This is a genomic window from Mycobacterium sp. ZZG, assembly GCF_054786995.1.
This window is the reverse complement of the sequence record NZ_JBTBFV010000015.1, coordinates 55637-101066: the sequence shown is the minus strand read 5'-3', so window position 1 is coordinate 101066 and position 45430 is coordinate 55637. Positions and strand designations below refer to the sequence as shown.

The window sequence follows — 45430 nt, the reverse complement described above, 5'->3', positions numbered from 1 at the left end:
CTGCGGGTTGTTGGACCAGATCTGGCGCCAGATCTGCTTGGGGAACGCGGTGAACGCGAGTAGGTCTGGCCGGGCTGCCTCCAAGTGATCAGCGACCTTGGGCAGTTTGTCGGCGAGCGCGTCGATGATCCGGTCGTATTGTGCAGCAACGGATTCCGCGTCGGGTTGGTCGAACACCGAATGCAATAGGGTGCGTACCCAGGGCCAGGACGCCTTCGGGGTGACGCTCATCAGGTTGGTCGTGTAGTGCGTTCTGCAGCGCTGCCACGTCGCGCCGGGCAGGGTGGCGCCGATCGCGGCCACCAGGCCGGCGTGGGCGTCACTGGTGACCAGTTTGACCCCAGACAGTCCGCGGGCGGTCAGCGACCGCCAGAACGTCAACCAGCCGGCCCCGTCCTCGGCGGTCGTGACGTCGATACCGAGGATCTCGCGGTAGCCCTCCTTGTTGACCCCGACCGCGATCAGGGCGTGCACGTTGACCACCCGGCCCTGCTCGCGGACCTTGAGGACCAGGGCGTCGGCGGCCACGAACGTGTACGGCCCGGCATCCAGGGGGCGGGTGCGGAACGCTTCCACGGCGGTGTCGAGTTCCTTGGCCATCACCGACACCTGCGACTTCGACAACGACGTGATGCCGAGAGTTTCGACGAGCTTGTCCATCCGCCGCGTCGAAACCCCGAGCAGGTAGCAGGTCGCGACCACCGTCGTCAGAGCCCGCTCCGCGCGTTTGCGGCGTTCCAGCAGCCAGTCCGGGAAGTACGAGCCCTGCCGCAGCTTCGGGATTGCGAGATTCAATGTTCCCGCGCGGGTGTCGAACTGGCGGTGCCGGTAGCCGTTGCGGGAGTTGGTGCGCTCGGTGCTGCGCTCGCCGTAGCCGGCGCCGCACAGGGCGTCGGCCTCAGCACCCATCAGGGTGTGGATGAACGTGGCCAGCAGCTCGCGCAACACGTCGGGATGGGCGGTGGTGAGTCGTTCGGCAAGCACCGCGGGCAGGTCGATATTGTGGGCAGTGGTCATCGCGTTGATTCCTTTGCTCGAGTGACTTTGGTCGGTCTCTCGAAGAATCACGCGATGACCCTCAATCAGTCGGCTACGACACGCCGGTACCGCTGATCAGGTCCGACTCGTACACCACTCTGCTGGACGCAACCCACCGCTGCATACGCTCTAGCCCGCCGAGCGTGGGCCCTATGCACGGAGACTGCCGGATATCTGCGCATAGGCCCCACGTTCGATCAGTTTGGCGCGAACGCGTTCGACGATGACCTCGGGCCGGCGCAGCATGTCACTACTGACCCGTATCAGGGCCCATCCCGCAGCCTCCAGCAGTGCGAGTCTCTCGATATCCCAGGACCTCTGGCTGCGGTCGTTCCAGTGCTGGACACCGTCGTACTCGACGGCGACCTTCCACTCACGCCATCCCATGTCAACACGAATACGCAAGTCTTTGAACACGATCTGGGTCTTCGGGCGAGGCAGTCCACCGCGCACCAGGACAAGCCGCACCCTGGATTCCTGCGGCGATTCCGCACCGCCGTCGACGAGGTCCAGCAGCCGGGGTATCCCCGCGACACCGCGGGCACCCGGGTGCGCCGCAGCGACGGCTGCGATCTCAGCCGCAGAGACGCGTGTCGCGTTCATCAGCGCGTCGATGACCGGTATCGCCTGATCGGGTGGGCGGGTACGGCCGATATCGAAGGCGGTGCGTGCGGGTGTCGTCGCGTCGACGCCGGCGACGAGGCATGTCTCTTCAGCCGCCAAATGCCATGAGTGCGCGACAATGCCTGCGGCTGAGTGCCGGTCGGGGCGAACGATCTCTGCGGGTGCGGTCGCATCGATCCACTTGGTCCCGAAGACAGCGGCAGCCGACATCCCGCCGAGAACGGCGCCCGTCGCCAACCACGCGCCTTCCGCTTTGATCCGGGCTGTGACTTCGACGTCCTTGGGAAGGTAGACATCACGGAAGATCGCGCGGTAATGGCGAGCCAGGCCACGGCGGGTGAGGCGGCCATTGCGCACAGCGGCACTGCCCAGAAAAGGTTCCACACCCCCGACCGTCGCCACGAGTGCCGACGAAAGTGGGCCTCCTGCACGCTTTTCGATGCAATCCTGTGCATAGGACCCACACTGGGGATGACGAAAGGCCCGGCCCCGCGAACGGGACCGGGCCTCTTCGTACAGGGACTTAGAAGTCCATACCGCCCATGCCACCGGTCGGGTCGCCGGCAGGTGCGGACGCCTTCTCCGGCTTGTCGGCGACGACGGCCTCGGTGGTGAGGAACAGCGCCGCGATGGACGCCGCGTTCTGCAGCGCCGAGCGGGTGACCTTCACCGGGTCGGCAACGCCGGCCTTGAGGAGGTCCTCGTACTCACCGGTCGCGGCGTTCAGGCCGTGACCCGCGGGCAGGTTCGACACCTTCTCGGCGACGACACCGGGCTCCAGACCACCGTTGAAGGCGATCTGCTTGAGCGGAGCCGACAGCGCGACACGCACGATGTTGGCACCGGTGGCCTCGTCACCCTTGAGGCCGAGGTCGTCCAGCGTAGGCGCCGACTGCAGCAGGGCCACGCCGCCACCGGCGACGATGCCCTCCTCGACGGCTGCCTTCGCGTTGCGGACGGCGTCCTCGATGCGGTGCTTGCGCTCCTTGAGCTCCACCTCGGTGGCAGCGCCGGCCTTGATCACCGCAACACCGCCGGCCAGCTTGGCCAGGCGCTCCTGCAGCTTCTCGCGGTCGTAGTCGGAGTCGCTGTTCTCGATCTCGGCACGGATCTGGGCCACCCGGCCGGCGATGGCCTCGGGGTCACCGGCGCCCTCGACGATGGTGGTCTCGTCCTTGGTCACGACGACCTTGCGGGCCCTGCCCAGCAGCGAGACGTCGGCGGTCTCGAGGGACAGGCCGACCTCTTCGCTGATGACCTGGCCACCGGTGAGGATAGCCATGTCCTGCAGCATTGCCTTGCGACGGTCACCGAAGCCCGGGGCCTTGACGGCGACGGACTTGAAGGTGCCGCGGATCTTGTTGACCACCAGGGTCGACAGGGCTTCGCCCTCGACGTCCTCGGCGATGATCAGCAGCGGCTTGCCGGACTGGATGATCTTCTCCAGCAGCGGGAGCAGATCCTTGACGGTCGACACCTTGGAGGCGACCAGCAGGATGTAGGGATCCTCCAGGACGGCTTCCTGGCGCTCGGCGTCGGTCACGAAGTAACCCGAGATGTAGCCCTTGTCGAAGCGCATGCCCTCGGTGAGCTCGAGCTGCAGGCCGAAGGTGTTGCTCTCCTCGACGGTGATGACACCCTCGTTGCCGACCTTGTCCATGGCCTCGGCGATGAGCTCGCCGATCTGGGTGTCGCCCGCGGAGATCGCGGCGGTGGCGGCGATCTGCTCTTTGGTCTCGACCTCCTTGGCCGACTTCAGCAGCGTCTGGGTGACGGCCTCCACGGCCTTCTCGATGCCACGCTTGAGGCCGAGCGGGTTGGCGCCGGCGGCCACGTTGCGCAGGCCCTCACGGACCAGTGCCTGGGCGAGCACGGTGGCGGTGGTGGTGCCGTCACCCGCGACGTCGTCGGTCTTCTTGGCGACTTCCTTGACCAGCTCAGCGCCGATCTTCTCGTACGGGTCCTCGAGCTCGATCTCCTTGGCGATGGACACACCATCGTTGGTGATCGTCGGGGCGCCCCACTTCTTCTCCAGGACGACGTTGCGGCCCTTGGGGCCGAGCGTCACCTTTACCGCGTCGGCGAGGCTGTTCAGACCCCGCTCGAGGCCGCGACGGGCCTCTTCGTCATACGCAATTGTCTTGGCCATTGCGAAGTGTTTCCTCCGGATTGGGGATGCACGTCTTGTCGGTCGGAATCGATGCCCGCGACGGACGGCTGGGGCTGTGCTCGCAGATGCGGCCCCGACCTCACCGGTCCGACCTAGCACTCACCGGTCGCGAGTGCCAATTGCATTCTTAGCACTCGACCTGGGTGAGTGCAAGGTTCAGTCGGCTCCCGCCGGGGCCCGCAAGCCGTCTTCGACCACCCGCGCCACCCTGCCTGCGACATCGTCGCTGTAGAGCTGCGGCACTTTGCACACCACCAGCAGGGCCTTGATCTCGGCGACCCCCACGTCGGCCCGAACCGTACCCGCCCGCTGCGCGGCACCCAACAGGTCGCCGAGCAAGCCGAGGAACGCCTCCTCGGCCCCCGGCGCCACGGTCTCCAGATCGACGCCGTAGCCGACGAGCGCGTCGACCAGACCGTGGTCGGTGGCCCCGGTGCGAATCATCTCGCGCAGAAACGCGAACAGGGCTTCACCGTCGCCGACGGTGGCAAGCAGGTCGCGCGCTCGCGCCTCGATCCGGTGCAGCCGGTCCTCGGCCACCGCAACGAACAGCGCCTCCTTCGTCGGGAAATGCCGATACACCGTGCCGGCACCCACCCCGGCCCGGCGCGCGATCTCGTCGATCGGGACGGCCAGCCCCTCCGCGGCGAAGGTGTCGTAGGCGACCTCGAGGACCCGGGCGCGATTGCGCGCGGCATCGGCCCGTAACGGGCGCATCGAGGTCACCGCGATTTCCCTTCAGGCGAACACGAAACGGGGCGTGCGTTCCGTATAGTCGGAGCAACCGGAGCGATTGCCCCGTTTACCGAGTGTATCGAGCCCCAGGAGAAAGACATGACCGATTGGACCGCCGCCGACATCCCCGACCAGACCGGCCGCACCGCCGTCATCACCGGCGCGAACACCGGCCTGGGCTTCGAGACCGCCAAAGCGTTGGCCGCCCGCGGCGCCCACGTGGTGCTCGCGGTGCGCGACACCGAGAAGGGCCGGCAGGCAGCGTCCCGCATGGACGGTGACGTCGAGGTCCAGGAGCTCGATCTGACGTCGCTTGCCTCCATCGGCGCTGCCGCGGAAGCCCTGAAGAACCGCTACCAGCGCATCGACCTGCTGATCAACAACGCCGGGGTGATGACCACCCCGAAGGGCACCACCGCCGACGGCTTCGAGCTGCAGTTCGGCACCAACCACCTCGGGCACTTCGCGCTGACCGGCCTGCTGCTGGAGAAGTTGCTCGATGTCCCGGGCGCACGCATCGTGACCGTCAGCAGCAACGGCCACAAGATGGGCGGCGCCATCCACTGGGACGACCTGCAGTGGGAGCGCAGCTACAACCGGATGGGTGCCTACACCCAGTCCAAGCTGGCCAACCTGCTGTTCACGTACGAACTGCAGCGCAGACTCGCCCCGCGTGGCAAGACGATCGCGGTCGCCGCGCACCCCGGGACGTCAACCACGGAGCTGGCGCGCAACCTTCCCAGGCCGGTCGAACGCGCCTTCCTTGCCGCCGCCCCCGTCCTGTTCGCCCAGACCGCCGACCGGGGCGCGCTGCCGACGCTGCGCGCCGCGACCGATCCGGGCGTGCTGGGCGGGCAGTACTACGGACCGGACGGCATCGGCCAGCAACGGGGCAACCCCGTCGTGGTCGCCTCCAGCGAGCAGTCCTACGACATGGCGTTGCAGCAGCGGCTGTGGGCGGTCTCCGAGGAATTGACCAAGGTGGTGTTCCCGGTCGGCTGAGGCGGCAAGCTCACACCGTGTCCCTGGCCGTGGGCGCCTTCGGACACGCCGCGCCAGGACACGCCGCAGAAATGCGGTGGCGGAACCGCCTGCCCTAGACTGCATTCCGGTTTCGCCGTTAGAGACGGCACATTCGTCGGGAGGAGTCGTGGGTGCGGGCTGATCCAGCACCCACGGCTGGCGGCGCCGCCGCGCCCAGCACCCAGGCGTTGCGCGGCTGGCAGCGACGGGCCCTGGTCAAATACCTGACGGCCAAACCGCGCGATTTCCTCGCCGTCGCGACCCCCGGCGCCGGCAAGACCACCTTTGCGCTGCGCATCGTCGCCGAGCTGCTGGCCGAGGGCACGGTCGAGGCCGTCACAATCGTGGTGCCCACAGAGCACCTCAAGATCCAGTGGGCACAGGCCGCCGCCCGGCACGGCATCGCGCTGGACCCGAAGTTCTCCAACTCGAACTCACAGACGTCCTCGGAGTATCACGGCGTCGTCGTCACCTACGCCCAGGTGGCCAGCCACCCGACCCGGCACCGGGTGCGCACCGAGAACCGCAGGACGCTCGTGGTCTTCGACGAGATCCACCACGGTGGTGACGCGAAGAGCTGGGGCGACGCGATCCGGGAGGCGTTCGACGACGCGACGCGCCGGCTCGCGCTGACCGGCACCCCGTTCCGCAGCGACGACAGCGCGATCCCGTTCGTCACCTACGAAGAGGACGCCGCCGGGTTCAGGACTTCGGTGGCCGACCACACCTACGGCTACAGCGACGCACTGGCCGACGGGGTGGTGCGGCCGGTGATGTTCATGGCCTACTCCGGCGAAGCCCGCTGGCGTGACAGCGCCGGCGAAGAACATGCGGCGCGCCTCGGTGAACCGCTGACGGCGGAGCAGACCGCGCGCGCCTGGAAGTCGGCTCTGGATCCGAAGGGCGAATGGATGCCCGCAGTGATCGCGGCCGCCGACAAGCGGCTGCAGGGCAAGCGTCAGCACGTGCCCGACGCCGGCGGCATGATCATCGCCACCGACCAAACGGCGGCCCGCGCATACGCCGACCTGCTCACCACGATCACCGGCGAAGTGCCGACCGTGGTGCTCTCCGACGACAAGGGCGCCTCAGACCGCATCTCGGAGTTCTCCGCGGGCACGTCGCGCTGGCTGGTCGCGGTGCGCATGGTGTCCGAGGGTGTCGACGTGCCTCGGCTGTCGGTCGGGGTGTACGCCACGAGCGCGTCGACGCCGCTGTTCTTCGCGCAGGCCATCGGACGGTTCGTGCGCTCCCGCCGGCCCGGCGAGACCGCCAGCATCTTCCTGCCGTCGGTGCCGAACCTGCTGCTGCTGGCCAGTGAGATGGAGGCGCAGCGCAACCACGTGCTGGGCAAGCCGCACCGCGAGACGCTGGAGGATCCGCTCGACGCCGAGTTGCGCGAGCAGAAGCGCGACGAGCCCGGCGAGGAAGAGAACAAGATCGAGTACCTCGGCGCCGACGCCGAACTCGACCAGGTGATCTTCGACGGGTCGTCGTTCGGCACGGCGACCCCGGCCGGCAGCGACGAGGAGGCCGACTACCTCGGCATCCCCGGCCTGCTCGACGCCGAGTCGATGCGGGATCTGTTGCGGCGCAGGCAGGAAGAACAGCTCACCAAACGCACCGAAGCCGGGGTGCCCGCCCCGAGGACCACACACGGCCAGCTGCGCGAGCTGCGCACCGAGCTCAACACGCTGGTGTCGCTGGCTCATCACCGCACCGGCCGCCCGCATGGCTGGATCCACAACGAGCTGCGACGCCGCTGCGGCGGCCCGCCGGTGGCGGCCGCCACCCGCGAGCAACTGCAAGAGCGGATCGCCGCGGTCCGCGTGCTGCAACGCGAATTGACCGCATAGCGCGCCTTCAACGCGACAGGCGCGAACCGCACTCTCCAGATCAGCCAACGGCCAGCTTGGCGAGGTTGGCCAGCGAGGTGTGCAGATGCTCGACGGGGAACGGCGGGAACTCGATGTGCTCGCGGAGGCCGGCGTCTACCGCCGACCAGTCGTAGGTCAGCGTGACCCTGGTCTGCCGCGGGCCGGCGGGCTCCAGGTCGTAGTTCCAGGTCCATCCGCCGTACTCGACGACCCCGTCCTCGCCGGCCTGTCCCGGCTCCCAGCCGATCGCTCGGTCGGGTTCGAAGGACAGCACCTTGTTGGCCATCTCGTAGTGGCCGTCGGGATGGTTCGGGTGATACATCGCCATCCGGAACATCTGTCCAGACCTGGTGATCACTTCGCCATCGAGGGACTCGCGTACCCAGCCGGTACCGTCGATCGCGGCGTGATTGGCGGGGTCGGCCAGCACCGCGAATACGGCGGAGGCAGGGGCATCGACGATCGTGTCAGTAATCAGTGTCTCGGTCATGCGGGTTAGACCGCCGCCGAGGGCAGGACTCATCGCAGCAGCGCGATGACCTCCGCGATGTCAGGCAGCGCCGACTCTCTCCCCGGTAGTTCGTCGAACACCGTCCAGTAGCCGATCCCGAACTCGCGCTGCCGCTGCACGAGTTGCTCGGCCATCTGCTCGTGAGTCCCGAGCAGCAGGAACGGCGAGTCCAGCAAGGTGTCCGGGTCGGTGTCCAACGTCTCCGCGAGCTCGGCGGCGGCGCGGCGCCGGTCGGTGGTGACGACCACCGCCTGGATCAGCGCGTTGAGTTCGATGTGTGCAAAACGCTGCCCCGCCGCATCCCGCACGACGGAGATCCGGTTGGCCAGGCCTGCACCGTCGAAGTGGCTGAGCCGCACTCTGGTGGCGTCCCGGTTGTGCGAGATTCCGGCGAACCCGACGATGTCGGCGACCCCCGACCGGCCAACCGCAGCACCCGGGTTCCGTTGCCGCCGACCAAGATCGGCACCGGCCGGGACGGCACGGCGACGATCTCCCCCGCCGCCGCGTGCACGTGGTAATGGTCGCCGTCGAAGTCGACGGCCTCCCCGGCGAGCAGCCCCTTGATGACGGCCACCGATTCGGCGAGCCGCGACACCCGGACGGCGCCGCCGTCGAAACGCAGTCCCGCCGCGTCGTATTCGGACTTCATGTGCCCGGCGCCGATACCGAGTTCGAACCGGCCGCCGGAGACGATCGCGACACCCGCACTCTCCCGCGCGGTCTCGACCGGATGGCGGAAGTCGTTGTTGAGCACCAGGGTTCCGACCCGCAGCCGGGACGTCACCGCCGCGGCGGCTGCCGCACCGCTGAACGGCGACACCGTCGGCGCCAGATGATCGGCGAAGGTCAGCACGTCTATTCCGGTTGCCTCGACCCGCTGGGCGAACTCCCGGGCGCAGACACCGTCGCGGGGCAGCGCGGTGGTCAGTCCGAACCGCATCTACAGCCCCAGCAACGCGGGCAGATCCGCCACCGAATCGATGACGTGGTTTGGCTGCATGGCGAATTCGTCTGCCGCCCAACGGTCCAGGGTGTCCTGGCGGAACTTACCGGTGCGCACCAGCACCCCCGTCATACCGACCACCTGACCGGCCAGCACGTCGTTGTTGAGGTCGTCGCCGACCATGTACATCTCCTCGGGGTCCACGCCCAGCCTGGCCGCCGCGGACAGGAAGCCCTCCGGCGCCGGTTTGCCGACGGCAGTCGCCTTGCGGCCCGAGGTCTCTTCCATCCCGATCAGGTACATGCCGGTGTCGACGCGCAGACCGTCGGTGGTGGTCCACGCGGTGCTGCGGTGCATCGCCACCACGGGCACGCCCTGGGCCATCCAGTCGTAGACCCAGGACAGCGTCAGGTGGCTGTATTCGGGGCCGGCACCGCCGAGCAGCACGACGTCCGGCGCCTCCGGGGCCCGGGGACCGGTGAACTCCGACGAGTAGACGATGTCGATGCCCGGCATGTCCTCGGCGATCTGGCCGCTGTTGACCAGAAAGCAGCGGGCGTCCGGATAGCGGTCCCGAACGTAGTCGGCGGTGAGCACCGCGGCCGTGATCACCTCGTCGGAGCGCACCGCCATCCCTGCCTCGGTCAGCAGATCGGCGATCTGCGCCCGCGTCCTGGTGGTGGTGTTCGTCAGATACGCGCACGCGATCTGGTTGTCCGCCAAGGTGCGCAGCGTCTCCGCGGCGCCCGGGATCGGCTTCCACGACGTGACCAGCACGCCGTCGATGTCGAAGAGAACCCCGCCGATCGCCATGTTGCGACAGTAAACCGCCGACGGGCGCACGCAACCTGAGACCCGGCTACCCGCGCGCCCACGACGTCGTACCGACCCACGGCGACGTCATCGCGGCGATGGACCAGGCGAGCTCGGCTGGGACGTCGACGACCTCGTAGCGCTTCACGCCCGCCGCGGTCGCGGCGATCAGGGTCGCCACCCCCGCCCTGCGCTGCAGCAGCGACTGCCGCACCGTCCATCCCACGATGCCGGCTGCGGCCACGCAGTCGCGGCGCCGCGCCAGACTGCCCGCCCTGGCCACCAGCCACCCGCCGCCGGCCCGGTGGCCCAGCGCCCGCGCCCGGTCGTGGGCCAGGCCGGCAGCGATCACCGCGAGCAGCACGGGCAGCGCCCAGGCCCACAGCGCGACATCGCCCGCCACCGCCGCCACGGCCAGCGCCAACGCGACGCCGGCGGGCACAGCCATGGCCCGGGTCCAGCGCCGCCGGGTCGCCGCCGGACCATGTGTGCGCAGCGGTCCTGTCACCGCGCCGGGATCGTCGATCAGGTCCATCAGCACCGCTTCGGCGGTGCCGCGCGGGCACGGCGGAAGCAGCTGCGAGGCCTCCCCGGCGCCGGCAACCCCGGTCATCACCGCATCCAGGCGCGCGCCGCCGAACAGGCGCACCAGCAGCGGTTCTCGCAGGGTGCCGCCCCGCAGCCGGCGCATGTCGAAGGTGTGCTCGCGCAGCCGCACCAGACCGTGCGACAGGTGCAGCACCTCGGCGTCGCGCCGCAGAATCAGATTGCCGTACCTGAGCAGCGACTGCGTCACCGACAGCGCCACCGACGCGAACACCACACCCAGGACGACCGCGACCACCGCGCCGATCACGCCGAGGCGCTGCGCCACCCGTTCACCTTCCGCGACCAGTGCCGAATCGCGCACCGCCGCAAGTACTCCCGGCTGCGAGATCACTCCGAGTGCGGCGATGATCATCACCAGGCCGGCCGAGGTCAGCGGGCTGTACCGCAACCAGGACGGCTGCCACCGCGCCAGCAGCCGGGTCGGTTCGGCGCGCCCGGGTGGCTCCAGCGACTCCGCGAGCAGGGTCGCGCGCAGCCTGGCCACCTCGGAGGTCGGCACCGCGTCAAGCTCGAAATCGTTGTCCCCCTTGGCTTCCTGCCCGGTACTGACCCGAAGCACGGTCAGCCCCAACAGCCGGTGCAGCAGCCGGGCGTCGGTGGACACCGACCGGATCCGGTTGCGGGGCACCGACAGCACGTTCCGCTGCAGCACCCCGGTGCGCAGTTGCACATCCTCGGCACCGATCCGGTACATCGTGGTGAACCAGCGGGCCAGGCCGTAGGCCACCACCATCCCGACCCCGGCCACCGCCCACAGCGGGTTCCCCGTCGCCGAGCCCAGCACCAGCGACCCGATCAGCACCGGGATCTGACGGGCCACCTCGTGCACCGGATGCACGAGCAGCATGCGAGGGCTCAGCCGGGACCACGCGGTACCTGCATCGCTGTTGGCGTCCGGGGTGCTCACGTGGCGTCCTCGGCACCCAGGGCGGCGATGTCGGTCAGCCGGGCCACCACCTGATCGGCGACCTCGGCGTCCAGCGCGACGATGCGCACCGCTCCGGCCGACGACGCCGTCGTCACCGTCACGTTGGACAAACCGAACAGCCGGTCCAGCGGGCCGCGGTAGGTGTCCACGGTCTGTACCCGGGAGATCGGTGCGATGCGGCGCTCTTGCACCAGCCACCCCGACCGGGTGTAGACCGCGGTGGAGTCGAGATCCCAGCGGTGCACCCGGTACCGCCACAACGGCGCGACCGCCACCGACACCGTGGCGCCCAGCACGGTGCCGATCGCCAGCAGCACGTGCAGCCACGGCAACCGACCGTCGACGGCGAACCACACCGCCTGCGCGATCGCCGCCATCGTCCACGGGACGGCTGCCCCGATGGCCCAGACAAGCGGCGCTTTCCGGCTCGGCGGATGCGCCGGTTCGACCAGGTGCACGGCTCCGAGACTAGTTGCGCGCCCAGACCGTAAGTTAACCCCATGACTTCCAAATGGACCGCCGCCGATGTGCCCGACCAGTCCGGCCGGGTCGCCGTCGTCACCGGCGCCAACACCGGTATCGGTTACGAGACAGCCGCGGTGCTGGCGGGCAGGGGCGCGCGTGTCGTCATCGCGGTGCGCAACCTGGACAAGGGCCGCAAGGCCGCCGACGACATCGCACGACGGCATCCCGGAGCCGACGTCACGCTCCAGGAACTCGACCTGTCGTCGCTGGCCAGCGTCCGCGAAGCCGCCGACGCGCTGCGGCTGGCATTCCCCCGCATCGACCTGCTGATCAACAACGCCGGGGTGATGTACCCGCCCAAGCAGGTCACCGCCGACGGGTTCGAGCTGCAGTTCGGCACCAACCACCTCGGGCACTTCGCGCTCACCGGGCTGTTGCTGGACACGCTGCTGGACGTGCCGGGCTCCCGGGTGGTGACCGTGGCCTCCATCGCCCACAACATCCGGGCCGGCATCCGCTTCGACGACCTGCAGTGGGAGCACGGCTACAACAGGGTCGCGGCGTACGGCCAGTCGAAGCTGGCCAACCTGATGTTCAGCTACGAGCTGGCGCGTCGCCTGGCCGCCAAGGGCGCCCCGACGATTGCGGTCGCCGCGCACCCGGGAATCTCGAACACCGAGCTCATGCGCCACATCCCCGGCTCGGGCCTCCCCGGGTTCTCGAAGCTGGCCGGGCTGGTCACCAACAGCCCCGCCGTCGGAGCTCTGGCGACGCTGCGCGCGGCGACCGATCCGGGCGCGCGCGGGGGCCAGTACTACGGGCCGTCCGGCATCCGGGAACTGGTCGGCCACCCGGTGCTGGTGTCGTCGAACGCGATATCCCGCGACGAGGACGTGCAACGGCGGCTGTGGACGGTGTCCGAGGAACTGACCGGTGTGAGGTACGACCTCTGATGCGGTCGGTCGACGAACACCGGCGCGTGGTCGCGTCGCTGGTCACGGCGCGGCCTTCGGTGACGGTCCCGGTCGCCGACGCGCTGGGACTGGCGCTCGCCGACGACGTGGTGGCCCCGCTGTCACTGCCGGGCTTCGACAACTCCGCGATGGACGGGTACGCGGTGTTCTCCGAGGACATCGCGAGCGCCACCGAGGCCGCGCCGGTGCGGCTTCCGGTGGCCGAGGACATCCCCGCGGGCCGCACCGACGTCCCCACCCTGCGGCCCGGCACCGCGCACCGCATCATGACCGGCGCGCCGCTGCCCGCCGGGGCGACGGCCGTCATCCCCGTGGAAGCCACCGACGGCGCGACCGACACCGTGACGATCCGCGCCGCCACCCGGCCCGGGCAGCACATCCGACGTGCCGGTGAGGACGTCACCGCGGGCACCACGGTGCTGCGGGCCGGCCAGGTGGTCACCCCGGCCGCGCTGGGCCTGGCGGCCGCTCTCGGTATCGGCGAGCTGACGGTGATCCCGCGCCAGCGCGTGCTCGTGGTGTCCACCGGCACCGAGCTGGTCGCCGCAGGCCGGCCGCTGCAGCCCGGGCAGATCTACGAGTCCAACGGGGTGATGCTGGCCGCCGCCGTCCGGGAAGCCGGGGGCGAGGTCATCGCCTGCCCGATGACCGGCGACGACGTCGACGCGTTCCGTGACGTGCTGCGCCGCCATGCGGGCGAGGCTGATCTGATCGTCACCACCGGCGGTGTCAGCGCCGGCGCCTACGAGGTGGTCAAGGACGCGCTGACCGAGGGCGGCGTCGAGTTCACCAAGGTCGCCATGCAGCCGGGTATGCCGCAGGGCGCCGGCCGGCTCGACGGCCCGGCGCCCGGCGTCCCGATCGTCACGCTGCCGGGTAACCCGGTCAGCGCGCTGGTGTCCTTCGAGGTGTTCGTGCGCCCGGCGGTACGCGCCGCGATGGGCCTGCCCGACACCGAGCGGCCGCGCCGCACCGCGATGCTGACCGAGGACCTCGTCTCACCGCGCGGTAAACGGCAGTTCCGGCGCGGCGTATTCGACCCGGTCAGCGACACCGTCACCAGTTACGGCCCCCCGGCGTCGCATCATCTGCGCTGGCTGGCCTCGGCGAACTGCCTGCTCGAACTCGACGAGGACACCGCCGAGGTGGCGGCCGGGTCCCGCGTACAGGTCTGGGACCTGCGATAGCGGCGGGGGACCCTGCGACAGCGCCGGGGGACCGTAGAATCGCGGCCACGATGGCCAGACGCCCAGACCTCAAGACAGGACCAGCGCGCCTGGCGGCCCTGGTTCGCACCTCCGTTCCCCCGATGCACCCCGCGGGTGTGCCGTTCGTCGGCGCCAGCCTCGCGGTCGCTCTGGCCGGCGGCAAGAGCCGATGGCTGCGCCGCGCCGGGCTCGCCTCGGCCGTGGCCAACGCGGCGTTCTTCCGCCACCCGCCGCGGACCCCACCGACCCGTCCCGGGGTGGTCGTCGCCCCGGCCGATGGGCTCATCTGCCTGATCGAGGAGGCCGTGCCGCCCGCTGAACTGGGGCTGCCCGCAACGCCTCTTCCGAGGATCAGCATCTTCCTCTCGGTGCTCGACGCGCACGTCCAGCGTGCCCCGCTGGGCGGCGAGGTCGTCACCGTCACGCACCGCCCCGGGTTGTTTGGCTCCGCCGACCTGGCCGCGGCCAGCGAGGACAACGAACGCAACAGCGTGGTGATCCGCAGCCCGGACGGCGACGAGGTGATCGCCGTGCAGATCGCGGGACTGATCGCGCGCCGGATCGTGTGCGATGTCAAACCCGGTGACAAGGTCGGGCTCGGCGACACCTACGGCCTGATCCGCTTCGGTTCGCGGTTGGACACCTACCTGCCGGCCGGCTCGAAGATCCTGGTCAGCGTCGGGCAGCGGACCTTGGCCGGCGAGACCGTCCTGGCCGAGCTGCCCCGATGAGGCCGCGCGTCAAGAAGTCCGTCGTCAGCGTGCGGATTCTGCCGAGCGCGATGACGGTCGCCGCGATCTGCCTCGGGCTCAGCGCGGTGAAGTTCGCCCTCGACGACCGGCCCACCGAGGCGATGGCCTTCCTCGCGATCGCGGCGATCCTCGATGCGCTCGACGGTCGCACCGCGCGCGCCCTGAACGCGACCTCGCGCATGGGCGAGGAGATCGACTCGCTCGCCGATGCGGTGAACTTCGGTGTGGCACCGGCGTTCATCGTGTACGCCACCCTGCTGTCGACGTCGCGAATCGGCTGGATCGTGGTGCTGCTGTACGCGGTGTGCATCGTGCTGCGGCTGGCCCGGTTCAACGCGATGCTCGACGTCGACCAGCCCGCCTACGAGAAGAAGTACTTCGTCGGGATGCCCGCTCCGGCCGGTGCGATCGGGGCGATCGGTCCGCTGGCGGCCAAGATGCAGTTCGGTGACGGTTGGTGGACCTCCGAACCGGCGGTCGTCATCTGGATGATCGGAATCTCGCTGCTGGTGGTCAGCACCGTGCCGATGCGCAAAATCCACACGTTCTCGGTGCCGCCCAACATGGTGGCGCCGCTGCTGGCGCTGCTGGCCATCGGGGTGGCCGCCTCGATCCTGTACGGCTACCTCGTGCTGCTGGTGATCATCGCGGTCTACTTCCTGCACATCCCGTTCGCGATCCGCACCCGCCGGTTCCTGGCGGAACACCCCGAGGTCTGGGACGACAAACCCCGCCAACAGCGCGCGGCGCGTCGCGCGATCCGGCGGACCCAACCGCACCGGCGTTCGATGTTGCGCCTGGGCCTGCGCAGGCCGCCGAGAGGATGACGTGTCCGAACTTCACCGGCCCGCCGAAAACGTTCCGTCGCGCGCGCAGCTGACGCTGACCGCGCGGCTGAACACCTCGGCGCTGGACTCCCGCCGCGGGGTGATCCGGCTGCACCCGGAAGCCATTGCGGCCCTGGGCATCCGCGAGTGGGACGCGGTGTCGTTGACCGGCGCGCGCACCACCGCCGCGGTGGTGGGGGTCGCCCCGGCGGGCACACCGACGGGCACGGCACTGCTCGACGACGTGACGCTGTCCAACGCCGGGCTGCGCGAGGACACCCCGGTGCTCGTCGCCCCGGTCACGGTGCTCGGGGCCCGCTGCGTGACGCTGAGCGGCTCGGCGCTGGCCACCCGGTCGGTCTCCCCCGCCACACTGCGGCAGGCCCTGCTCGGCAAGGTGATGACCGTCGGTGACACCGTCTCGCTGCTGCCGCGCGATCTCGGGCCGGGCACGTCGACATCGCAGGCCAGCGCCGCCCTGGCGGCGTCGGTCGGGATCACCTGGACCTCGGAGCTGTTGACGGTGACCTCCGTCGACCCCGCCGGACCCGTCAGCGTGCAGCCGAATTCGTTGGTCGATTGGGGGGATTCGGCTGCTCCGGCACCGTCGGCCGGCACCGGCGAGCACGTGGTGACCGCGTCCGAGCAGTCCGGGACACCCGCGGTGAGCTACGACGACCTGAAGGGGTCGCACGCCCAGGCGGGTCGGCTCACCGAATGGCTCAAGCTCGCCCTCGACCAGCCCGAGCTACTCGAGAAACTCGGCGCCACAGCCAATCTCGGTGTGCTCGTGTCGGGGCCGGCCGGGGTGGGCAAGGCCACCCTGGTGCGGACGGTCTGTGCGGGCCGGCGGCTGATCGAACTCGACGGGCCGGGTGTCGGATCGCTGCGCGCCGAGGACCGATTGGCGAACGTGGCCTCCGCGGTCGCCGCGGTCCGCGACGGCGGCGGCGTGCTGCTGGTCACCGACGTCGACGCCCTGCTGCCGGTGCCCGCCGATCCGGTGGCCACGCTGATCCTCACCGAGTTGCGCTCCGCGGTGGCCACCCGGGGTGTCGCGTTCGTGGCCACCACGGCGGTGCCGGACAACGTCGACCCCCGGCTGCGCGCGCCGGATCTGTGCGACCGTGAGCTCGGGTTGACCCTGCCCGACGGTGCGGTGCGCGCCCAACTGCTCGAGGTGCTGCTGCGCGACGTTCCCGCCCAGGACCTGAACCTAGGCGAGATCGCCGATCGCACACCGGGATTCGTGGTCGCCGATCTCGCCGCGCTGGTGCGTGAGGCCGCGCTGCGCGCGGCGGCGCGAGCCAGCGAGACCGGCGAGGCGCCGGCGTTGCAGCAGAGCGACCTGGTCGGGGCGCTCGGCGTGATCCGGCCGCTGTCGCGCTCGGCGACCGAGGAGGTGTCCGTCGGCTCGGTGACCCTCGACGACGTCGGCGACATGGCTGAGACCAAGCAGGCGCTGACCGAGGCGGTGCTGTGGCCGCTGCAGCATCCGGAGACATTCCAGCGGCTCGGGGTTCAGCCGCCGCGCGGGGTGCTGCTGTACGGGCCGCCGGGGTGCGGCAAGACGTTCGTGGTCAGAGCGTTGGCGAGTTCGGGCCGGCTCAGTGTGCACGCCGTCAAAGGTGCTGAGCTGATGGACAAATGGGTCGGTTCGTCGGAGAAGGCGGTGCGCGAGCTGTTCCAGCGGGCCCGCGATTCGGCGCCGTCGCTGGTGTTCCTCGACGAGATCGACGCGCTGGCTCCACGCCGCGGCCAGAGTTTCGATTCCGGTGTCACCGACCGCGTGGTGGCCGCGATGCTGACCGAACTCGACGGCATCGAACCGTTGCGCGACGTCGTGGTGCTCGGCGCGACCAACCGACCCGATCTGATCGACCCGGCGCTGCTGCGCCCCGGCCGGCTGGAGAAGCTCGTGTTCGTCGAGCCCCCGGACGCCGAAGCCCGCACCCAGATCCTCAAGACCGCGGGCAAATCTGTCCCATTGGTCTCGGAAGGACCGGAGGCCGTCGATCTCGCGGCGCTGGCCGGTGAGCTCGACGGCTACAGCGCGGCGGACTGCGTCGCGCTGCTGCGCGAGGCCGCGCTGACCGCGATGCGCCGTTCGATCGACGCCGCCGACGTCACTGCCGCCGACGTAGCGGCCGCCCGCGAGGCTGTGCGCCCGTCGCTGGACCCGGTGCAGGTCGAGGCGCTCCGGGCCTTCGCCGACGCCCGCTGATTCTCGTAAAGCGCCGAGAGTGCGGCGAGATCGCCGCATCGGACGTTTCGGCGACCTGTGCGCACTCTCGTTAGCGGAAACAAATCTTGACACTGACTAGTTGAGAGTGGCACTGTCAAGACTAGTCATTGTCAAGATTTGGGAGGGACCGTGAGCTCCACCGTCACAACCACCGTCCGGGCCGGCGACCGTGACCGCGACGCCACCGCGGCCTTGCTCGGGCAGGCGCTGGCCCAGGGATATCTGGACATGGCCGAGTACGAGACCCGCCTGCAGGCCGTGTACGACGCGCACACCACGCCGGACCTCCGCGGACTCACCGCGGACCTTCCGGTGGTCGAGTTGCGCCGCAACGATCCGCAGCGTGCGGCCGCCCGCCGCGCCAGCGCACGGCGAGGCATGCACCTTCATCTGGCGGGGTACCTGGCCATGGTCGTCGTGGTGCTCACGGTGTGGCTGGTCGTCGGGCTGACCGCGGGGTCCTGGTACTTCTGGCCGATCTGGCCGATCCTGGGCGCGGGTATCGGCGTGCTCGGCCACGCACTGCCGGTCAGGAACGCATTCGGGCCGTGCGGTCGCTAGGCCGGGTCGCCGTACTCGTCGAACCAGTAGGCAAGCTTGCCGCGACGGCTGACCGCGCGCAGCCGCCGCTCGGCGAGCTCCCGCGTCACCGACGTCGTCACGATCAGCAGTTCGTCACCGACCTGCAGGCGGGTCACCGGTTGCGGGACGAACGGCCGACCCGCCCGGATGATGAGCGTGATGACGCTCGGATCGGGCAGCCTCAGCTCGAGCACCGTCACGTTGTGCAGCCGCGACCCCGGCAACACCGTCATCGTCAACAGCTCGGCATCCAGCACGTCCAACGGTGCTGCGTCGATCTGAATCTCACGGGTGGTGTCGCGCGGGATCAGGTGCAGCCGCTCGGCGACCAGCCGCAGGCTCGGCCCCTGAATCACCGTGAAGAGCACCACGAGGATGAACACGATGTTGAGCAGGCGCCAGCTGTCGGGCACGCCCGCCACGATCGGGTAGGTGCACAGCACGATGGGCACGGCGCCGCGCAGACCTGCCCAGGACAGGAACACCTGTTCACGCCACGGAACCCGAAAACCGATGAGCGACACCACGACCGACAGCGGCCGAGCCAGCAGCAGCAGAACCAGCCCGGCCACGACGGCCGGCACCACCTCGTCGAGCAGTTCATCGGGCGACACCAGCAGACCGAGGATGACGAACACCCCGATCTGGGCCAACCAGCCGGCGCCCTCGGCGAACGAGCGCGTCGCCGACCGGTGCGGCAGACCCGAGTTCGCCAGCACCACGCCGGCCAGATAGGCGGCGAGGAACCCGCTGCCGTGCGCGGATCCCGCCGCGGCGAACGCGAGCATGCCCAGACCGAACGTGGCCAGCGGGTACAGCCCGGCCGCGGGTAAGGCGATGCGCCGCAACGTCATCGCACCGAGCACGCCGAAGCCGAGGCCGAGCACCGCCCCGATCGCCAGCTCGTAGGCCATCGTCCCGACGATTTCCACCGGGTCGAGGTCCAGCGGTACGACGCTGAACAACATCACCAGGATCACCGCGGGGGCGTCGTTGAAGCCCGACTCCGCCTCCAGCAAACCGCTCAGCCGCCGCGGCAGCGGCACCACCCGCAGCACCGAGAACACCGCGGCGGCATCGGTACTGGACACCACGGCTCCGAGCAGCAGTGCCAGCTGCCAGTCCATGCCGAGGATCCAGTGCACGGCCAGCGCGGTCACCGCGGTGCTCACCGCGACACCGACGGTGGCGAGCACGGCGGCCGGGGCCAGCACCTTGCGGATGTCCCCGAAGCGCGTCGTCAGACCGCCCTCGACCAGGATCACGGCCAGCGCCGCGGTGCCGAGATCTTGCGCGAGCTGGGCGTTGTCGAACTGCAGCCCCAGCCCGTCCTCACCGACGAGCACACCAACCCCGAGAAACAGCAATAGGCTGGGGAGGCCGATGCCGGTGGCCAGCCTCGTCGCGGCGACGCTCGCCAGGAGCACGAGCCCCCCGATGAACATCGCCACGTAGAGCTGGTGCAGTGTCACTGGAAAGAGTAAATCAGGACAGTCCTCACCCGGCCGGGCAAAAGGAGAGTCGATGCGGATCGCGATCGCCGGTGCGGGTGCCGTCGGCCGGTCCGTCGCGCAGGAGCTGGTCGAGTACGGCCACAAAGTCCTGCTCATCGAGAAGGAGTTCGGCCGCTACCAACCCGCGACGGTGCCCGGCGCCGACTGGCTGTGGGCCGACGCGTGTGAGGTCGCCTCGCTCGAAGAAGCCGAGATGCAGATCTGCGACGTCGCGATCGCGGCCACCGGCGATGACAAGGCCAACCTCGCGATGGCGCTGCTGGCCAAGTCCGAGTTCGGTATCGACCGCGTGGTCGCCCGGATCAACGACGCCCGCAACGAGTGGTTGTTCACCGAGGCGTGGGGGGTGGACGTGGCGGTCTCGACGCCGCTGGCGCTCGTCGCCGCGATCGAGGGCGCCATCGACGTCGGCCACCTGATACGGCTGATGGCACTCGGCAAGGACTCACGCGGCGATCTCGGGGCGCGCGCCGCCAACGTCGCCAAGATCACCCTGCCCGCCGACAGCCCGCTCGTGGCACAGCGCGTGCAGGACCTGCCGATGCCGGCCGACAGCGCGCTGGTGACGCTGACCCGCGGAAACCGTTTGATCGTCCCGGAACCGCAGGACGTGCTGCATGCCGGCGACGAATTGCTGTTCGTGTCTGCGTCCGGCGTCGAGGAGCACATCAAAGCAATGGTGCGGGGTACCCGTAGACTGAAGTGACTCCAAAGTCAGTACGGCTGACACTTTTGTCCACCTGCCCGACGGTAAGCCCGCCCGACAGCGTGCCGCCCACGACGAGACGGAGCCATGCTCGCCATCCTCGCTGCCCATGCAGCCGCCGCCCTGCTGGCGCCCCTACTGGTGTATCGCTGGGGGCGAGCCGCGTTCTATCCCCTGGCGCTGGTGCCGCTGGCGTCATTGGTGTGGGTGGTGGCGAACTGGCCGGCGAAGGGCCAGTCGCACACGGTCGACGTGGCCTGGGTGCCGGGCCTGTCGATGGACATCACGTTGCGCTTCGACGCGCTGGCCGCCGTGATGAGCGTGCTGGTGCTGGGCATCGGCGCTCTCGTCCTCTTCTACTGCGCCGACTACTTCCGCCATCACGACGGTCGCGAGGAAAAACGCCTGCCCAGTTTCGCCGCCGAACTGGTGGCGTTCTCCGGCGCCATGTTCGGCCTGGTCACCAGCGACAACATGCTGGTGCTCTACGTGTTCTGGGAGATCACGACGGTCCTGTCGTTCCTGCTGGTGGGCCATTACGCCGAACGGGCGACGAGCCGGCGGGCCGCGATGCAGGCGCTGCTGGTGACCACGTTCGGCGGGCTGGCGATGTTGGTCGGCATCGTCGTCATCGGCAACATCGCAGGCACCTTCCTGCTGTCCGAGCTGATCGCGAATCCGCCGACGGGGCTGGCCGCCTCGGTGGCGGTGATACTCATCCTCATCGGCGCACTGTCGAAGTCGGCGATCGTGCCCATGCACTTCTGGCTTCCCGGCGCCATGGCCGCTCCGACCCCGGTCAGCGCATACCTGCATGCGGCCGCGATGGTGAAGGCCGGCGTCTACCTGATCGCGCGGATGACACCCGGGTTCGCCGACAGCCCCGAATGGCGCCCGACCGTCGTCACCCTTGGGCTGTTGACGATGCTCCTGGCCGGCTGGCGCGCGATCCGCGAGTACGACCTGAAGCTGATCCTTGCCTTCGGCACCGTCAGCCAGCTCGGCTTCATCACTGTGATGGTCGGTGTCGGCGGCAGCGAGATGATGCTCGCCGGCCTGGCAATGCTGTGCGCGCACGCGATGTTCAAAGCCTCGTTGTTCATGGTCGTCGGCATCATCGACCACGCCACCGGCACCCGCGACATCCGCAGGCTGGCCTGGCTGGGTGACCGCAGCAAGCCGCTGCTGATCATCGGCTGCGCGGCGGCCGCCAGCATGGCCGGGCTGCCGCCGTTCTTCGGGTTCGTCGCCAAGGAAGCGGACTTCGAGACGGTGCTGCACAGCCCGTACCTGGGCGCCGCGTCGCCGTTCGTGCTCGCCGGCATCGTGCTGGGTTCAGTTCTGACCACGGTTTACAGCCTGCGGTTCGTGTTCGGGGCCTTCGGCCGGAAAGGGCTGCCGCACCCGAGCACACGGGTCGAGGAGATGCACCGGCCGGAGACGGGTTTCCTGATCCCGCCCGCGATCCTGGCCGCCGCGGGGCTGCTGTTCGGCCTGTGGCCGAAGCCGCTCGACAACGTGCTGCGCGACTACAGCGACACCGTGCCCGACCCACCGGGCTACAAGGGCGACTATCACCTGGCCCTCTGGCACGGGGTGAACCTTCCGCTACTGCTCTCGGTGTTGGTGCTGGCCACCGGCGTCGCGGTGTACTTCTCGCGGACCCGACTTCGTCGCGCACGCATGGCGTTTGTGCCGCTGGGCAACGCCGACCGCATCTACGACGCGGTGATCCGCGGCGCCGATGTGCTCTCGGTGCGCTTGACCGCGCTGACCCAGCGCGGGTCACTGCCCCAGACGCAGTCGTTCATCCTCATCACGCTGGTGCTGCTGCCGCTCGGTGTGCTGGTATCGGGCGCCCGCGACCGGCCCCACTTCGAGTTGTGGGACTCGCCGCCGGTGGTGGTGGTCGGGCTGCTGATGATCGCCGCCGCGCTGGCGGCCGTGGTGATGCGCAACCGTCTGGCGGCGGTCCTGCTGGTCGGTGTCACCGGCTACGGCTGCGGCGCGATCTTCGCGTTTCACGGCGCACCCGACCTGGCGTTGACCCAGTTCCTGGTCGAGACGTTGACGCTGGTCGCCTTCGTCCTCGTGCTGCGCACCCTGCCCGCCGAGACCAGCCGTGCGGAGAACACCCGCTTCCGGCTGCCGCGCGCCGTGCTCGCCGTCGCCGTCGGCGCGGCGGTGACGACGCTCGCGGCGTTCGCGATGGCCGCCCGCACCGGCCGGCCCATCGCCGAGCTGCTGCCCGAAGCGGCCTACGTGCTGGGCCACGGCTCGAATACCGTCAACGTGATCCTCGTCGACATCCGCGCCTGGGACACCATGGGCGAGGTGTCGGTGCTCCTCGTCGCCGCCACGGGTGTCGCGTCAATGGTGTTCCGCAGCAGGCGTTTCGGCGCCGCGCCACGCGTCTCCGACGCCGGCCAACCCGACATCGGTCAGCTGCCTGCGGCGTTCAACACCAGTCCCGCCGCCGGCGACATCACCTGGCTGCGGGGCAGCGAACTGCGTGATCCACGGCACCGATCGCTGGTCCTGGAGGTCGCCACCCGGCTGATCTTCCCGGTCATGATGGTGCTGTCGGCGTACTTCTTCTTCGCCGGCCACAACGTGCCCGGCGGTGGATTCGCCGGCGGCCTGATGGCCGGGCTGGCGCTGGTGCTGCGTTATCTGGCCGGCGGGCGTTACGAGCTCGGCGAGACGCTGCCGCTCGATGCGGGCAAGATCCTCGGCGCGGGTCTGACGCTGGCGGCCGGAACCGCTGCCGCCTCACTGCTTCTCGGTGCTCCCGTGCTGTCGTCGGCGGTCATCCAGTTCGACGTGCCCGTGCTGGGCACCGTCAAGTTCGTGACCGCACTGTTCTTCGACCTGGGCGTGTACCTGATCGTGGTCGGTCTGGTGCTCGACGTGCTGCGCAGCCTCGGGGCACGCATCGACGTCGAAATGAGCGAACAGCTGCGCCAGCGGACCGGCCGGACGGTGAGGCAGCCATGACCACATTTCTCGTACCGCTCATCCTGATCGGGGTGCTCACCAGCGCCGGGGTGTACCTGCTTCTCGAACGCAACCTCACCCGGATGTTGCTGGGTCTGTTGCTGATCAGCAATGCCATCAACCTGCTCATCCTCCACGCCGGCGGTCCGTCGGGTAACCCGCCTGTCCGCGGGCGCACCAGCGGCACGGAGACGGCAACCGCAGATCCGTTGGCGCAGGCCATGATTCTCACCGCGATCGTGATCACGATGGGCGTGGCCGCCTTCGTGCTGGCGCTGACCTACCGGTCGTACCGGATCAACACCATCGAGGAGGTCAGCAACGACCCCGAGGACATCAGGGTGTCCCAGCTCTCCGGCAAGGAGGACGACGAAATCGAGGAGCGCATGGTGCCGGACGTGTCCCGCGACACCGACCTGCCCGACGAGCTCGACGCTCTGCCCGGATACGAGGGGTCGCGATGATCGGCGCTCAGTTCGCGTCGGTACTCACACCGCTGCCCGTCCTCGTCCCGATGCTCGGTGCCGCGGCGACGCTGTTCGCCGGCCGCCGACCGCGACTGCAGCGCTCGATCGCGGTGTTCGGGCTGTCGGCGGTCGTGGTGGTGTCGGCGGTGCTGCTGTACCTGGCCGACCGCGACGGAACCATCGCCCTGCAGGTCGGCGGCTGGGGTCCGACCGAGGCCGGCATGGGTCCGTTGGGTGTGACGCTGGTGGTCGACAGGCTGTCGGCGCTGATGCTGGTCGTGTCGTCGATCGTGCTGCTCGCCGTGGTGTTCTACGCCATCGGGCAGGGCATCCGCGACGGCGACGAACGCCAGCCGGTGTCGATCTTCCTTCCGACCTACCTGGTGCTGTCGGCGGGCGTTTTCATGGCGTTCCTCGCCGGGGACCTGTTCAACCTGTTCGTCGGCTTCGAGGTGCTCCTCACCGCCAGCTTCGTGCTGTTGACCATCGGCGCCAGCAAGGAACGGGTGCGTGCCGGCATCTCGTACGTGATGGTGTCGATGGTGTCGTCGCTGGTGTTCCTCTTCGGCATCGCGCTGGTCTACGCGACCACCGGCACGCTGAATCTCGCCGAAATCGCGGTCCGCCTCGACGATGTGCCCGAGGGCACCCGGATGGCGCTGTTCGCAGTGCTGCTGGTCGCGTTCGGCATCAAGGCCGCTGTGTTTCCGCTGTCGGCGTGGTTGCCCGACTCCTACCCCACCGCTCCGGCGCCGGTCACCGCGGTGTTCGCCGGCCTGCTCACCAAGGTGGGTGTGTACGCGATCATCCGCGCGCACTCGCTGCTGTTCCCGGGCGGCGGGATGGACCGCATCCTGCTGGTGGCGGGTCTGCTGACGATGATCATCGGCATCTTCGGTGCGATCGCCCAGAGCGACATCAAGCGGCTGCTGTCCTTCACGCTGGTCAGTCACATCGGTTACATGGTGTTCGGCATCGCGCTGTCGACCCACCTGGGCATGGCGGGGGCCATCTACTACGTCGCGCACCACATCCTGGTGCAGACGACACTGTTCCTGGTCGTCGGCCTCATCGAACGCCAGGCCGGCGCGTCCACGCTGGAGCGGCTCGGCGGGCTGGCCGCGGCCAGTCCGCTGCTGGCGTTCGTCTTCGTCGTCCCCGCGCTCAACCTCGGCGGCATCCCGCCGTTCTCCGGATTCATCGGAAAGGTGGCGCTGCTGGAGGCCGGTGCCGAATCCGGATCTGTGCTGGCTTGGATCCTGGTGGCGGGCAGCGTCGTGACCAGCCTGCTGACGCTCTACGTGGTGGCCCGGGTGTGGACCAAGGCGTTCTGGCGGTCCCGCAAAGACGCACCCGAAGGGCACCTGTCGGGTCCGGCGCCGGCGGCTCTGCTGGACAACACCGAAGAAACCATGGACATCGAACTCGTCGACCGTGACGATGTGGGCCGGATGCCGGCCGGCATGCTCGCGCCCACCGGCGCCCTCATCGTGGTCGGCCTGTTGCTCACGATCCTGGCGGGACCGATCTTCGCCTACAGCGACCGCGCCGCCCATGAGGTGATGGACCGCGGCCAGTACATCGGGGCGGTCCTCGGGGGGACGCAATGAGAACAACGACCCTGCGCGTCTGGAGTGTGTGCTGGCTCGTGCTGGTGTGGGTCCTGTTGTGGGGCAACATCTCCGCGGCCAACCTTCTGTCGGGCCTGGCGGTGGCGCTCGTGATCACGCTGCTGCTGCCGTTGCCGCCGGTTCCCGTCGAGGGACGGTTCCACCCACTGTCGGTGTTGCGACTCGTCGCCACGGTGACGGGCTGGCTGGTCGTGTCGTCGTTCCAGGTGGCGGCGCTGGCCGTGAAACCCGGGCCGCCGCCGCTCACCGCGGTGCTGCGGGCGCACCTCCATGTCAAATCCGACCTGGTTCTGGCGCTGGCGGTCAACATCCTCAACCTGACGCCCGGGAACATCGTGCTCGAAATCGACCAGGCACGTCGCATGATCTACGTCCACGTTCTCGACGTCGGGTCCGACCGCACCGTCAACCGCTTCTACCACCAGATCGACAAACTGCAGAAGCTCCTGGTGGCGTCCTTCGAACGCGATGCGGACTGGAAACCCTCGGCGGATAAGGAGGTCGACCCCGCATGATGTACGTCTGGATCGTGGCAGGGGCGATGCTGTCACTCGCGGCGCTCGCCACCATGTTCCGCATGCTGCTCGGCCCGACCACGCTGGACCGGTTGGTCGCATTGGACACCCTGGTCGCCGTGACGATGTGCGCCATCGGTACCTGGGCAGCCTTCAGCCTCGACACGACCGTCACCTACAGCCTGACCGCGCTGGCGCTGATCACCTTCGTCGGTTCGGTGAGCGTCGCCAGGTTCCGTGTGCCGGACGTCGCCGACCCGGCCGACAAGGGGCACACCCGATGACCGTCTCCGACATCGTCGCCGCCGGGTTGATTCTCTCCGGTTCGGCTCTTGCCCTGACCGCCGCGATCGGCGTGGTCCGGTTCCCCGACACGCTGTCGCGGATGCACGCGGCCACCAAGCCGCAGGTGCTCGGTCTGCTGCTGGTGCTGGCGGGTGCCGCGATCCGGCTGCGCGGCAACATCGATGTCGGCATGCTGATCCTGACCGGCATGTTCACCGTGATCACCGCGCCGGTGATCGCGAACCGAGTGGGTCAGCTTGCCTACCGCGAGCAGAACATCCGCGACGACCTGCTGACCAGAGACGAAATGCATGATTTCGCCGCCGAACGGGAACACGGCGGCAATGACGGTTCTGGACGGTGACCCGGGCGCCATCGATGCCCGGCTGACGCCGTTGCGCGTGGCGAACGCACGTGCCGAAGAGGTGGAGTCACCCCGTCCGCTGTTCACCGATCCGTACGCCCGGCTGTTGGTCGAGGCGGCCGGATCCGGTGCACCGGAGCCGCCGTGGGTGACGAGTTACGTTGCGGCGCGGACGAAGTGGTTCGACGATTTCTTTCTGGCCGCAAGTTCGGCCGGGGTTTCGCAGGTCGTGATCGTCGGGTCCGCCCTCGACACCCGCGCGTGGCGGTTGCCGTGGCTCAGTGACACCGTCATCTACGAGGTGGAGCGGCCGGAACTGCTGGAGTTCAAGCAGCGCGTCGTGACCGTGGCCGGCGCCTCCCCCGCGGCCCGGCATGTGCCGGTGCCGTCAGACCTTCGCGACGACTGGCCGCGGGCGCTGATCGCGGCCGGCTTCGACGCCGGCGAGCCGACGGTGTGGGCGGTGGAGGGTCTGCTTCCCGGCCTGTCAGCCGACGGCCAGGAGCATCTGCTCGACAGGATCGATCTGTACAGCGCGCGGGGCAGCAGGATCGGGATCGAAGCACTCGCCGAAGGCCCCGACCACGCGTGCTGGTTGTGCGCGCGGATGTGGGAGATGAACGCGACGGCCACCGCCGATCTCATGGAGCGGTATCACCGCGCACTGCCGGCCGAGGCGGACGATCCGGCGACGCGAAGCGTGTTCCTCGACGGCCGAAAGCTCTGATCCGTCAACGGAACCGGTAAACGGTGACCTCTGCCGGGTGCTCACTCCGACAGCTGGAACATCACCATCGCCGTCACCGTGTCGACCGCCTCGGACAGTGCGGTGACGCGATCGGCCGCAGTCGGCGCGGCCAGCACCGAGTACCGGTCGGCCTGACCCATCGGAAGACGGGTCGCCAACGCGTACAGCCACGTCGACGCCTCGCCGGACGCATCCGCGCCGGCCACGATGTCGCGGGCATTGACCTGCGCGCCCCGGGCCGTGGCAATCCGCTCGAACAGCGCCACCATCCGGTCCTCGATGTCGCGGATCGCGTCGACGTCCACCGGACGCCCCGGCTCATCGGGCCACACCTCTACCACCGCCCTCGGGTACGGATCGTCGGGAAGCCATTCGAGCACCCGGATCCGCTCTCCCATCACGCATGTCAACCGGTACCGACCGGCCCCCAGATCAGCGTGTCCGGTGATGTGGGCCAGCGCGCCCACATCACTACGGCTGTCACCTCCGCCGACCTCCCGGCCCGCGGCGATCAGCACCGTGCCGAAAGCGGGATCGTCGGCGGCCAGGCACGCCTGTACCAGCGCCGAGTAGCGCGGTTCGAAAACCCGCAGCGGCAGCCCCTCCCCGGGCAGCATCGCCACCTCGAGCGGGAACATCGGCACCGTCGGCATCGGTTACAGCACCAGCTCACTCACCAGCGCGTCCACCACCGCGCGCAGGTCACCGTCATGCTCCTCGGCGACCCGACGCTGACGCTGGTACGACGCGCCGCGGTGGTAGATGTCGGGAACCCGAGACAACTCCTCGACACAGGACAGCCGTTTGGCCGCCGGTTGCAGACGTTCGACCAGGTCGTCGAGGTCCTCGGTCACCAGGCGTTCGTTGCTGTCGGCGTCCAGGATGATGATCGCGTCCAGCCCGTAACGCGCTGCGCGCCACTTGTTCTCCTGCACATGCCACGGCGGCATCACCGGCAGCGACTCCCCGGCGTCGAGCCGACGGTCCAAATCCACGATCAGGCAGTGGGTGAGCGCGACGAGGGCCGACAGCTCGTGCAGGTTGGAGACACCGTCGAAGACCCGGACCTCGATCGTCCCGAGATGCGGGGAAGGCCTTATGTCCCAGCGGATCTCATTCATATGATCGATGATGCCGGTCTTCTTCTGGTCGCTGACGAAGCGCTCGAACTCGCGCCATTCCTGGAAGTGGAACGGCAGGCCGGCGGTCGGCAGCTGCTGGAACATCATCGCCCGGTTGCTGGCGTAACCGGTGTCCTCGCCGTCCCAGTACGGCGACGAGGCCGACAGCGCCAGCAGGTGCGGGTACTGATGGAGCAGCGAGGTGATGATCGGCATCACCTTGTGCGCCGACGAGACGCCGACATGCACGTGCACACCCCAGATCAGCATCTGCCGCCCCCACCACTGCGTCCGCTTGATCAGCTCCGCGTAGCGGGGCGCATCGGTGAGCTTCTGCACCGACCAGTCCGCGAACGGGTGTGTGCCGGCGCAGAACAACTCCATGCCCCGCTGCCGCACGACCGTGCGCACCGGCCGCAGCGTCGAGGCAAGGTCGTCCATCGCCTCGGCGGTGTTGTCACAGATGCCCGTGACCACCTCAACGGTGTTGCGCAGCAACTCCTTGTGCACGCGCGGGTTCTCACCGATCTCGGCGATCACCGACGCGGCTTCGTTGCTCAGATCGCGCGTCACCGCGTCGACGAGGGCGAACTCCCACTCGACGCCCAGGGTCGGCCGGACCGACCCGGCAAAGTCGATTCGACCGTCAGCCCTCTGGTCAGCGGCGGGTGATGACACCGCACGCCACCCGCGCTCCGGCGTCGCCGGTCGCCAGGGTGGTCTGATCCGGCGGCGGATCGCCGTTGATCTGCTGGTACCGCTCCGGCGGAATGTTGGCGAAATTGTCGGGCTTCTCGTGGATGATGATCGCCGTGCCGGCGCCGTCGAGCAGCTGCTCAGCGGTGAACGCGTCGGTGGTGGTCACCAGCTTCGCCGAGCCGTCCTCGCGCACCTGCAGCGACGACAGGTCGCCGCTGGCGGGGTGGCCGCTGTGGCCGGGCACCTGCAGGTGTCCGCCCGCGGAGTTGAAGTTGCCCGGTGCACCGCCGGTCGGGGCGACGGAGTTGGCCTCGCACTTGCCCACCGAGTGGATGTGCATGCCGTGGAAACCGGGCTCGAGCCCACCACCGGTCGCCTCGACCGTGACGGTGGCATAACCGTCCGAGAACGCGATGTCGGCGGTGGCCACGGTGGTGCCGTCGGCCAACTTCAGGTCGGCTTTCAACGTTTCCCCGGCGGCCGCCGAGCCGCCTCCGTGTCCGGCACCGTGCTCGTCCGGCCCCGCCGACGGCGAGGGCGAACCGGTCCATACCGGCGGCGTGGTGCCGGGTGAATCCGAGGGCACTTCCCCGGGAGGAGAGCACGCACTCAACGCAAGTGCGGGCACTGCGAACAAGGTGGCAGCAGCAACGGACCTGAGCATGAGCAAGAGCCTAGCCGGTGACCAGGACGACGACGCCCGGTGGCTGCTCTGTGAGCTCGGGCACCCGCGGAGCGACGGGCGCCTCCAGCACACGGCCCACCTCTTCGGCGGCCTCCTGCTCACCGGGCGTCTCGCCGAAGTACACCGTGGTCGCCGCGACGTCGGGCACGGTCAAGTTGCCGGTCTCGGTGACGTTCCACTCGGCGTCGCGCAACCTCGTGGCGGTCGCCTCCGCGGCCCCCGGGGTCTCGGAGATGTTGAAGACACGCACCTCGGGCCGGGCGGGCTCCTGCGGAGCCGCACTCGTGGTGGTGGTCGTCGACGTCACGGTCGCCGAGGACGCCGAGGACTCGTCGTCCTCGGAGCCACCCAGGGACTGGAGGCCGACGAGCAGGAATATGACACCGAGGAACAACAGCACCATCACCATGGCACGAATGGGCAGCCCGGAGGAATCTCGCTGGTTCATCGGCGCCTACTGTATCCCGGGCCCGCGTGTCCGGCGGTGACCCTAAGTGACCTCGAAACCGAGACGACGCGCCGCGCGCGCCTTCTGCCTGCTGGCGCGCAGCCTGCGCAGGCGCTTCACCAGCATGGGGTCCGCCGCAAGCGCTTCCGGCCGATCCACCAGCGCGTTCAGCACCTGGTAGTAGCGGGTCGCCGACATGGAGAACAGTTCCTTGATGGCGTCTTCCTTAGAGCCGGCGTACTTCCACCACTGCCGCTCGAAGGCGAGAATGTCATGCTCTCGACGGGTCAGTCCGTCGGTGGGCTCGGTGTCGTCCCCAGAACGCTCAGCCCGCGCGATGGCGCCGTCCATTTCGCTACTTGGACCCTTCCGGAAATCGAGAATGACATCAATGTGGTTTCGGCGAGTATTCAATCACGGTTGAGTCACGTGCACCGACAACATCGCCGCGAGTCGGCGGTGGAAACAACCGCGGGCACCCCGCACCCTAAGCTTCCTAGCATGGCCGTTAGACCCATCCGCATCGTGGGAGATCCCGTCCTGCACACCGCGACCGAACCGGTGCCCGTCGGCGACGACGGTTCGCTGCCGGCCGATCTGGCCGATCTGATCACCGATCTGTACGACACGATGGACGCCGCGCACGGAGTGGGGCTGGCCGCCAACCAGATCGGGGTCAACAAGCGGGTCTTCGTCTACGACTGTGCCGACGCCCGCAAGAAGACCACCCGCCGGCGCGGCGTGGTGGTCAACCCGGTGCTGGAAACGTCCGAGGTGCCCGAGACCATGCCTGACCCGGATGACGACGACGAGGGCTGCCTGTCGGTGCCCGGCGAGTCGTTCCCCACGGGCCGCGCCGACTGGGCGCGGGTGACGGGACTGGACGCCGACGGTCAACTGATCACCATCGAGGGCACCGACTTGTTCGCCCGGATGCTGCAGCACGAGACCGGCCACCTCGACGGCTTCCTCTACCTCGACCGGCTGATCGGCCGCAACGCCCGCGCGGCCAAGAAGGCGGTGAAGTATCACGGCTGGGGCGTGCCCGGGCTGTCGTGGATGCCCGGCGAGGACCCCGACCCGTTCGGCCACTGAGCGATGACCGAGCTGCCTGAGGTCGGATCTCGGGTCAGCCTGCGTTATCGGCTCCCCACGGGTTCCGAACGGCCGATGTCCGACGCGGTCGGCCACATCATCGAATCCGGCGCAGACACCGGTGAGGTGGTGCGGATCCGCACCCGGCACGGCGACGTCGTCGAAGTTCTGCGTGAGGACGTGCTGGCAGTGCGGGTGGTGCCCGAGATGCCGGTGCGCACGGGGGAGATCCGCAACCTGGAGCACGCGGCGGCGCTGGGGTGGCCGGGCACCGAGCACCAGTGGCTGGACGGCTGGCTGCTTCGACACGGGCAAGGAGTCACCCGGCGCGCGAATTCGGCGGTGCCACTGAGGTTTTCGTCACACAGCGAGATCACGCGGGTGATCGAGTGGTACTCGGAGCGAGGGCTGCCCGCGGTGGTTTCAGCTCCGGATCGGCTGCTGCGGTTACCCGCTGGTATCACCACCGATGCCGAGAATCTGGTCATGGCAACGGATGTCGCCGGCGGCCGAGCGACCGACGTGTCCGTCGCAGCGACACCCGACGACACCTGGATGGCGCTGTACCAGCGGGACGTGCCGGTGGATGTGCTCACCGCGGTGGTCGACGGCGCAGTCGGCTTCGGCGAACTCTCCGGGGCCGCGGTGGGGCGGGTGGCGGTGACGGACGCGCCGGACGGTACCCGGTGGGCCGGGATCTCGGCGGTGCGCGTGTCGGAGGAGGCCCGGCGCCGAGGTCTGGCCAGGCGACTGTGCGAGGGGCTGCTGGACTGGGCGCACACTCGCGGCGCCACACGCGCCTACGTCCAGGTGGTGACCGACAATTCGGCCGCGCGCGCGCTCTACGAGTCGATGGGATTCCGCGTGCACCACCGTTCCCGATACGTCCGCGCCGAGGGCCTACTGTAAGCCCATGCGACTGGCCACCTGGAACGTCAACTCAATTCGGGCCCGTGTCGATCGCGTCACCGATTGGCTGGAACGCGCCGATGTCGACGTGCTCGCAATGCAGGAGACGAAGTGCTCCGATGACCAGTTCCCGACCATGCCGTTCGCCGCGCTCGGCTACGAGATCGTGCACTGCGGTTTCAACCAGTGGAACGGGGTGGCGATCGCGTCGCGGGTCGGAATCGACGACGTCGAGGTCGGATTCGACGGCCAGCCCACCTGGAGCGACAAGCCCGAGGTGGAGGCCGCGGCCGAGGCCCGCGCGCTGGGCGCGACGTGCGGCGGGGTCAGGGTGTGGAGTCTCTACATCCCGAACGGTCGCACCGTCGGTTCACCGCACTATGCCTACAAGCTGGAATGGCTTGCGGCGTTACGCGACACCGCTTCGGCGTGGCTGACGCCAGAACCGTCGGCGCCGATCGCCCTCGTCGGCGACTGGAACATCGCTCCCCTCGACGATGACGTGTGGGACATTTCGCTGTTTCAGGACAGCACCCACGTCACCCCGCCCGAGCGGGCAGCGTTCAACGCGGTCGTCGATGCCGGGTTCACCGACGTCGTAAGGCCTTTCACGCCGGGACCGGGCACATTCACGTACTGGGATTACACACAGCTGCGGTTTCCGAAAAATCGCGGCATGCGCATCGATTTCATCCTGGGTTCCCCCGCACTGGCCGAGCGCGTCATCCACGCCGAGATCGCCCGAGACGAACGCAAGACCGGCAAGAACCGCGTGGGCACCCCCAGCGATCACGCCCCGGTCGTCGTGGATCTGACCGACTGATCGCACGAAGACGGGGCACCTCCGGTTGGAGATGCCCCGTTGCTCGTCGCTTACTCGACGATCTCGTCGCTCACTTCACGTCGACGTGGTACACGTGGCCCGTGACGCTCTGCTGGAAGGTCCGGTCGTAGCGGTAGTCGCGGACGGTCGAGCGGATCTCGCCGCCCTTGTTGATGCCGACGACGGTGGCTTCGCTCAGCGGAACGTCCGAAAGGCGATTGACCACGACGCGGTTGCCCTCAGCCTCCAGCTGGCTGATCGTCGCGTCGGCGTTGCCACCCGTCGGGGCAGCCATGGCGGGGGCGGCCAGTCCGAGGACGGCGGCGCTCAGGCCGGCTGTGATGGCGGAGGCGATGGTGAGTTTCTTCATTGTTGTTGCGCTCTTCCCTTGGTCGGGTCGGAGCCGTCGGAACATGTCGCGCGGTCTCGACTTGTGATGTCTCGTTCGGATCCTATGTGATCCGTCTGCTTGAACCAGCAGGTCAGGCGAATAATTCCCATGGCAGAAAGTTGCGGCCGGTTGGCAGTACTACGCCGGTGAGACTTGTCGCAGCCGGCATCTAGCATCGAATGCATGTTCGAGTCGTGGTCGGAGGCGTCGGTGCTGGCTGAGCTGCTGGACCGGCGCATCGGCGCACAACCCGACCGCGACATGGAGGCAAGTCGATGATCACCGGTTTCGCCCTGGTCGCGCAACGGCCCCCACCCCCGCAGCCCGACACCAACCCCGACCACAACGAACCCCCACCCGTCTAGGAGCAGCCGATGAAAATCCTTGTGGCTACCGGCCATACGCAGGGGACACACCCCGGTGACTATCACTTCTGCATCGAGCGGGAGCTGGTGTGGATACAGGAACCGTGCGACCGGGACCGCCGCGATCCCGACGGCCCGTGCGGATGTGGACGCGGGTTCGCCGGCGCGGCGTCGCACCGCGCGACCACGACTGCGATGGTCGTCGAGTCCGAGATGAGTCGCGACGACGTGGTCCTGGCATTCCAGACGAGTCTCGCCGACGGCGGCTGGCCCGTCTCCTGGGCCGATGACGTCGCCGACGACAACCTGGAGATCGCCGCACAATTGCCTGTCGGCGCGATCATCACACGCAGGCTCGAGAACTTCTTCTTACGCGGCGCACTGTTCTAGACGGCATGGGTGACGCTCGATCCTTGACACGCGGATGCGATCCAGCCGAAACACCCTCCTGCGATCGCGCCGCCGTCAAGATGAAACGGATCGAAGGACAACGCGATCGCCGCGACGGTGAACACCGCGAAACCGATGTTGTAGGTACGCACCCGGCCGAACATGTCGCCGAGCCGCCCGAAGGGCACCACCAGCACCGCGGTCACCACGAGATAGCCCATCAACATCCAGAGCAGGTAGCTGATGTTGGCCGAGGCGAGGGGGTTGAGCCCGATTCCGCGGAAGATGGCCGGCAGCGAAATCAGCACGATCGACGCGTTGATCGTGGCCAGCAGCGTTCCCAGCGTGGTGTTCGACAGGACAATCCACTTGTAGTGGGGGTGCTCGGCGTTCATCCGTCTGCGGCGTCCCTCTGTCTCCGCCGCCGCACCGGTCTGAATCGTCGTCGTCACCGCACCCAATTCGTCCACAAAAACATACGTTAGCTATATAAATTTGGTCGGGGCAATTCGCGCCGCGCCCGCGCGTGCTGTTCCCTGCGCCCGGTCGCTGCGCTAGCGTGGCACCGACACCACACGCGGGAGCGCGTACCGAGCGCGCTGAGAGGACGGGTAGGCCCGTCGACCGTACGAACCTGACCGGGTAATGCCGGCGTAGGGAGAACTCATATGTCTGACGTCGTCAATGTCACCACCGGGCCTATCCAGGGCAGCACCAAGGTGTACCGGAACGGGGTGCCGTTCCGCCGGGTGAACCTCACCAACGGGGAGCATCTCGACCTGTACGACACCTCCGGCCCGTACACCGACGGCAGTGCCGTCATCGACCTGGGCGCCGGTCTGCCCCGCCGCACCGTCGTGCGCGACCGCGGCACTCAGCTGCAGCGGGCCCGGGCCGGCGAGATCACCGCCGAGATGGCGTTCATCGCCGAACGCGAGGGCGTCTCGCCTGAACTCGTCCGAGACGAGGTGGCCCGCGGCCGCGCGGTGATCCCCGCCAACCACAACCACCCCGAGGCCGAGCCGATGATCATCGGCAAGGCGTTCGCGGTGAAAGTCAATGCGAACATCGGTAATTCGGCGGTGACCTCGTCGATCGCCGAGGAGGTCGACAAGATGGTGTGGGCCACCCGCTGGGGCGCCGACACCGTCATGGACCTGTCCACCGGCCGCGACATCCACCAGACCCGCGATCAGATCCTGCGTAACTCGCCGGTGCCCGTCGGCACCGTCCCGATGTACCAGGCCCTGGAAAAGGTCGGCGGCGATCCGGTGAAAATGACCTGGGAGGTCTACCGCGACACCGTCATCGAACAGTGTGAGCAGGGCGTGGACTACATGACCGTGCACGCCGGCGTGCTGCTGCGCCACATCCCACTGACCGTCGACCGCGTCACAGGCATCGTCTCGCGCGGCGGCTCGATCATGGCCGCGTGGTGTCTGGCCCACCACCGGGAGTCGTTCCTCTACACCAACTTCGAGGAACTGTGCGACATCCTCGCCCGCTACGACGTGACGTTCTCGCTGGGTGACGGCCTGCGTCCCGGATCGATCGCCGACGCCAACGATGCCGCCCAGTTCGCCGAGCTGCGCACCCTGGGTGAACTCACCAGGATCGCGAAAGCCCATGGCGTGCAGGTGATGATCGAAGGACCCGGCCACGTCCCGATGCACAAGATCGTGGAGAACGTGCGCCTGGAGGAGGAACTCTGCGAGGAGGCGCCGTTCTATACGCTCGGCCCGCTGGCCACCGACATCGCCCCGGCCTACGATCACATCACCTCCGCGATCGGCGCAGCCATCATTGCGCAGGCCGGTACCGCGATGCTGTGTTACGTGACGCCGAAGGAACACCTCGGGCTGCCCAATCGCAAGGACGTCAAGGACGGCGTCATCGCCTACAAGATCGCCGCCCACGCCGCCGATCTCGCCAAGGGCCACCCGGGGGCTCAGGCCAGGGACGACGCCCTGTCCAAGGCGCGCTTCGAGTTCCGCTGGGAGGACCAGTTCAACCTGTCACTGGACCCTGACACCGCCCGCGAGTTCCATGACCAGACCCTGCCGGCCGAACCGGCCAAGACCGCTCACTTCTGTTCGATGTGCGGACCCAAGTTCTGCTCGATGCGGATCAGCCACGAGGTGCAGGAAGCCATGAAGCAGAAGTCCCGAGAGTTCGCCGACCAGGGCAACAAGGTGTATCTACCGGTGGTGACGTCATGACTTTCCTGCCGCTCACCGCAGCGGGACAGGCCCCGCGACGGGTGATGACCATCGCCGGATCGGACTCTGGCGGCGGGGCGGGCATCCAGGCCGACATGCGGACCTTCGCACTGCTCGGTCTGCACGGCCTGGTCGCCGTCACCGCCGTCACCGTCCAGAACTCAGTGGGTGTCAAAGGTTTTCACGAGATCCCGCTCGACGTCGTGGCCGGCCAGATCGAGGCGGTGGCCTCCGACATCGGGCTGGAGGCTGCCAAGACCGGGATGCTGGCGTCGCCGGAGATCATCGAGACCGTCTCCGACACCTGGGTCGAGCAGGGGCTGCACGGCAGGGTCCCCCTGGTGGTCGACCCGGTGTGCGCCTCCATGCACGGCGACCCGCTGCTACACCCGAGCGCATTGAACGCGCTGCGTGACAAGCTTTTTCCGCTCGCAACCCTGGTGACCCCGAACCTCGACGAAGTGCGCCTGCTCGTCGACATCGACGTGGTCGACCGGGAGTCCCAGCGCGCCGCCGCCCGCGCACTGCACGCGCTCGGACCGCAGTGGGCCCTGGTGAAGGGCGGGCACCTGCGCTCGTCGTCCCACAGCCCCGACCTGCTGTTCGACGGCACCGACTTTTACGAGTTCGACTCCACTCGCATCGACACGGTGCACGATCACGGCGCCGGAGACACCCTGGCCGCGGCCACCGCGTGTGCCCTCGCGCACGGCTACACCGTCCCCGACGCGGTCGCGTTCGGGAAACGCTGGGTCACCGAATGCCTGCGCGCGGCCTACCCGCTGGGCCGGGGGCACGGACCGGTGTCAGCTCTGTTCCGGCTCGGGACATGACGGCGGGCCGCGATCTCGACGACATCGCGGGCATCGCGCACGAACCCGACGGCGCCCCCGCAGGCGTCGTCGCGCTGACGCACGGCGCCGGCGGCAGCCGGGAATCGCCGATGCTGGCGGCGCTCTGCGACCAGTGGGCACGCCGCGGCTGGCTCGCCGTGCGCTACAACCTGCCGTACCGCCGCCGCCGTCCCAAGGGCCCGCCGTCCGGTTCCGCGGCCGCTGACATGGCCGGCATCGTCGAGGCGGTCGCCGCCGTGCGCTGTCTGGCCGACGGCCCGGTGATCGCCGGCGGCCACTCCTACGGCGGCCGGCTCACGTCGATGGCGGTGGCCGACGGCCTGGGAATCGACGTGCTGACCTTGTTCTCCTATCCGCTGCACCCGCCCGGCAAGCCGGAACGCGCGCGCACCGAGCACCTGCCGCGGATCACCGTGCCCACGGTGTTCACCCACGGCACCGCTGACCCGTTCGGCACCCTCGACGAGCTCCGGCCCGCGGCCGCGCTCATCGCCGCCCGCACCGAGATCGTCGAGGTCACCGGCGCGCGCCACGACCTGAACTCCAAGAAACTCGACGTCGCGGCCCTTGCCGTCGATGCCGCCCTGCGGATGCTGGCCTGAGTTATCGTCGCAGCGTGACCGTGCCACCACCCGGCGGCTATCCACCGCCGCCTCCGCTGCCTTACCAGGGCGGGCCGGTTCAGCCTTTTGCGACACCCGCCCCGCGGACCAACTGGTGGGCGGTCGTCTCGCTGGTCTTCGGCGTCATCGGCGGGGTCCTGATCAGCCTGGTCTGCGGCTTGGTCGGCCTGAAGAAGGCCAAGCAGTACCGCAGCGGCCGCGGCATGGCGATCGCGGGACTCGTGCTCTCGGCGCTGTGGTCGGTCGGGATCGTCGTGCTCGCGATCGTCGCGGCCGTCTCCGATGACACCGTCGCGGCGACGAAGGTGAAACTGGGCGACTGCCTGGCCGAGATCCCCGGCGGGGACCGGGTGCTCGACGTCAAGACGGTCAGTTGTGACCAGCCCCACGCCGGTGAGGTGTTCGCCGTGCTGACCATGCCGGACGGCGTGTTCCCCGGTCAGGCCGCGGTCGAGGGCTATCACCAGAAATGCGCTCCTGAGCTGCGCAGCTACTCGCCGCGGTCCGTATCCGACGATTCGGTGCAGCTCTACGTGCTCTTCCCCACGGCCGAGACCTGGGCCGACGGCGACCGCGCCGTGACCTGCATCGCGACGGTCAACCCGCCGCGGGCGGGATCGCTGCGCGGCTGAATCGGCACGAACCTCGGGTACCGTTGCGCCATGGCTTCGGAGCACTTCGAGGCGGTCATCGTGGGAGCCGGCTTCGCCGGTATCGGTGCTGCCATCCAGTTCAGGCGGATGGGCATCGAGAACATCGTGATCCTGGACCGAGAGGATGACCTCGGCGGCACGTGGTACGTCAACCACTACCCGGGTCTCGCGGTCGACGTCCCGACGACCACCTATTCCTACTTCTTCGAGCCGAACCCGAACTGGTCGCGGCTGTTCTCCACCGGTGCGGAGATCAAGCAGTACGCCGACGACGTCGCCGACAAGTACGACGTACGCCGCCACATGCGCTTCGGGGTCACGGTCGAGGGTGCGCGCTGGGACGACGACGCCAAGCTCTGGCGGGTCAACCTCGCCGACGGTTCCACACTCGCCACGCGGTACCTGGTCACCGCCACCGGATTCCTGTCCCAGCCCCGCATGCCCGACATCCCGGGCATCACCGAGTTCGACGGCCGGATCATCCACACCACCGCCTGGGACGACTCCTACGACCCGACCGGCGACAGGATCGCCGTCATCGGCACCGGGGCCACCGCGGTGCAGTTGATTCCCGAACTCGCGGACAAGGCCGCCGACCTGACGGTCTACCAGCGCACCCCGATCTGGGTCGCACCCAAGGTCGACTTCCGGTTCTCCGAACGCGCCAAGCGGCTGTTCGCCCGAATACCGTGGACGCAGCGCATCATTCGCGCGATCACCGACACCGTCTACGAGACGATGATCAACGTCGGTGTGGTGCACTACCGCGTCCCGTTGTTCCGCCGCCTGAACATCTCCGCGATGGACCTGTGCAAGATCAACCAGTTCATCCAGATCCGGGACAAGGACCTGCGCCGCCGGATGACACCGGACTACGACATCGGATGTAAGCGGCCGACCTTCTCCAACAAGTACTTCCGCACGTTCACCCGCCCGCACGTGCACCTGCAGAGCGATGGTATCGAGCACGTCACCGCCGACGGGATCGTCAACGCCGACGGCTCCAAGACCGTCATCGACACCCTGGTGCTGGCCACCGGATTCGACCTGTGGGAGGCGAACTTCCCGGCCATCGAGGTGATCGGCCGGGACGGCCGCAACCTCGGGAAGTGGTGGCGGGAGAACCGGTTCCAGGCCTACCAGGGCGTGTCGATGCCCTACTTCCCGAACTACCTCAGCCTGGCCAGTCCGTACGCGTTCCTGGGTCTCAACTTCTTCAACACCATGGAGTACCAGATGCGGTTGATGGACCGGCTTTTCGGTGAGCTCAAGCGCCGCCACGCCACCACCTTCGAGGTCACCGAGCAGGCCAACACCGCGTACCTGGACAAGATGACCGAACTGCTCGGTGACTCGTTGTGGACGCTGGGCAATTGTGCGGCATCGCGCTCGTACTATTTCAACCCGCACGGCGAACCGAGTCTGCTTCGGCCGATGTCGACGCAGGACGCCATCACAGAAGCTTCGACCTTCCCGCTCAGCGACTACCAGATCGTCTAGTATCCGGTTGTGCCCAAAGAAAACTCACGCGCCGCCACTATCGCCGGACTGCTCCTCGCCGGTGCCGGGGTCTCGCACTTCGTCGCCCCCGCTCTCTACGAGGGTCTGACCAAGCCCGCGTTCCCGACCGACACCCGGCAGCACGTGTACATCGACGGCGGCATCGAGACCGCCGTCGGTCTCGGCCTCGCCTACCCGAAGACGCGCAAGCTGGCCCTGTTCGGGCTGGTGGGCTATCTGCTCTACTTGGCCGGCAACGTCGCCCGTAACCGGTAGCGGCCCAGCAGCGTCACGTCCACCAGGCCCTGCACGGTCTGCCTGGCGTCCTCGGAATCCGCGTAGCGGACCAGGCGTCCCAGGTCGACCACCAGGGCCATGGCGGCGTGCACGGCGAAGCGCGCCTCGGCGGCGCTCCACTCCGGCCGCACCGCGACGACGAGCTCGACCCAGGACTCCACGGTGGCACGCTGCAGGTCCCGCACGATGCGTTGGTCGGCGGCGGACATGTTCAGGCGCTCGCTGTAGTAGACGCACTCCAACTCGGGTTGATCGAAGGTCCGCTCGACATAGCCGTCGATGACCGCGGTGAGCGCCTCCTCGGGGTCTGACACCGTCGCGACGACCGACGCCAGTTCGGCCGACACTCGATCGGCGGCGCGCCGGAAGATCGCGGCGAGGATGTCACTTTTGCCCGAGAAGTACTTGTAGATGCCGGAAGTCGGTATCCCGACAGCCGAGGCGATCTCCTCCATCGTGGTGTCTCGGTACCCGTTGCGGTTGAACAGGCGCATCGACTCCGTCAGCAGCGCTTCGTATTTCGACGCCTCAACCGCCGGCCGCACCGGCGCCGGCCCGACGCGGACGCGCGGCGGGTCACCCGTCGGCTCGGCGGCCAGCACCTCGCGGCAGATCTGCGCGAACAGCCGGTGCACCTGCGCGGCAGGCAGTTTCGCGCGATGGTCGACGATGCTGCCGACGATCGAGAGCACCGCCGTCGACCGGATCGACAGCTGCCCGTCGCTCAGCTCCGGCCGTAACACCGCCAGCGGCCGGTGGATCCGTCCATGCACGGTCTGAATCTGTTCGAGCAGGGTCGCCTGGTCCTCACCGCGCAGATACCGGTTCTCCCAGCGGTACAGGCCTCCCGAGCTGCGGTTGGCCAGCGCGGTGTCGGTCAGCGCGGACACCAACCGGTCGAGCACCTCCTGCGGGTCGTCCCCGTCGATGTCCGCGGTGCCGTCCACCAACTGCTGACCGAGATTGAGTACGGCGTCGCGGAACAACTCGTACTTGCCGGCGTAGTGCCGGTACAGGGCGGCGGCGGAGATGCCGACGCGGGAGGCGATCATCTCCATGCTCACGCCGTGGTAGCCCAGCGCGCTGAACGCTTCGGCCGACGCGCGCGCGATCTGCGCTTTACGGTCCTTGGGCCGACGTCGGATGCCGTTTTCCCCGGCGGTGCTCGCCACCGTCCCACGATATCGTGGGCCCGTGAACTCGCCCGATGAGTCGGCATTGCGGCGGCGTCTCGGATTATTCGACACCGTCACTCTCGGGCTCGGGTCGATGATCGGGGCAGGCATCTTCGTCGCGCTGGCGCCGGCCGCGGCCGCCGCGGGCGACGGGCTGCTCGCCGCGCTCGCTGTCGCCGCCGTGGTCGCCGTCTGCAACGCGATGTCGTCGGCCCGGTTGGCGGCGCGCTACCCGCAGTCGGGCGGCACCTACGTCTACGGCCGGGAACGGCTGGGGCCCTTCTGGGGTCACGCCGCGGGCTGGAGCTTCATCGTCGGCAAGACCGCGTCGTGCGCGGCGATGGCACTGACGGTCGGGGCGTACGTGTGGCCGGCCCACGCCCACGCGGTGGCGGCCGCATCGGTGATCGCGCTGACCGCGCTGAGCTACGCCGGGGTGCAGCGGTCCGCCGCGCTCACCCGCATCATCGTGGCGCTGGTACTGGCGGTGCTGACGGTGGTGGTGGTCGTACTGTTCGGCGCCGGCCACGGGTTCGAGCTGGTGCCCGGTCCCGGCGTCAGCGCCTACGGCGTGCTGCAAGCGGCGGGGCTGCTGTTCTTCGCGTTCGCCGGCTACGCCCGCATCGCCACCCTCGGCGAGGAGGTGCGCGACCCGGCGCGGACGATCCCGCGGGCGGTCGCGCTCGCACTGGCACTCACACTGGCGGTGTACGCGTTGGTGGCGGTCGCCGTGGTCGGTGCACTCGGCGTCGCGGGACTGGCGTCGGCCACCGCGCCCTTGTCGGATGCGGTGCGCGCGGCCGGTTTTCCGGCGCTGGCACCGGTGGTCGGTGTCGCCGCGGCGGTCGCGGCGACAGGTGCACTGCTGGCGCTGTTGCTCGGGGTGTCGCGCACCGTGCTGGCGATGGCGCGCGACGGGCACCTGCCGATGCGCCTGGCCGCCGTGCATCCGCGCCACGGCACGCCGTACCGTGCCGAGGTCGCCGTCGGGCTGGTCGTCGCCGTGGTCGCCGCGCTGGTCGACGTGCGGGCCGCGATCGGGTTCTCGTCGTTCGGAGTGCTGCTCTACTACGCGATCGCCAACGCGTCGGCATGGACCCTGGGCCACCGCCTGGTGCCTGCCGTCGGCCTGGCCGGCTGTCTGGCCCTGGCATTCACGCTCCCGCCGGCGTCCGTGCTGGCCGGCGCGGTGGTGGTCCTGATCGGCGTGCTCGCCTACTGGACTGGCGGCGCGCACCGTCATGGTGTGTAGTCGCACCGTGGCTTTCCCAATGAAGACGTGGCAGCAGGTGGATTCGCGCTCGGATCCGGATTTCGTCGTCGCACCGGGCGAGCGGCTGAGCTGGCCACGCACGGTCGGCCTCGGCGCCCAGCATGTCGTCGCGATGTTCGGTGCGACGTTCCTGGTGCCGGTGCTCACCGGGTTCCCACCCGCCACGACCCTGTTGTTCTCCGGGGTCGGCACCATCCTGTTCCTGCTGATCACCGGCAACCGGCTGCCCAGCTATCTGGGGTCGAGCTTCTCGGTGATCGCTCCGGTGACGGCGGCCGTGGCGTCGGAGGGCACCGGCAGCGCACTGGGCGGGATCGTCGCGGTGGGCCTTTTGCTCGTATTGGTCGGCGGTGTCGTGCACGTGGTGGGTACCCGCTGGCTCGACGTCGCGCTGCCCCCCATCGTGACCGGTGCGATCGTCGCGCTGATCGGGTTCAACCTGGCGCCTGCGGCGAAGACCAACTTCGAACAGGGTCCGCTGCTCGGGTTGGTGACATTGGTGCTGCTCGTCGCCGCGCTGGCATTCTTCCGCGGGATGATCGGCAGGCTCGCGATCTTCGTCGCGGTGGCCGCCGGATACGTGCTGGCGCTGCTGCTCGGCGAGGTGGACACCTCGGGCATCGCGGCCGCGCCCTGGATCGGTCTGCCCGAGTTTCAGACGCCGACGTTCACGCTGTCGGTGCTGCCGATGTTCCTGCCCGCGGTCATCGCGCTGATCGCCGAGAACATCGGGCACGTGAAATCGGTGAGCCAGATGACCAAGACGGACCTCGACCCGTTGATGGGGCGCGCCCTGGCCGCCGACGGTGTCGCGACGACGCTGGCCGGGTTCGGCGGCGGGTCGGCGACGACGACCTACGCGGAGAACATCGGGGTGATGGCGGCGACGCGGGTGTACTCGACGGCCGCGTACTGGGTGGCCGCGCTGGTGGCGGTCGCGTTGTCGCTGTGCCCGAAGGTCGGTGCGGTCATCGTCGCGGTCCCGGCCGGGGTGCTCGGTGGAGCGACGGTGGTGCTCTACGGCCTGGTCGGCATTCTGGGCGTGCGCATCTGGCTGACCAACCAGGTCGACTTCTCCAAGCCGATCAACCAGATGACGGCCGCCATCCCGCTGATCATCGGCATCGCCGACTTCACCTGGAGCGCAGGATCATTGACGTTCACCGGGATCGCGCTGGGTTCGATCGCCGCGTTGCTCATCTACCACGGCATGCGGCTGCTGGGATTCCGGCAGCGCGAGGCTACGGCGTCCGCCGGTCCCGTTGCTCACGGGTAGGCACGCCGTTGACACCCTCGATCGACTGCGCGTAGGTGCCGACGGCGAATGCGACCGACGACGCCATCACCGCGAGAGCCTCGCGGTCGATGTTGTCGATGGTGTCGCCGCGGGTGTGGTAGTTGGGGTCGAAGGGCGCTCCGGCCTTGCCACCCCAGAGTCGGGCCTGCACATCGGTTTTGCGCTGCGACGAGCCGGTGGTGAGGCCGCCGACCGGGATGCCCGCGGCCAGGAACGGCTCGTAGTCGGTGATCCGCTGCAGCGGGATGTCCGCCGGGCGCACCCCCGCCGTATTCAGCCTGGCGGCCAGGGTGCGTTCGATACCCGCCGAACCCATTGGCGCCGGGACGATCTCACCGGTCTGTGCGGACTGGTCGCCGTCATCGGTGAAATATCCGGGATTCGGCGAGCCGAGCATGTCGAAGTTCAGGTACATCGCGATGTCGTCAAGCTGCTCATCACCCAGTGACGCCAGGTACTTCTTGGTGCCGTCCATCGACACTTCCTCGGCGCCCCAGAACGCGAAACGCACCGCGTTGGCGGTGTCCGGCGCGCCGCCGAGTTGCAGCGCCGTCTCCAGGACGGCGGCCACGCCGGTGCCGTTGTCGTTGATCCCAGGACCGGAACGGACGCTGTCGAGGTGGGCACCGACCATGACGACGTTGCGGGTGTCGCCGGTTGTGGTCTGGGCGACGACATTCCGGGATTTCGTCATCACCGGCTCGTTGTCCAGAACCAGGGTGACCGGCGATTCGGTGCGGCGCAGCGCGGCGTCCGCGGCCGGGTCGATGACGCCGACCGGGATGGTCAGCTCGGTGTAGTACCCCGTGGTGAACAGCGTCGGCGGTGAGCCGGTCGGCCGCGTCGGGGTGGCCTGGCTGACCACGAGCATGCCGACCGCGCCTTCCTGCAGCGCAACCCGGTGTTTGTCGACGACCGAGCATCCGCTGTCGTCGACGACGGCGATGGCCTTGGCGACCGACACGTCACCGTAGTCGGCGGCCGCGCACCCTGCCGGTCTGCGCGGCCGCAACGTGGGCGCCTTCAGCCCGCCGGGCACGGTGGTGATCAACAGCGAGG

The 45430-nt window shown here is 68.8% G+C and carries 45 protein-coding genes, 2 pseudogenes and 1 riboswitch (1 of these 48 only partly in view); of the genes and pseudogenes, 28 read left to right on the top strand and 19 right to left on the bottom strand.

Annotated elements, in window-relative coordinates:
* From ACXMYJ_RS11630 to ACXMYJ_RS11615, 4 genes are all read right to left on the bottom strand, one after another.
* Positions 1 to 1017, bottom strand: a 1017-nt coding sequence (locus ACXMYJ_RS11630; RefSeq protein WP_460356260.1) for an IS256 family transposase, incomplete at its 3' end; no start/stop codon positions are given.
* A 171-nt stretch (positions 1018 to 1188) separates the two neighbouring features.
* Complete coding sequence (locus ACXMYJ_RS11625) at positions 1189 to 2046, bottom strand: endonuclease domain-containing protein (RefSeq protein WP_460356258.1); 858 nt, start codon at positions 2044 to 2046, stop codon at positions 1189 to 1191.
* 139 nt (positions 2047 to 2185) lie between these two features.
* Positions 2186 to 3811 carry a chaperonin GroEL gene (groL, locus tag ACXMYJ_RS11620; RefSeq protein WP_460356256.1) on the bottom strand — a complete coding sequence of 542 codons (1626 nt, stop codon included), beginning with the start codon at positions 3809 to 3811 and terminating at the stop codon, positions 2186 to 2188.
* Between the two features lie 177 nt (positions 3812 to 3988).
* Entirely contained in the window at positions 3989 to 4549 is a 561-nt protein-coding gene (locus ACXMYJ_RS11615) for a TetR/AcrR family transcriptional regulator (protein ID WP_460356272.1), read from the bottom strand.
* 117 nt (positions 4550 to 4666) lie between these two features.
* On the opposite strand from ACXMYJ_RS11615, the gene ACXMYJ_RS11610 reads away from it, so the two are divergent.
* Together ACXMYJ_RS11610 and ACXMYJ_RS11605 are read left to right on the top strand one after the other, a co-directional pair.
* On the top strand, positions 4667 to 5569 hold the full coding sequence (locus ACXMYJ_RS11610) for an SDR family NAD(P)-dependent oxidoreductase (protein ID WP_460356254.1): 903 nt from the start codon (positions 4667 to 4669) through the stop codon (positions 5567 to 5569).
* A 152-nt stretch (positions 5570 to 5721) separates the two neighbouring features.
* A complete protein-coding gene (locus ACXMYJ_RS11605) occupies positions 5722 to 7446 on the top strand; it encodes a DEAD/DEAH box helicase (protein ID WP_460356251.1) in 1725 nt (574 codons plus the stop codon).
* Between the two features lie 40 nt (positions 7447 to 7486).
* Here ACXMYJ_RS11605 and ACXMYJ_RS11600 read toward each other — a convergent pair whose 3' ends face one another.
* The 5 genes and pseudogenes from ACXMYJ_RS11600 to ACXMYJ_RS11580 all read right to left on the bottom strand — a co-directional run bounded on the left by ACXMYJ_RS11600 (position 7487) and on the right by ACXMYJ_RS11580 (position 11732).
* On the bottom strand, positions 7487 to 7957 hold the full coding sequence (locus tag ACXMYJ_RS11600; RefSeq protein ID WP_460356249.1) for an SRPBCC family protein: 471 nt from the start codon (positions 7955 to 7957) through the stop codon (positions 7487 to 7489).
* Between the two features lie 29 nt (positions 7958 to 7986).
* A pseudogene (locus tag ACXMYJ_RS11595) lies at positions 7987 to 8921 on the bottom strand (TIGR03621 family F420-dependent LLM class oxidoreductase).
* Positions 8922 to 9737, bottom strand: a complete 816-nt coding sequence (locus ACXMYJ_RS11590; RefSeq protein WP_260756771.1) for an HAD-IIA family hydrolase — start codon at positions 9735 to 9737, stop codon at positions 8922 to 8924.
* A 46-nt stretch (positions 9738 to 9783) separates the two neighbouring features.
* A complete protein-coding gene (locus tag ACXMYJ_RS11585; RefSeq protein ID WP_460356269.1) occupies positions 9784 to 11193 on the bottom strand; it encodes a PH domain-containing protein in 1410 nt (469 codons plus the stop codon).
* 56 nt (positions 11194 to 11249) lie between these two features.
* Positions 11250 to 11732, bottom strand: a complete 483-nt coding sequence (locus ACXMYJ_RS11580; protein ID WP_260756770.1) for a PH domain-containing protein — start codon at positions 11730 to 11732, stop codon at positions 11250 to 11252.
* A 42-nt stretch (positions 11733 to 11774) separates the two neighbouring features.
* On the opposite strand from ACXMYJ_RS11580, the gene ACXMYJ_RS11575 reads away from it, so the two are divergent.
* From ACXMYJ_RS11575 to ACXMYJ_RS11550, 6 genes are all read left to right on the top strand, one after another.
* Positions 11775 to 12692, top strand: a complete 918-nt coding sequence (locus ACXMYJ_RS11575; RefSeq protein ID WP_260756769.1) for an SDR family NAD(P)-dependent oxidoreductase — start codon at positions 11775 to 11777, stop codon at positions 12690 to 12692.
* Positions 12692 to 13900, top strand: a complete 1209-nt coding sequence (gene moeA / locus ACXMYJ_RS11570; protein WP_260756768.1) for a molybdopterin molybdotransferase MoeA — start codon at positions 12692 to 12694, stop codon at positions 13898 to 13900. The genes ACXMYJ_RS11575 and moeA overlap by 1 nt, the downstream gene beginning before the upstream one ends.
* A 50-nt stretch (positions 13901 to 13950) precedes the next feature.
* Positions 13951 to 14652, top strand: coding sequence for a phosphatidylserine decarboxylase (locus ACXMYJ_RS11565; protein ID WP_260756767.1), 702 nt, complete (start codon positions 13951 to 13953; stop codon positions 14650 to 14652).
* Positions 14649 to 15500 carry a CDP-diacylglycerol--serine O-phosphatidyltransferase gene (pssA, locus tag ACXMYJ_RS11560; RefSeq protein WP_460356244.1) on the top strand — a complete coding sequence of 284 codons (852 nt, stop codon included), beginning with the start codon at positions 14649 to 14651 and terminating at the stop codon, positions 15498 to 15500. Before ACXMYJ_RS11565 ends, pssA begins: the two co-directional genes overlap by 4 nt.
* Before the next feature lies 1 nt (position 15501).
* Positions 15502 to 17724, top strand: coding sequence for an AAA family ATPase (locus tag ACXMYJ_RS11555; protein ID WP_460356241.1), 2223 nt, complete (start codon positions 15502 to 15504; stop codon positions 17722 to 17724).
* 150 nt (positions 17725 to 17874) lie between these two features.
* Positions 17875 to 18306 (top strand): DUF1707 SHOCT-like domain-containing protein, encoded by a 432-nt coding sequence (locus ACXMYJ_RS11550; RefSeq protein WP_460356238.1) that lies wholly within the window; start codon positions 17875 to 17877, stop codon positions 18304 to 18306.
* Here the strand turns inward: ACXMYJ_RS11550 and ACXMYJ_RS11545 are convergent.
* Entirely contained in the window at positions 18303 to 19799 is a 1497-nt protein-coding gene (locus ACXMYJ_RS11545) for a potassium/proton antiporter (RefSeq protein WP_260756763.1), read from the bottom strand. The two genes, ACXMYJ_RS11550 and ACXMYJ_RS11545, sit on opposite strands and share 4 nt — an antisense overlap.
* Before the next feature lie 52 nt (positions 19800 to 19851).
* Here ACXMYJ_RS11545 and ACXMYJ_RS11540 point away from each other — a divergent pair, with 52 nt between their 5' ends.
* The 8 genes from ACXMYJ_RS11540 (at position 19852) to ACXMYJ_RS11505 (ending at position 27533) form a co-directional block, all read left to right on the top strand.
* Entirely contained in the window at positions 19852 to 20547 is a 696-nt protein-coding gene (locus ACXMYJ_RS11540; protein WP_460356235.1) for a potassium channel family protein, read from the top strand.
* An 87-nt stretch (positions 20548 to 20634) separates the two neighbouring features.
* Complete coding sequence (locus ACXMYJ_RS11535; RefSeq protein WP_460356232.1) at positions 20635 to 23544, top strand: Na+/H+ antiporter subunit A; 2910 nt, start codon at positions 20635 to 20637, stop codon at positions 23542 to 23544.
* Positions 23541 to 24008: a Na(+)/H(+) antiporter subunit C gene (locus ACXMYJ_RS11530; RefSeq protein WP_260756760.1), complete on the top strand. Its 468-nt coding sequence runs from the start codon at positions 23541 to 23543 to the stop codon at positions 24006 to 24008. The genes ACXMYJ_RS11535 and ACXMYJ_RS11530 overlap by 4 nt, the downstream gene beginning before the upstream one ends.
* Positions 24005 to 25621 (top strand): Na+/H+ antiporter subunit D, encoded by a 1617-nt coding sequence (locus tag ACXMYJ_RS11525; RefSeq protein WP_443188580.1) that lies wholly within the window; start codon positions 24005 to 24007, stop codon positions 25619 to 25621. Before ACXMYJ_RS11530 ends, ACXMYJ_RS11525 begins: the two co-directional genes overlap by 4 nt.
* Positions 25618 to 26157 (top strand): Na+/H+ antiporter subunit E, encoded by a 540-nt coding sequence (locus ACXMYJ_RS11520; RefSeq protein WP_260756758.1) that lies wholly within the window; start codon positions 25618 to 25620, stop codon positions 26155 to 26157. Before ACXMYJ_RS11525 ends, ACXMYJ_RS11520 begins: the two co-directional genes overlap by 4 nt.
* On the top strand, positions 26154 to 26441 hold the full coding sequence (locus ACXMYJ_RS11515) for a monovalent cation/H+ antiporter complex subunit F (protein ID WP_460356228.1): 288 nt from the start codon (positions 26154 to 26156) through the stop codon (positions 26439 to 26441). The genes ACXMYJ_RS11520 and ACXMYJ_RS11515 overlap by 4 nt, the downstream gene beginning before the upstream one ends.
* The gene (gene mnhG / locus ACXMYJ_RS11510; RefSeq protein ID WP_260756756.1) at positions 26438 to 26806 is read left to right on the top strand and encodes a monovalent cation/H(+) antiporter subunit G; all 369 of its coding nucleotides are present in this window, start codon (positions 26438 to 26440) and stop codon (positions 26804 to 26806) included. Before ACXMYJ_RS11515 ends, mnhG begins: the two co-directional genes overlap by 4 nt.
* Positions 26787 to 27533 (top strand): SAM-dependent methyltransferase, encoded by a 747-nt coding sequence (locus ACXMYJ_RS11505; RefSeq protein WP_460356225.1) that lies wholly within the window; start codon positions 26787 to 26789, stop codon positions 27531 to 27533. The genes mnhG and ACXMYJ_RS11505 overlap by 20 nt, the downstream gene beginning before the upstream one ends.
* A 41-nt stretch (positions 27534 to 27574) precedes the next feature.
* Here the strand turns inward: ACXMYJ_RS11505 and ACXMYJ_RS11500 are convergent, their stop codons facing one another.
* From ACXMYJ_RS11500 to ACXMYJ_RS11480, 5 genes are read right to left on the bottom strand one after another with little or no spacing between them, the layout of a single operon-like run.
* Entirely contained in the window at positions 27575 to 28207 is a 633-nt protein-coding gene (locus ACXMYJ_RS11500; RefSeq protein ID WP_460356222.1) for an LON peptidase substrate-binding domain-containing protein, read from the bottom strand.
* Positions 28208 to 28210: 3 nt separating this feature from the next.
* The gene (locus ACXMYJ_RS11495) at positions 28211 to 29353 is read right to left on the bottom strand and encodes a glutamate--cysteine ligase (RefSeq protein ID WP_260756751.1); all 1143 of its coding nucleotides are present in this window, start codon (positions 29351 to 29353) and stop codon (positions 28211 to 28213) included.
* Positions 29334 to 30038 carry a superoxide dismutase[Cu-Zn] gene (sodC, locus tag ACXMYJ_RS11490; protein WP_260756750.1) on the bottom strand — a complete coding sequence of 235 codons (705 nt, stop codon included), beginning with the start codon at positions 30036 to 30038 and terminating at the stop codon, positions 29334 to 29336. The genes ACXMYJ_RS11495 and sodC overlap by 20 nt, the downstream gene beginning before the upstream one ends.
* A 10-nt stretch (positions 30039 to 30048) precedes the next feature.
* Positions 30049 to 30507, bottom strand: a complete 459-nt coding sequence (locus tag ACXMYJ_RS11485) for a LytR C-terminal domain-containing protein (RefSeq protein WP_460356218.1) — start codon at positions 30505 to 30507, stop codon at positions 30049 to 30051.
* A 42-nt stretch (positions 30508 to 30549) separates the two neighbouring features.
* The gene (locus ACXMYJ_RS11480; protein ID WP_067955004.1) at positions 30550 to 30858 is read right to left on the bottom strand and encodes a DUF3263 domain-containing protein; all 309 of its coding nucleotides are present in this window, start codon (positions 30856 to 30858) and stop codon (positions 30550 to 30552) included.
* Positions 30859 to 31008: 150 nt separating this feature from the next.
* On the opposite strand from ACXMYJ_RS11480, the gene ACXMYJ_RS11475 reads away from it, so the two are divergent.
* From ACXMYJ_RS11475 to ACXMYJ_RS11465, 3 genes are read left to right on the top strand one after another with little or no spacing between them, the layout of a single operon-like run.
* Entirely contained in the window at positions 31009 to 31602 is a 594-nt protein-coding gene (locus ACXMYJ_RS11475) for a peptide deformylase (RefSeq protein ID WP_460356215.1), read from the top strand.
* Positions 31603 to 31605: 3 nt separating this feature from the next.
* Entirely contained in the window at positions 31606 to 32511 is a 906-nt protein-coding gene (locus tag ACXMYJ_RS11470) for an N-acetylglutamate synthase, CG3035 family (protein ID WP_460356212.1), read from the top strand.
* Between the two features lie 4 nt (positions 32512 to 32515).
* Positions 32516 to 33334 (top strand): exodeoxyribonuclease III, encoded by an 819-nt coding sequence (locus ACXMYJ_RS11465; protein ID WP_260756742.1) that lies wholly within the window; start codon positions 32516 to 32518, stop codon positions 33332 to 33334.
* A 70-nt stretch (positions 33335 to 33404) separates the two neighbouring features.
* On the opposite strand, the gene ACXMYJ_RS11460 is transcribed toward ACXMYJ_RS11465, so the two are convergent.
* On the bottom strand, positions 33405 to 33704 hold the full coding sequence (locus ACXMYJ_RS11460; RefSeq protein ID WP_460356210.1) for a hypothetical protein: 300 nt from the start codon (positions 33702 to 33704) through the stop codon (positions 33405 to 33407).
* Positions 33705 to 34099: 395 nt separating this feature from the next.
* On the opposite strand from ACXMYJ_RS11460, the gene ACXMYJ_RS11455 reads away from it, so the two are divergent.
* Complete coding sequence (locus tag ACXMYJ_RS11455) at positions 34100 to 34480, top strand: DUF7715 family protein (protein ID WP_260756740.1); 381 nt, start codon at positions 34100 to 34102, stop codon at positions 34478 to 34480.
* Here ACXMYJ_RS11455 and ACXMYJ_RS11450 read toward each other — a convergent pair.
* Positions 34480 to 34875: pseudogene (locus tag ACXMYJ_RS11450) on the bottom strand (hypothetical protein); the annotation flags it as partial. The gene ACXMYJ_RS11455 and the pseudogene ACXMYJ_RS11450 overlap by 1 nt on opposite strands.
* A gap of 172 nt (positions 34876 to 35047) precedes the next feature.
* Positions 35048 to 35157: riboswitch (TPP riboswitch) on the top strand.
* Between ACXMYJ_RS11450 and thiC the strand changes: the two are divergent.
* The 6 genes from thiC to ACXMYJ_RS11420 all read left to right on the top strand — a co-directional run bounded on the left by thiC (position 35149) and on the right by ACXMYJ_RS11420 (position 40605).
* Positions 35149 to 36699 carry a phosphomethylpyrimidine synthase ThiC gene (thiC, locus tag ACXMYJ_RS11445; RefSeq protein WP_460356207.1) on the top strand — a complete coding sequence of 517 codons (1551 nt, stop codon included), beginning with the start codon at positions 35149 to 35151 and terminating at the stop codon, positions 36697 to 36699. Its footprint overlaps the riboswitch before it by 9 nt.
* On the top strand, positions 36696 to 37532 hold the full coding sequence (thiD, locus tag ACXMYJ_RS11440) for a bifunctional hydroxymethylpyrimidine kinase/phosphomethylpyrimidine kinase (protein ID WP_443188583.1): 837 nt from the start codon (positions 36696 to 36698) through the stop codon (positions 37530 to 37532). Before thiC ends, thiD begins: the two co-directional genes overlap by 4 nt.
* The gene (locus ACXMYJ_RS11435) at positions 37529 to 38155 is read left to right on the top strand and encodes an alpha/beta hydrolase family protein (RefSeq protein ID WP_460356204.1); all 627 of its coding nucleotides are present in this window, start codon (positions 37529 to 37531) and stop codon (positions 38153 to 38155) included. The genes thiD and ACXMYJ_RS11435 overlap by 4 nt, the downstream gene beginning before the upstream one ends.
* Positions 38156 to 38169: 14 nt before the next feature.
* Entirely contained in the window at positions 38170 to 38808 is a 639-nt protein-coding gene (locus tag ACXMYJ_RS11430) for a DUF4190 domain-containing protein (protein ID WP_460356202.1), read from the top strand.
* Positions 38809 to 38838: 30 nt separating this feature from the next.
* Entirely contained in the window at positions 38839 to 40329 is a 1491-nt protein-coding gene (locus ACXMYJ_RS11425; RefSeq protein WP_460356199.1) for a flavin-containing monooxygenase, read from the top strand.
* Positions 40330 to 40338: 9 nt separating this feature from the next.
* The gene (locus ACXMYJ_RS11420; RefSeq protein ID WP_460356197.1) at positions 40339 to 40605 is read left to right on the top strand and encodes a hypothetical protein; all 267 of its coding nucleotides are present in this window, start codon (positions 40339 to 40341) and stop codon (positions 40603 to 40605) included.
* Here the strand turns inward: ACXMYJ_RS11420 and ACXMYJ_RS11415 are convergent.
* On the bottom strand, positions 40572 to 41798 hold the full coding sequence (locus ACXMYJ_RS11415) for a TetR/AcrR family transcriptional regulator (protein ID WP_460356195.1): 1227 nt from the start codon (positions 41796 to 41798) through the stop codon (positions 40572 to 40574). The two genes, ACXMYJ_RS11420 and ACXMYJ_RS11415, sit on opposite strands and share 34 nt — an antisense overlap.
* Before the next feature lie 22 nt (positions 41799 to 41820).
* Between ACXMYJ_RS11415 and ACXMYJ_RS11410 the strand changes: the two genes are divergently transcribed.
* Positions 41821 to 43053, top strand: a complete 1233-nt coding sequence (locus tag ACXMYJ_RS11410; RefSeq protein ID WP_396884985.1) for an APC family permease — start codon at positions 41821 to 41823, stop codon at positions 43051 to 43053.
* 19 nt (positions 43054 to 43072) lie between these two features.
* Positions 43073 to 44350, top strand: a complete 1278-nt coding sequence (locus ACXMYJ_RS11405) for a uracil-xanthine permease family protein (RefSeq protein ID WP_460356266.1) — start codon at positions 43073 to 43075, stop codon at positions 44348 to 44350.
* Here ACXMYJ_RS11405 and ACXMYJ_RS11400 read toward each other — a convergent pair.
* Positions 44316 to 45430: the 3' portion of a M20/M25/M40 family metallo-hydrolase gene (locus ACXMYJ_RS11400; protein ID WP_460356193.1), read on the bottom strand. Its footprint extends 343 nt past the window's final position; the window shows 1115 of its 1458 coding nt (coding positions 344-1458); its start codon lies off the right edge, out of view; the stop codon is at positions 44316 to 44318. The two genes, ACXMYJ_RS11405 and ACXMYJ_RS11400, sit on opposite strands and share 35 nt — an antisense overlap.

What these genes read in the sequence shown, in the direction of transcription:
- groL (WP_460356256.1), bottom strand. Translation starts at nt 3,811, where the DNA reads ATGGCCAAGACAATTGCGTATGACGAAGAGGCCCGTCGCGGCCTCGAG.
- ACXMYJ_RS11615 (WP_460356272.1), bottom strand. Translation starts at nt 4,549, where the DNA reads ATGCGCCCGTTACGGGCCGATGCCGCGCGCAATCGCGCCCGGGTCCTC.
- ACXMYJ_RS11610 (WP_460356254.1), top strand. Translation starts at nt 4,667, where the DNA reads ATGACCGATTGGACCGCCGCCGACATCCCCGACCAGACCGGCCGCACC.
- ACXMYJ_RS11600 (WP_460356249.1), bottom strand. Translation starts at nt 7,957, where the DNA reads ATGACCGAGACACTGATTACTGACACGATCGTCGATGCCCCTGCCTCC.
- ACXMYJ_RS11590 (WP_260756771.1), bottom strand. Translation starts at nt 9,737, where the DNA reads ATGGCGATCGGCGGGGTTCTCTTCGACATCGACGGCGTGCTGGTCACG.
- ACXMYJ_RS11585 (WP_460356269.1), bottom strand. Translation starts at nt 11,193, where the DNA reads ATGCTGCTCGTGCATCCGGTGCACGAGGTGGCCCGTCAGATCCCGGTG.
- ACXMYJ_RS11575 (WP_260756769.1), top strand. Translation starts at nt 11,775, where the DNA reads ATGACTTCCAAATGGACCGCCGCCGATGTGCCCGACCAGTCCGGCCGG.
- moeA (WP_260756768.1), top strand. Translation starts at nt 12,692, where the DNA reads ATGCGGTCGGTCGACGAACACCGGCGCGTGGTCGCGTCGCTGGTCACG.
- ACXMYJ_RS11565 (WP_260756767.1), top strand. Translation starts at nt 13,951, where the DNA reads ATGGCCAGACGCCCAGACCTCAAGACAGGACCAGCGCGCCTGGCGGCC.
- pssA (WP_460356244.1), top strand. Translation starts at nt 14,649, where the DNA reads ATGAGGCCGCGCGTCAAGAAGTCCGTCGTCAGCGTGCGGATTCTGCCG.
- ACXMYJ_RS11540 (WP_460356235.1), top strand. Translation starts at nt 19,852, where the DNA reads ATGCGGATCGCGATCGCCGGTGCGGGTGCCGTCGGCCGGTCCGTCGCG.
- ACXMYJ_RS11535 (WP_460356232.1), top strand. Translation starts at nt 20,635, where the DNA reads ATGCTCGCCATCCTCGCTGCCCATGCAGCCGCCGCCCTGCTGGCGCCC.
- ACXMYJ_RS11530 (WP_260756760.1), top strand. Translation starts at nt 23,541, where the DNA reads ATGACCACATTTCTCGTACCGCTCATCCTGATCGGGGTGCTCACCAGC.
- ACXMYJ_RS11525 (WP_443188580.1), top strand. Translation starts at nt 24,005, where the DNA reads ATGATCGGCGCTCAGTTCGCGTCGGTACTCACACCGCTGCCCGTCCTC.
- ACXMYJ_RS11520 (WP_260756758.1), top strand. Translation starts at nt 25,618, where the DNA reads ATGAGAACAACGACCCTGCGCGTCTGGAGTGTGTGCTGGCTCGTGCTG.
- ACXMYJ_RS11515 (WP_460356228.1), top strand. Translation starts at nt 26,154, where the DNA reads ATGATGTACGTCTGGATCGTGGCAGGGGCGATGCTGTCACTCGCGGCG.
- mnhG (WP_260756756.1), top strand. Translation starts at nt 26,438, where the DNA reads ATGACCGTCTCCGACATCGTCGCCGCCGGGTTGATTCTCTCCGGTTCG.
- ACXMYJ_RS11505 (WP_460356225.1), top strand. Translation starts at nt 26,787, where the DNA reads ATGACGGTTCTGGACGGTGACCCGGGCGCCATCGATGCCCGGCTGACG.
- ACXMYJ_RS11500 (WP_460356222.1), bottom strand. Translation starts at nt 28,207, where the DNA reads ATGCCGACGGTGCCGATGTTCCCGCTCGAGGTGGCGATGCTGCCCGGG.
- sodC (WP_260756750.1), bottom strand. Translation starts at nt 30,038, where the DNA reads ATGCTCAGGTCCGTTGCTGCTGCCACCTTGTTCGCAGTGCCCGCACTT.
- ACXMYJ_RS11485 (WP_460356218.1), bottom strand. Translation starts at nt 30,507, where the DNA reads ATGAACCAGCGAGATTCCTCCGGGCTGCCCATTCGTGCCATGGTGATG.
- ACXMYJ_RS11480 (WP_067955004.1), bottom strand. Translation starts at nt 30,858, where the DNA reads ATGGACGGCGCCATCGCGCGGGCTGAGCGTTCTGGGGACGACACCGAG.
- ACXMYJ_RS11475 (WP_460356215.1), top strand. Translation starts at nt 31,009, where the DNA reads ATGGCCGTTAGACCCATCCGCATCGTGGGAGATCCCGTCCTGCACACC.
- ACXMYJ_RS11470 (WP_460356212.1), top strand. Translation starts at nt 31,606, where the DNA reads ATGACCGAGCTGCCTGAGGTCGGATCTCGGGTCAGCCTGCGTTATCGG.
- ACXMYJ_RS11465 (WP_260756742.1), top strand. Translation starts at nt 32,516, where the DNA reads ATGCGACTGGCCACCTGGAACGTCAACTCAATTCGGGCCCGTGTCGAT.
- ACXMYJ_RS11460 (WP_460356210.1), bottom strand. Translation starts at nt 33,704, where the DNA reads ATGAAGAAACTCACCATCGCCTCCGCCATCACAGCCGGCCTGAGCGCC.
- ACXMYJ_RS11455 (WP_260756740.1), top strand. Translation starts at nt 34,100, where the DNA reads ATGAAAATCCTTGTGGCTACCGGCCATACGCAGGGGACACACCCCGGT.
- thiC (WP_460356207.1), top strand. Translation starts at nt 35,149, where the DNA reads ATGTCTGACGTCGTCAATGTCACCACCGGGCCTATCCAGGGCAGCACC.
- thiD (WP_443188583.1), top strand. Translation starts at nt 36,696, where the DNA reads ATGACTTTCCTGCCGCTCACCGCAGCGGGACAGGCCCCGCGACGGGTG.
- ACXMYJ_RS11435 (WP_460356204.1), top strand. Translation starts at nt 37,529, where the DNA reads ATGACGGCGGGCCGCGATCTCGACGACATCGCGGGCATCGCGCACGAA.
- ACXMYJ_RS11425 (WP_460356199.1), top strand. Translation starts at nt 38,839, where the DNA reads ATGGCTTCGGAGCACTTCGAGGCGGTCATCGTGGGAGCCGGCTTCGCC.
- ACXMYJ_RS11405 (WP_460356266.1), top strand. Translation starts at nt 43,073, where the DNA reads ATGAAGACGTGGCAGCAGGTGGATTCGCGCTCGGATCCGGATTTCGTC.